Annotated in this window: 53 protein-coding genes and 1 other RNA gene (2 of these 54 only partly in view); 14 read left to right on the forward strand and 40 right to left on the reverse strand. The window is 69.2% G+C overall.

Annotated elements, in window-relative coordinates:
* From murG to ACODSY_RS05985, 16 genes are all read right to left on the reverse strand, one after another.
* On the reverse strand, positions 1-630 hold the 5' portion of the coding sequence (gene murG / locus ACODSY_RS05910; protein WP_488950736.1) for an undecaprenyldiphospho-muramoylpentapeptide beta-N-acetylglucosaminyltransferase. The gene continues 465 nt to the left of window position 1, outside the view; 630 of the gene's 1095 nt are visible here — the first part of the coding sequence; its start codon is at positions 628-630; its stop codon lies beyond the left edge, outside the window.
* Positions 631-657: 27 nt separating this feature from the next.
* Positions 658-1839 carry a peptidoglycan glycosyltransferase FtsW gene (locus ACODSY_RS05915; protein ID WP_488950737.1) on the reverse strand — a complete coding sequence of 394 codons (1182 nt, stop codon included), beginning with the start codon at positions 1837-1839 and terminating at the stop codon, positions 658-660.
* Positions 1836-3251 (reverse strand): UDP-N-acetylmuramoyl-L-alanine--D-glutamate ligase, encoded by a 1416-nt coding sequence (murD, locus tag ACODSY_RS05920; protein ID WP_488950738.1) that lies wholly within the window; start codon positions 3249-3251, stop codon positions 1836-1838. Before murD ends, ACODSY_RS05915 begins: the two co-directional genes overlap by 4 nt.
* Positions 3252-3269: 18 nt before the next feature.
* The gene (mraY, locus tag ACODSY_RS05925) at positions 3270-4379 is read right to left on the reverse strand and encodes a phospho-N-acetylmuramoyl-pentapeptide-transferase (protein WP_488950739.1); all 1110 of its coding nucleotides are present in this window, start codon (positions 4377-4379) and stop codon (positions 3270-3272) included.
* Entirely contained in the window at positions 4379-5770 is a 1392-nt protein-coding gene (locus ACODSY_RS05930; RefSeq protein WP_488950740.1) for a UDP-N-acetylmuramoyl-tripeptide--D-alanyl-D-alanine ligase, read from the reverse strand. Before ACODSY_RS05930 ends, mraY begins: the two co-directional genes overlap by 1 nt.
* The gene (locus ACODSY_RS05935) at positions 5763-7217 is read right to left on the reverse strand and encodes a UDP-N-acetylmuramoyl-L-alanyl-D-glutamate--2,6-diaminopimelate ligase (protein ID WP_488950741.1); all 1455 of its coding nucleotides are present in this window, start codon (positions 7215-7217) and stop codon (positions 5763-5765) included. Before ACODSY_RS05935 ends, ACODSY_RS05930 begins: the two co-directional genes overlap by 8 nt.
* The gene (locus tag ACODSY_RS05940) at positions 7214-8974 is read right to left on the reverse strand and encodes a peptidoglycan D,D-transpeptidase FtsI family protein (protein ID WP_488950742.1); all 1761 of its coding nucleotides are present in this window, start codon (positions 8972-8974) and stop codon (positions 7214-7216) included. The genes ACODSY_RS05935 and ACODSY_RS05940 overlap by 4 nt, the downstream gene beginning before the upstream one ends.
* Positions 8971-9435: a cell division protein FtsL gene (gene ftsL, locus ACODSY_RS05945; RefSeq protein WP_488950743.1), complete on the reverse strand. Its 465-nt coding sequence runs from the start codon at positions 9433-9435 to the stop codon at positions 8971-8973. Before ftsL ends, ACODSY_RS05940 begins: the two co-directional genes overlap by 4 nt.
* The gene (gene rsmH, locus ACODSY_RS05950; RefSeq protein WP_488950744.1) at positions 9432-10367 is read right to left on the reverse strand and encodes a 16S rRNA (cytosine(1402)-N(4))-methyltransferase RsmH; all 936 of its coding nucleotides are present in this window, start codon (positions 10365-10367) and stop codon (positions 9432-9434) included. Before rsmH ends, ftsL begins: the two co-directional genes overlap by 4 nt.
* Positions 10364-10831: a division/cell wall cluster transcriptional repressor MraZ gene (locus ACODSY_RS05955; protein ID WP_488950745.1), complete on the reverse strand. Its 468-nt coding sequence runs from the start codon at positions 10829-10831 to the stop codon at positions 10364-10366. Before ACODSY_RS05955 ends, rsmH begins: the two co-directional genes overlap by 4 nt.
* Before the next feature lie 295 nt (positions 10832-11126).
* Positions 11127-11520, reverse strand: an RNA gene (rnpB, locus tag ACODSY_RS05960) — RNase P RNA component class A.
* An 89-nt stretch (positions 11521-11609) separates the two neighbouring features.
* Positions 11610-12107 (reverse strand): GNAT family N-acetyltransferase, encoded by a 498-nt coding sequence (locus ACODSY_RS05965; RefSeq protein WP_488950746.1) that lies wholly within the window; start codon positions 12105-12107, stop codon positions 11610-11612.
* Complete coding sequence (locus tag ACODSY_RS05970) at positions 12104-12823, reverse strand: N-acetylmuramoyl-L-alanine amidase (protein ID WP_488950747.1); 720 nt, start codon at positions 12821-12823, stop codon at positions 12104-12106. Before ACODSY_RS05970 ends, ACODSY_RS05965 begins: the two co-directional genes overlap by 4 nt.
* Complete coding sequence (locus ACODSY_RS05975; protein WP_488950748.1) at positions 12820-13713, reverse strand: DMT family transporter; 894 nt, start codon at positions 13711-13713, stop codon at positions 12820-12822. The genes ACODSY_RS05970 and ACODSY_RS05975 overlap by 4 nt, the downstream gene beginning before the upstream one ends.
* 37 nt (positions 13714-13750) lie before the next feature.
* Positions 13751-14647 carry an alpha/beta fold hydrolase gene (locus ACODSY_RS05980; protein WP_488950749.1) on the reverse strand — a complete coding sequence of 299 codons (897 nt, stop codon included), beginning with the start codon at positions 14645-14647 and terminating at the stop codon, positions 13751-13753.
* A 77-nt stretch (positions 14648-14724) separates the two neighbouring features.
* Entirely contained in the window at positions 14725-15318 is a 594-nt protein-coding gene (locus tag ACODSY_RS05985; protein WP_488950750.1) for a DUF3052 domain-containing protein, read from the reverse strand.
* A 50-nt stretch (positions 15319-15368) separates the two neighbouring features.
* On the opposite strand from ACODSY_RS05985, the gene ACODSY_RS05990 reads away from it, so the two are divergent.
* The gene (locus tag ACODSY_RS05990) at positions 15369-15968 is read left to right on the forward strand and encodes a histidine phosphatase family protein (protein ID WP_488950751.1); all 600 of its coding nucleotides are present in this window, start codon (positions 15369-15371) and stop codon (positions 15966-15968) included.
* Here the strand turns inward: ACODSY_RS05990 and ACODSY_RS05995 are convergent.
* From ACODSY_RS05995 to ACODSY_RS06010, 4 genes are all read right to left on the reverse strand, one after another.
* The gene (locus ACODSY_RS05995; protein WP_488950752.1) at positions 15965-17107 is read right to left on the reverse strand and encodes an acyl-CoA dehydrogenase family protein; all 1143 of its coding nucleotides are present in this window, start codon (positions 17105-17107) and stop codon (positions 15965-15967) included. The two genes, ACODSY_RS05990 and ACODSY_RS05995, sit on opposite strands and share 4 nt — an antisense overlap.
* A gap of 81 nt (positions 17108-17188) precedes the next feature.
* A complete protein-coding gene (locus ACODSY_RS06000) occupies positions 17189-18394 on the reverse strand; it encodes an acyl-CoA dehydrogenase family protein (RefSeq protein ID WP_488950753.1) in 1206 nt (401 codons plus the stop codon).
* 143 nt (positions 18395-18537) lie between these two features.
* Positions 18538-19128, reverse strand: coding sequence for an energy transducer TonB (locus tag ACODSY_RS06005; protein WP_488950754.1), 591 nt, complete (start codon positions 19126-19128; stop codon positions 18538-18540).
* Positions 19129-19190: 62 nt separating this feature from the next.
* Positions 19191-19565 carry a TonB family protein gene (locus ACODSY_RS06010; protein ID WP_488950755.1) on the reverse strand — a complete coding sequence of 125 codons (375 nt, stop codon included), beginning with the start codon at positions 19563-19565 and terminating at the stop codon, positions 19191-19193.
* A gap of 104 nt (positions 19566-19669) precedes the next feature.
* Here ACODSY_RS06010 and ACODSY_RS06015 point away from each other — a divergent pair, with 104 nt between their 5' ends.
* Entirely contained in the window at positions 19670-20401 is a 732-nt protein-coding gene (locus tag ACODSY_RS06015) for an endonuclease/exonuclease/phosphatase family protein (protein WP_488950756.1), read from the forward strand.
* Here the strand turns inward: ACODSY_RS06015 and ACODSY_RS06020 are convergent.
* Together ACODSY_RS06020 and ACODSY_RS06025 are read right to left on the reverse strand one after the other, a co-directional pair.
* Positions 20365-21849, reverse strand: coding sequence for a phospholipase D-like domain-containing protein (locus ACODSY_RS06020; RefSeq protein WP_488950757.1), 1485 nt, complete (start codon positions 21847-21849; stop codon positions 20365-20367). The genes ACODSY_RS06015 and ACODSY_RS06020 overlap by 37 nt on opposite strands.
* A gap of 128 nt (positions 21850-21977) precedes the next feature.
* Complete coding sequence (locus tag ACODSY_RS06025) at positions 21978-22313, reverse strand: hypothetical protein (protein ID WP_488950758.1); 336 nt, start codon at positions 22311-22313, stop codon at positions 21978-21980.
* A gap of 172 nt (positions 22314-22485) precedes the next feature.
* Here ACODSY_RS06025 and ACODSY_RS06030 point away from each other — a divergent pair, with 172 nt between their 5' ends.
* From ACODSY_RS06030 to ACODSY_RS06040, 3 genes are all read left to right on the forward strand, one after another.
* Positions 22486-22914, forward strand: coding sequence for a PaaI family thioesterase (locus tag ACODSY_RS06030; RefSeq protein ID WP_488950759.1), 429 nt, complete (start codon positions 22486-22488; stop codon positions 22912-22914).
* Positions 22911-23135: a DUF1289 domain-containing protein gene (locus ACODSY_RS06035; protein ID WP_488950760.1), complete on the forward strand. Its 225-nt coding sequence runs from the start codon at positions 22911-22913 to the stop codon at positions 23133-23135. Before ACODSY_RS06030 ends, ACODSY_RS06035 begins: the two co-directional genes overlap by 4 nt.
* A 122-nt stretch (positions 23136-23257) precedes the next feature.
* Entirely contained in the window at positions 23258-23779 is a 522-nt protein-coding gene (locus ACODSY_RS06040) for a TIGR02281 family clan AA aspartic protease (protein ID WP_488950761.1), read from the forward strand.
* Here ACODSY_RS06040 and dusA read toward each other — a convergent pair.
* Positions 23723-24733, reverse strand: a complete 1011-nt coding sequence (dusA, locus tag ACODSY_RS06045) for a tRNA dihydrouridine(20/20a) synthase DusA (protein WP_488950762.1) — start codon at positions 24731-24733, stop codon at positions 23723-23725. The two genes, ACODSY_RS06040 and dusA, sit on opposite strands and share 57 nt — an antisense overlap.
* 603 nt (positions 24734-25336) lie before the next feature.
* Between dusA and ACODSY_RS06050 the strand changes: the two genes are divergently transcribed.
* Positions 25337-26122 carry a glycine zipper 2TM domain-containing protein gene (locus ACODSY_RS06050; protein ID WP_488950763.1) on the forward strand — a complete coding sequence of 262 codons (786 nt, stop codon included), beginning with the start codon at positions 25337-25339 and terminating at the stop codon, positions 26120-26122.
* A 7-nt stretch (positions 26123-26129) separates the two neighbouring features.
* On the opposite strand, the gene ACODSY_RS06055 is transcribed toward ACODSY_RS06050, so the two are convergent.
* From ACODSY_RS06055 to ACODSY_RS06065, 3 genes are read right to left on the reverse strand one after another with little or no spacing between them, the layout of a single operon-like run.
* Positions 26130-29240 (reverse strand): CHAT domain-containing protein, encoded by a 3111-nt coding sequence (locus ACODSY_RS06055; protein WP_488950764.1) that lies wholly within the window; start codon positions 29238-29240, stop codon positions 26130-26132.
* A complete protein-coding gene (locus ACODSY_RS06060; RefSeq protein ID WP_488950765.1) occupies positions 29237-31789 on the reverse strand; it encodes a two-partner secretion domain-containing protein in 2553 nt (850 codons plus the stop codon). Before ACODSY_RS06060 ends, ACODSY_RS06055 begins: the two co-directional genes overlap by 4 nt.
* A gap of 17 nt (positions 31790-31806) precedes the next feature.
* Positions 31807-33483 (reverse strand): ShlB/FhaC/HecB family hemolysin secretion/activation protein, encoded by a 1677-nt coding sequence (locus tag ACODSY_RS06065; protein ID WP_488950766.1) that lies wholly within the window; start codon positions 33481-33483, stop codon positions 31807-31809.
* Between the two features lie 222 nt (positions 33484-33705).
* On the opposite strand from ACODSY_RS06065, the gene ACODSY_RS06070 reads away from it, so the two are divergent.
* Positions 33706-34359: a superoxide dismutase gene (locus tag ACODSY_RS06070; protein WP_488950767.1), complete on the forward strand. Its 654-nt coding sequence runs from the start codon at positions 33706-33708 to the stop codon at positions 34357-34359.
* A 3-nt stretch (positions 34360-34362) separates the two neighbouring features.
* On the opposite strand, the gene ACODSY_RS06075 is transcribed toward ACODSY_RS06070, so the two are convergent.
* Together ACODSY_RS06075 and ACODSY_RS06080 are read right to left on the reverse strand one after the other, a co-directional pair.
* Positions 34363-34905 (reverse strand): hypothetical protein, encoded by a 543-nt coding sequence (locus ACODSY_RS06075; RefSeq protein WP_488950768.1) that lies wholly within the window; start codon positions 34903-34905, stop codon positions 34363-34365.
* A 102-nt stretch (positions 34906-35007) separates the two neighbouring features.
* Complete coding sequence (locus ACODSY_RS06080; RefSeq protein WP_488950769.1) at positions 35008-35373, reverse strand: UrcA family protein; 366 nt, start codon at positions 35371-35373, stop codon at positions 35008-35010.
* Positions 35374-35551: 178 nt separating this feature from the next.
* On the opposite strand from ACODSY_RS06080, the gene purU reads away from it, so the two are divergent.
* Positions 35552-36394 carry a formyltetrahydrofolate deformylase gene (purU, locus tag ACODSY_RS06085; protein WP_488950770.1) on the forward strand — a complete coding sequence of 281 codons (843 nt, stop codon included), beginning with the start codon at positions 35552-35554 and terminating at the stop codon, positions 36392-36394.
* A 25-nt stretch (positions 36395-36419) separates the two neighbouring features.
* Positions 36420-37478 carry a glycosyltransferase gene (locus ACODSY_RS06090; RefSeq protein WP_488950771.1) on the forward strand — a complete coding sequence of 353 codons (1059 nt, stop codon included), beginning with the start codon at positions 36420-36422 and terminating at the stop codon, positions 37476-37478.
* Here the strand turns inward: ACODSY_RS06090 and ACODSY_RS06095 are convergent.
* The 4 genes from ACODSY_RS06095 to ACODSY_RS06110 form a co-directional block, all read right to left on the reverse strand.
* Positions 37475-39877 carry a TonB-dependent receptor plug domain-containing protein gene (locus ACODSY_RS06095; protein ID WP_488950772.1) on the reverse strand — a complete coding sequence of 801 codons (2403 nt, stop codon included), beginning with the start codon at positions 39875-39877 and terminating at the stop codon, positions 37475-37477. The genes ACODSY_RS06090 and ACODSY_RS06095 overlap by 4 nt on opposite strands.
* Positions 39878-39976: 99 nt before the next feature.
* A complete protein-coding gene (locus ACODSY_RS06100) occupies positions 39977-40414 on the reverse strand; it encodes a DUF2214 family protein (protein ID WP_488950773.1) in 438 nt (145 codons plus the stop codon).
* Between the two features lie 90 nt (positions 40415-40504).
* Positions 40505-41299, reverse strand: a complete 795-nt coding sequence (locus tag ACODSY_RS06105; RefSeq protein ID WP_488950774.1) for an enoyl-CoA hydratase/isomerase family protein — start codon at positions 41297-41299, stop codon at positions 40505-40507.
* An 11-nt stretch (positions 41300-41310) separates the two neighbouring features.
* Positions 41311-42090, reverse strand: a complete 780-nt coding sequence (locus tag ACODSY_RS06110; protein WP_488950775.1) for an SDR family NAD(P)-dependent oxidoreductase — start codon at positions 42088-42090, stop codon at positions 41311-41313.
* 124 nt (positions 42091-42214) lie between these two features.
* Here ACODSY_RS06110 and ACODSY_RS06115 point away from each other — a divergent pair, with 124 nt between their 5' ends.
* Both ACODSY_RS06115 and ACODSY_RS06120 read left to right on the forward strand, forming a co-directional pair.
* Positions 42215-42490, forward strand: a complete 276-nt coding sequence (locus ACODSY_RS06115) for a hypothetical protein (RefSeq protein WP_488950776.1) — start codon at positions 42215-42217, stop codon at positions 42488-42490.
* Entirely contained in the window at positions 42487-43419 is a 933-nt protein-coding gene (locus ACODSY_RS06120; RefSeq protein ID WP_488950777.1) for a phytanoyl-CoA dioxygenase family protein, read from the forward strand. Before ACODSY_RS06115 ends, ACODSY_RS06120 begins: the two co-directional genes overlap by 4 nt.
* Positions 43420-43422: 3 nt before the next feature.
* On the opposite strand, the gene ACODSY_RS06125 is transcribed toward ACODSY_RS06120, so the two are convergent.
* The 7 genes from ACODSY_RS06125 to ACODSY_RS06155 form a co-directional block, all read right to left on the reverse strand.
* Complete coding sequence (locus ACODSY_RS06125; protein WP_488950778.1) at positions 43423-46614, reverse strand: efflux RND transporter permease subunit; 3192 nt, start codon at positions 46612-46614, stop codon at positions 43423-43425.
* Between the two features lie 4 nt (positions 46615-46618).
* The gene (locus tag ACODSY_RS06130) at positions 46619-47830 is read right to left on the reverse strand and encodes an efflux RND transporter periplasmic adaptor subunit (RefSeq protein ID WP_488950779.1); all 1212 of its coding nucleotides are present in this window, start codon (positions 47828-47830) and stop codon (positions 46619-46621) included.
* 152 nt (positions 47831-47982) lie between these two features.
* On the reverse strand, positions 47983-48966 hold the full coding sequence (locus ACODSY_RS06135) for a beta propeller repeat protein (RefSeq protein WP_488950780.1): 984 nt from the start codon (positions 48964-48966) through the stop codon (positions 47983-47985).
* Positions 48967-48995: 29 nt separating this feature from the next.
* A complete protein-coding gene (locus ACODSY_RS06140; RefSeq protein WP_488950781.1) occupies positions 48996-49712 on the reverse strand; it encodes a nucleotide-binding protein in 717 nt (238 codons plus the stop codon).
* 111 nt (positions 49713-49823) lie between these two features.
* Entirely contained in the window at positions 49824-50084 is a 261-nt protein-coding gene (locus ACODSY_RS06145) for a hypothetical protein (protein WP_488950782.1), read from the reverse strand.
* Between the two features lie 12 nt (positions 50085-50096).
* Positions 50097-50363 carry a hypothetical protein gene (locus ACODSY_RS06150; protein ID WP_488950783.1) on the reverse strand — a complete coding sequence of 89 codons (267 nt, stop codon included), beginning with the start codon at positions 50361-50363 and terminating at the stop codon, positions 50097-50099.
* Positions 50364-50411: 48 nt separating this feature from the next.
* Positions 50412-51179: a competence/damage-inducible protein A gene (locus ACODSY_RS06155; protein ID WP_488950784.1), complete on the reverse strand. Its 768-nt coding sequence runs from the start codon at positions 51177-51179 to the stop codon at positions 50412-50414.
* A 54-nt stretch (positions 51180-51233) separates the two neighbouring features.
* On the opposite strand from ACODSY_RS06155, the gene sfsA reads away from it, so the two are divergent.
* Complete coding sequence (sfsA, locus tag ACODSY_RS06160) at positions 51234-51941, forward strand: DNA/RNA nuclease SfsA (RefSeq protein ID WP_488950785.1); 708 nt, start codon at positions 51234-51236, stop codon at positions 51939-51941.
* 25 nt (positions 51942-51966) lie between these two features.
* Here sfsA and ACODSY_RS06165 read toward each other — a convergent pair whose 3' ends face one another.
* The gene (locus ACODSY_RS06165) at positions 51967-52830 is read right to left on the reverse strand and encodes an FkbM family methyltransferase (RefSeq protein ID WP_488950786.1); all 864 of its coding nucleotides are present in this window, start codon (positions 52828-52830) and stop codon (positions 51967-51969) included.
* A 98-nt stretch (positions 52831-52928) separates the two neighbouring features.
* Between ACODSY_RS06165 and map the strand changes: the two genes are divergently transcribed.
* Together map and ACODSY_RS06175 are read left to right on the forward strand one after the other, a co-directional pair.
* Positions 52929-53747, forward strand: a complete 819-nt coding sequence (map, locus tag ACODSY_RS06170; protein ID WP_488950787.1) for a type I methionyl aminopeptidase — start codon at positions 52929-52931, stop codon at positions 53745-53747.
* A 32-nt stretch (positions 53748-53779) separates the two neighbouring features.
* On the forward strand, positions 53780-54706 hold the 5' portion of the coding sequence (locus ACODSY_RS06175) for a hypothetical protein (protein ID WP_488950788.1). 711 nt of this gene lie beyond the right edge of the window; only the first 927 of its 1638 coding nucleotides appear in the window; it begins with the start codon at positions 53780-53782; its stop codon lies beyond the right edge, outside the window.

Here is a 54706-nt window from a genome sequence, read left to right on the forward strand (position 1 = left end):
CGCCTTCACCGCCTCGGGCACCAGTTCCGACAACAGGCGCGCACCCTGGCTGCCGCCGGTGACCAGCAGGCGCACCGGGCCGTTCGGCTCGGGCGGGATGTAGGGGATCTCAGCCAGGGCCCGGATCGGCGGCCGAACGGGATTGCCCACGACGCGCGCGCGCTCCGCCACGCCCTTGGGCGCCTTCTTCAAGGTCGGGAAGGCGCAGGCGATCGTGCCGATGTGCGGGGCGAGGAAGCGATTGGCCCGGCCCATCACCGCGTTCTGCTCGTGGATCACCGTCGGCCGGCGATCCATGACCGCCGCCACCAGCGCCGGCGCCGAGGGGTAACCGCCGAAGCCCACCACCACGTTGGGATTGATCTCGCGGAACACCGACCGCGCCTGCATGGCGCCGCGCAGAACGGCGAAGCCGGCCCGCATCATGCCGATCGGATCGCCCGGCTTGAAGGTCGCCGCCGACAGACCGATGCGACGCTCCGCGGGGAAATCCTGCGCCAGGCCCGCGACGCGTTCGTCGGAGGCCAGGACGATCCCCCAGCCGCGCGCGATCAGCGCCTCGGCCAGGGCCTGGGCCGGGAACAGGTGGCCCCCGGTTCCTCCAGCAGCGACGACGGCGATCCTACGCATGACGGGTCCTGTTTCTTCCCCCCGCCCTCAACTGAACGTCCCCGCCTTGGCCAGCCCTTCGCTCGGGGCATAGGCGCCGGGCCGGCGGCGCGTGAGCGCCAGCGCCAGGCCCATGGTCAGGCCCATCGCCAGCATCGAGGACCCGCCGTAGCTGATGAACGGCAGGGTCATACCCTTGGTGGGCATCATGTTGAGGTTCACCGCGAGGTTGATGATCGCCTGCTGGCCCACCAGCACGAACAGCGCCGCGGCCGCGATCTGCTCGAAGGGGTCGGACAACTTCATGGCCCGCGTCAGGCCGCGCACGACCACAAAGGCGAACAGCGAGATCACCAGCAGCAGGAACACCAGCCCGAACTCCTCCGCGCCGACCGAGGCAGCGAAGTCGGTGTGCAGGTCGGGCACGCGGCGCTTCATCACGCCCTCGCCCGGGCCGCGTCCGAAAAGGCCGCCGGCGGCCTGGGCCACGGCGGCGGCGTCGACCTGGTGGGTGTCGGCCTTCTCCGGCGAGAAGAAGCGGTCCACGCGGCTCTGCACGTGAGGGAACAGGAAGTAGGTGGAACTGAGCCCCGCGATGGCGGTCGCGCCCAGCAGCATCACCCAGCTCATCGGCACGCCGGCCATCCAGAACGCGGCGCCGAACGCCACGGTGATCAGCACGGTCTGGCCGACGTCGGGCTGGATCAGCAGCAGGCCCACCGACACCGCGAACAGGCCGAAGGCGATGGAGACGCCGGGCACCCCCTGCCCCTTCTGCCCCTCTGCGAACATCCAGGCGACTAGGATCACCAGCGCGGGCTTCATGTATTCCGAGGGTTGGAAGGTGAAGCCGCCGAATTCGATCCAGCGCGTCGCCCCCTTCGCGTTGTGGCCGATGAACGGCAGGGCGATCATCACCGCGATCGCGGCGACCCAGATGAAGAACGCCGCCCTTCGCACGCCCTTCACGTCCAGCATCGAAACGCTGACCAGGATGGCCATTGAGGCGACCGCGAACACGCACTGGCGGACGGCGAAGTGGAACGGGTCGCCGATGTTCATGCGCTGCGCCGCGGCGGGACTGGCCGCGAAGGCGATGACCACGCCGATGCCGATCAGCAGGGCCACGACCCCCAGCATCCAGCGATCGACGGTCCACCACCAGACCCCGACCGGCGTGCGGTCCGAGCGGGCGAAGGCGTGGGCATTGCTCGTCGTGGGTGCGGTCATGCGGCCCCCTGAGGTGTCTTGCCGGCGGCCAGCGCCTTGACGGCGGCCCGGAACGCTTCGCCCCGCTGCTCGAAATCGGCGAACTGGTCGAACGAGGCGCAAGCGGGCGAGAGCAGGACAATGGCGTCCTTGCCCGATGCGGCGGCGTCCCTGAACGCGGCTTCGGCGGCGGCGGAGATCGTTCCGCTCTGCACGGCGTCGGCCTTGCCCTTCAGCACCTCGGCGAAGGCCGGCGCGGCGTCGCCCACCAGGTAGGCCTTGAGGATGCGCGGGAAGAGATCCGCCAGGTCGTCGATTCCGCCGGTCTTAGGCTGACCGCCTGCGATCCAGTAGAACGCCGGGTAGCTGGACATGGCCTGGCGCGCGGCGTCGGCGTTGGTCGCCTTGCTGTCGTTGACGAAGCGCACCTTGCCGATGGTCGCGACCGTCTCCATCCGGTGGGCCAGCCCCGGGAACGTCATCAAGGCCCGCGCCGCCGTGGCAGGATCGATCCCCAGGCCCTTCGCGGCGGCGTAGGCGGCGGCCGCGTTCTGCCAGTTGTGGCGGCCCGGCAGCGAGCGCGCCCGCTTCAGGTCGGCCACCTCGGATGCGCGTTCCCCGCTGGCGTCGTAGAGCAGGCCGTCCAGGACGTAGACGCCCCGGCTCATGGCCTTGCTTGCCGAGATGGGCACGATGGTGCGGCGGTTGGCGGCGGTGATCTCGGTGCAGATCCGCTGGCCCCACGCGTCGTCCACGCCGATGACAGCGGTGTCGCCCTTGCCCTGGTTGGCGAGGATCCGCATCTTCGCCGCGACATAGCCCTCCATGTCGCCATGTCGCTCCAGGTGGTCGGGCGAGATGTTGAGGATCAGGGTGACGTCGGCATGCAGGCTCGACGTCAGGTCCAGCTGGTAGGACGATAGCTCGAGGACGTAGACCGCCCCGCCGTGCATATCCTCGAGGCTGAGCACGCCCGTGCCGATGTTGCCGCCGATGCGAACGTCACGGCCCGCCTCGGCGCAGATATGGCCGATCAGGGCCGTGGTGGTCGACTTGCCGTTGGTGCCGGTGATCGCCACGATCTTCGGCCGCTTGTGCTCGGGCGCCGCGTTCACGGTCCGCGCGAAGAGCTCGATGTCGCCCAGGATCTCGACGCCGCTGGCCTTGGCCTTTTCCACGGTCCAATGCGGCTTCGGATGCGTCAGCGGCACGCCCGGCGACAGCATGAGCGCGGCGAACTGCGACCAGTCGGCCGTCGTCAGGTCGGTCACCTCGAAGCCATCGGCCACCGCGGCGTCCCGGGTCGCCGGCTTGTCGTCCCACAGCGCCACCTTGGCGCCGCCGGCCACCAGGGCGCGCGCCGCCGCCAGGCCCGTGCGAGCCAGGCCGAAAACGGCGACGGTCTTCCCCTCGAGGCCACGGACCGGGATCATGACAAGCGAGCGGCCCCCCTACCTGAGCTTCAGGGTGGCGAGGCCGACCAGGGCCAGCATGACGGCGACGATCCAGAACCGGATCACGACCGTGCTCTCGGACCAGCCCAGCTTCTCGAAATGGTGGTGGACCGGCGCCATGCGGAACACGCGCTTGCCGGTCAGCTTGAACGAGGTCACCTGCACCACGACCGAGAGCAGCTCTGCGACGAACAGGCCGCCGATGATCGCCAGCACGATCTCGTGCCGCGTGGCCACCGCGATCGTGCCCACGGCGCCGCCCAGGGCCAACGACCCGGTATCGCCCATGAAGATCTTCGCGGGCGGGGCGTTGTACCAGAGGAAGCCCAGGCCCGAGCCGATCAGCGCGCCGCACAGCACCGCCAGCTCGCCAACGCCCGGCACGAAGTGAAGCTGCAGGTAGTTGGCGAAGACGTAGTTGCCGACCAGGTATGAGATCAGGCCGTAGGCCGCTGCCGCGATCATCACCGGCACGGTGGCCAGGCCGTCCAGGCCGTCCGTGAAGTTCACGGCGTTGGCCGCGCCCACGATCACGAAGGCGCCGAACAGGAGGTAGCCCCACGAGAGGTCGACGAAGAGCTGCTTGAAGATCGGGAAGGTCACCGACGTGAGCAGTCCAGGGCTCTCGGGCGGCTTGGCGGCGAAGACGATGATCAGGGTGATCGCAGCCATGGCGATCGCCGCCTCGAGCACCAGGCGCACCCGCCCCGAGATGCCCGCCGTGGTCTGCTTCGTGACCTTCGAGTAGTCGTCAAGGAAGCCCAGCAGGCCGTAGCCGGCGGTGACGATCATCACCGCCCAGACGTAGACGTTCGACAGGTCCGCCCAGAGCAGGGTGCCGGCGAACAGCCCCGCCAGGATCATCACGCCGCCCATGGTCGGCGTGCCGGCCTTCTCGACGATGTGGCGCTCGATGCCCTCCGCGCGGATCGGCTGGCCCTTGCCCTGCTTGGCCTTCATCCAGCGGATGAACCGCGAACCCAGCAGCACGACCACGAGCTGGGCCGTCACGATGGCGAGGCCGGTCCGCGTGGTCTGGTATTTCAGGAGGTTAAGGATCGGGACGTAGCCGGCCGAGGCGAACGTCAGGTAGAGCCAATAGAACATCAGCCGGCCTCCCCGGACCCGACGGACGCCAACGCCTGGGCGATCAGCCCGGCCTTCGACCCGTTGGATCCCTTCACCATCACCACGTCGCCGGCCTCTACGGCCTGTGCGAGCTGCGGCGCGAGGGCGGCAGCACTTTCGGCGTACCCGCCGCGCCGAGTCGTAGGAAGGGCGTCCCAGAGCGATTTCATCAGAGGACCGGCGCAGAAGACGAGGTCGATTGCCGCAGCCTCCAGCGGCTCGGCCAGTCCCGCATGGAATTCGGCCGCCTGCGGGCCCAGTTCCAGCATGTCGGTCAGCGCGACGATCCGTCGGCCCGACGTCTGCCGCGCCCCCAGGGTCTTGATCGCGGAGGCCATTGAGATCGGGTTGGCGTTGTAACTCTCGTCGATCAGCGTGAAGGCGCCGCCCTTGACCGCCACCGCCGCCTCGGCGCCGCGGCCCGCCAGCGGTTCGAACGCGCCCAGGGCCGCCAGGCTCTTGTCCAGGTCGACGTCCATGGCTTCCAGCATCAAGAGCACGGCCATGCTGTTCAGGCCCCAATGCAGGCCCGTCTGCAGGATCGGGAAATCCATCGCCTTGCCGTGCAGGCGCGCCTGGACCACCGCGTGCCCGCCCGGAACCTGGAAGTCGATCAGGCGGGCGTCGCAGCTCTCACCCGTACCGAAGGTACGGATGGTCGCCCCGGCCTTCAGCGCCTCGGCCTTCAGCAGGTCGAACCAGCGGTTGTCGGCGTTCAGCACCGCGACGCCGCCGGGCTCCAGCCCTTCGAAGATCTCGGCCTTGGCGCGGGCCACGCCCGCTTCGCCATCCGCGAAGTTCTCGGTGTGCACGGGGCCGACGGTCGTCACCACCACCGCATGCGGGCGGACGAAGTTCGTCAGCGGGCGGATCTCGTCGGCGTGGTTCATGCCGACCTCGAACACCGCCCGCTCGGTGGTCGCGGGCATCCGCGCCAGCGTCAGCGGCACGCCGATATGGTTGTTGTAGCTCTTCACCGACGAGTGCGCCGGGCCGGCCAGGGTCAGGCCCGCCATGATCGCCTGGGTCAGGCTGGTCTTGCCCACCGAACCCGTCACGGCGGCCCGCCGGGCCTTGGTCGCCCGCTCGCGCGCCGCGACGCCCAGCTTCTCCAGGGCGACCAGCACATCGCCCGTGACTTTCACGAATGGCGCGTCGACGTCCTGCGAGACCAGGGCCCCGGCCGCGCCCTTCGCCATGGCCTGGGCCACGAACTCGTGGCCGTCGCGCACCCCGGCCAGGGCCACGAACAGGTCGCCGGGTTCGAGGGTGCGGGTGTCGATGGAGACTCCGGTGGCGGTGAAACCGCCGCCCTCCGCCCCGCCCGTCGCCCTCGCAATGTCCGCTGAGGTCCAGAGCGGGTCAGCCATGGACAAGCTCCAGGGCTTTGGCCGTCTCCTGCACATCATCGAAGGGATGAACCACGTCGCCGACGATCTGGCCCTGCTCGTGGCCCTTGCCGGCCACCAACAGGATGTCGCCGTCCTGCAGCATGGCGGCGGCCGCGCGGATCGCCTCACGGCGGTCGCCGATCTCCTTCGCGCCTTTCGCGCCGGCCAAGACCTCGGCGCGGATCGTGGCGGGGACCTCCGAACGCGGGTTGTCGTCGGTGACGATGGCCACGTCGGCCAGCCGCGCGGCGATCTCGCCCATCAGGGGGCGTTTGCCCTTGTCACGGTCGCCGCCCGCGCCGAACACCACGATCAGCCGGCCACGGACGTGCGGGCGCATGGCCTGCAGGACCGTCTCCAGGCCGTCGGGCGTGTGGGCGTAGTCCACATAGGCCTCGCCCCCGTGGGACCCCGCGCCGACCCGCTGCAGCCGTCCGGGCGCGCCCGTCAGTTGCTCCAGGCCGGCGAAGGTCTCCTCGAAACTCATGCCGGCCGCCCGGCAAAGCCCCGCCGCCACGAGGGCGTTCGAGGCCTGGAACGCGCCGGCCAGCGGCAGGCGGACGTCCCACACCTTGCCCTCGGCGCGGATCTTCAGCCGTTGGCCGTCGGGCAGCAGGATCCGCTCCAGCAGATTCAGCGCCTGGCCCGTCTCGCCCACGCTCATCACCCGCTGGCCCGAGACCACCGAGGCGGCGGCGAAGAACGGGAAGGCCTCGTTGTCGGCGTTCAGCACCGCCGTCGCGCCCCGCGGCATCAGCTGCTCGAACAGCCGCAGCTTGGCCTTCATGTAGGCGTCCATCGTGTGATGGTAGTCGAGGTGATCCTGGCTCAGGTTCAGGAAGCCGGACGCCGCCAGCCGCACCCCGTCCAGCCGGCGCTGGTCGATCCCGTGGGAGGAGGCCTCCATGGCGAAGTGGGTCACCCCCAGCTGGCTGATGCGCATCAGCAGCTCGGCCACGTCGCCTGCGTCGGGGGTCGTCAGTCCGGGCGGCGTGACTTGCAGGTCGGCCTCGCCCGGCTTCGACACCGTGACGCCGAGCGTGCCCATGCTGGCCGAGACGTGGCCGGCGCCGGCGAACATCTGGCGGCAGAAGTTCGCGACCGAGGTCTTGCCGTTGGTCCCGGTCACCGCCACGCACGTCTGCGGCTGACGCCCCCAGAAATTGGCGGCGGCCAGGGCGTAGCCGCGGCGCGGGTCGCGGCAGACGATGGTGGGAACCGACAGGTTCAGATCCTGGTCGGCGATGATCGCCGCGGCGCCCGCCTCCACCGCCTTGGCCGCGAAGGCCGCACCGTCGGCCTTCGAGCCCGGCAGGGCCGCGAACAGGAAGCCCGGCTTCACCTTGCGGCTGTCAGCCGTGACGCCCGTGATCTCGGGGTCGACGCCTAGGTCGCGCTTCACCAGCTTGGTCAGGCGAACGCTCATTGGCCTTCGCCCATCTGTTCGACGGTCGGCGGCTCCACCGGGATCGCCTGGCCCAGGTCGGCGCGGCGATGCACGCCCAGGAACGGCGCGATGCGTTCGATCACCCGGCCCGCCGCCGGCGCGGCCACCCAGCCGCCGGTCGAATAGCCGGCGCTGTTGGCCGAGGCGTGCGGCTCGTCCAGCAGCACCAGCACGAAGTATCGCTTGGTCCCCGCCCCGCCCGTGGTCGGGAACACCGCCGCGAACGACGAGACCTGCCGGCCGTGGTTGTAGCCGCGGATCGCCGGATCGTACTTCTCACCCGTGCCGGTCTTGCCGCCCACGGACAGGCCCGGAATGTTGGCCGACCGCCCACTGCCGCTCTCGCCCGTCACATTGGCGCGCATGATCGACAGCATCTGCAGCGAGGTGCGCTCGGACATGACCCGAGTACCCGTGACCTTCGCCCCCGGTTCCAGCTTCCGGATGGTCAGCGGGATCAAGTTTCCGCCGTTGAGGACGGCCCCATAGGCCCGCGCCAGCGCCAAGGGGGTCACGTTGATGCCGTGTCCGAACGACACCGAGGCGATCGCGTCCTCGTTCCACACCTTGGGCGTCAGCGGGCGCGCCGTTTCGATCAGCTCCACCTTGGCCGGTGAGGTCAGGCCCAGGCCCTTGAAGTAGGTCCCCATCCGCTGCGGACCGACGGCTTCCGCGAGCTTGGCGGTGCCGATGTTGGACGAGTGCTGGAACACCTCCACCAGCGTCAGGATCTTCCGCGCCGCGTGGTAGTCGGTGATGGTCCGGTAGCCCAGGTGATAGGGCGTCCGCGCATCGAACGTGCTCTCGGGCGTCGCGACGCCGCTGTCGAGCCCCGTCGCCACCGTGAACGTCTTGAAGGTCGAACCCATCTCATAGACCGTCGCCGCGGCGCGGTTGGTCTGGGCGTAGACGCCGGCCTTGCCGGGCTTGTTAGGATCGTAGGCCGGCCAGCTGGCCATGCCCAGGATCTCGCCGGTCTGGATATCGGTGACCAGGCCGACCGCGCCCTTCGGCGTGAACTCGGCCACGGCCTTGTAGAGCTCGTCCTCCAGCGCGCCTTGCACCCGCAGGTCGATGGACAGCGCCGTCGGCGTGCCCGCCCGCGCGCCGCCGCGGATGTCGTCGTTGAACGCGGCCTCCGCACCGGAGATGCCCTCGCCGCCGGCGTCCGAGAAGCCCACGATGTGCGCGGCCGACGTGCCCAGCGGATAGACGCGGCGCTGCTCGGGTTCGAAGCTGACGCCGGGCAGGCCCAGCTCGTGGACCCGGTTGCGTTCCTCGGGGGTCAGAGCGCCGAGCACGAAGATCCGGCGGTTGCCGCGCAGCGCGCGCTCCAGCCGGGCGGGCTCGAGGTTCGGCAGCGCGCGCAACAGGCTGCGGCGGGTCTCCCGCGTGTCCCAGATCTCGCGCGGATCGATGTAGAGGCCGTAGTGCAGCAGGTCGGCGGCCAGCAGCATGCCGTTGCGGTCGACCAGGTCGGCGCGGCTTGCACCCAGCGCCGCCGCGAGGCCGCTGGGCCGCGCATCCGAGAACAGGGCCGCGCGCGTGGCGCCGACCGCCAGGGTCATGAAGCCCAGGGCGAACAGGGCCAGGACGAAGAAGATCCGCAGGCGCGTGTCGTCCTCGGCCCTCCCCGAGGCGCGCGCGCGCTCGAAGGCGTGCTCCAGGCCCCAGACCCGTTCGATCAGCCAGCGCGGCAGGCCGGAGCGGGCGAAGGCGTGCTGGCCCAGGCTCATCGCGGCGCTCCCACGGCGGCGGGGGCCTGCGCCTGGGCGACACGCACCGGGTTGGCCTCGGCGGGCGGCGGCGGCGGCACGCCCGGGACGACGTTCGCCCCATTGATCATCGCGGCCACGGCCGAGACGGCCTTAGCCTTCTTGGGCGGACCGGCGCGGGCTAGGTCGATGATCTGGTCGGCGGTCGCCTCACGATGCGCGGTCACCGGCTCCATCTTCAGATAGGTGACCGACAGGCGTTCCAGCCGGCCGGGCTGCTCCAGGTGCGCCACCTCGGCCTGCAGCAGGCGGATGCGCGCCTTCTCGCCCTTGATCTGACGTTCGACCGTGGCGATCTCGGCGCGCTCGCGACCCGCCATGGTCTTGGCGAGATAGACGCCCAGGATGATCGTCACCAGCAGGCCGATCCCGATCAGATCAACCAGGCGGAAGCCCCGCACGCGGCGCGTGAAGACGCTCATGCCGCCACGCTCCATACCGGCGCCTCGGTGCGCACGGCCGCCCGTAGCTTCGCCGAGCGGGCGCGGGGGTTGGCCTTGATCTCTTCCTCGGTCGGGCTCTGCGCGCCGTTGAACAGCAGGCGGAAGCTGGGCTCGGCGCCCTTGGCCGCCGGCGGCGCGTGGCGCGAGCCGCCCGGCGTTCGGCCGGCGCGCTCGCTCAGGAAGGCCTTCACGATCCGGTCTTCCAGCGAGTGGAAGGTGACGACGCAAAGGCGGCCCCCCGCCTTCAGCACCCGCTCGGCGGCCACAAGGCCGGCCTCGAGCTCGGACAATTCCTCGTTCACGGCGATCCGCAGGCCCTGGAAGGTGCGGGTGGCGGGGTGGATCTTGGCGCCGCGGCGGCCGCCCAGCGCCTTTTCGACGAAGTCGGCCAGCTCCAGCGTGCGGGTGAACGGCTGCTCCTCGCGGCGGCGCACGATGGCGCGCGCGATCCGGCGGCTCTCGCGCTCCTCGCCGTAGACGAAGATGATCCGCGCCAGCTCGTCCTGCTCCGCGGTGTTCACCAGCTCGGCCGCGGTGGGGCCGGTGTCGCCCATCCGCATGTCCAGCGGACCGTCCTGCATGAAGGAAAAGCCCCGCTCGGCCTGGTCGATCTGCATCGAGCTCACGCCGAGGTCGAGGGCCACGCCGTCGGCATGGCCCTCGCCCAGCACTGCGTCCATTTCCGAGAATCGCGCTTCCACAAGACGGAAACGTTCTTCCGGAAATCCCGCAGCGAAGCGACGGACCGTAGGGTCGCGGTCAAACGCCACGACCTTCGCTCCCGTCGCCAGGAAGGCGCGGCTGTAGCCGCCCGCGCCGAAAGTGCCGTCCACCACGGTGTCGCCCGGCCCGATGGCCAGGTTCTCGAGCACCTCTCGCAGGAGGACAGAAACGTGAGGGGCGCCGCTCATGCCGCGCCTCCGAGGCGGGCCGCGCGCTGTTTGACGCGCATCTCGGCCAGGCCGGAACGGGCGCGCTCGCGGTCGGCCGCCCGCTGGGCGCGGTAGGCGTCGCGCTCCCAGATCTCGAAGCGGTCGCGCAGGCCGACGACGGCCACCCAGTCGGTGATGCCGTACTGCTCGCAAAGCTGCTCCGGCAGGGTGATGCGGCCGGCGGTGTCGAACGAAAGCTTCTGCATCTCACCGAACACGTTGCGCTCGATGGAGTCGCGCAGTTCGTCGCCGAATTCCAGTTCGTCGGCCATCGCACCGTAGCGGTCGAACAGCGCCTGGCCGCCCCCCTCGATGCAGTCCGAGCGGATCGACGGGAACACGAAGACACCGTCCGCCGGCTCCGAGAGCGCGGCGCGGTATTCCTGCGGCACAACGATGCGCCGCTTCGCGTCCAACTGCTTCTCGAAGGTCGAGAGAAACATCTCTCCGAACGGCCCCCTGCTCTTCGCCGACCAGCCTGAGTCCGCGCCCCGACCCGCCACTCTGACCGACGAATTGCAATTGGGTTAACATGGGATCAGGTGGGTTTCAATGACACTCAATGACTATTTCCGCGAAAACAAAGGTGTCGTTTGGGCGCAGGGTTAACCCAAAACAATTATCCACAGAACATACTCAGAACTAATAGTTAATGGCGACGCTTTGAACTCGGCCGCTTGGGCGAGCGTGTGGATGCGTCGGTTGTCCGAAGCTTAACGGAGCGAAATTGGGAAAATGCGGATCAGACGGCCTGTAAGCCGGGTTCTGTGCCGCCCCCTTGCAGGGACGCGGCGGTCATTCCTCTGGACCGCCCCTCGCGGGACGGTTCTCGCGACCTACCCGGATCCCTCGGAGCGGCGACGCTCCTACCCGCCAGTATCCTTGCGGACTTGGCCGGCGCGGGACCCCTATTCGGTCTTGCTCCTGGCGGGGCTTGCCATGCGACCTCTGTTACCAGCGGCCCGGTGCGCTCTTACCGCACCCTTTCACCCTTACCTCGACCGAGGCCGAGGCGGTCTGCTCTCTGTGGCGCTATCCCTGGGGTCACCCCCGGCGGGCGTTACCCGCCGCCATGTCGTCGTGGAGCCCGGACTTTCCTCGAGCTTGCGCCCGCGACCGCCCGGCCGTCTGATCCGCGGCGGAAAGGCGGTGAATTGGCGAGGAGAGTCAAGCACACGCACCTCCTCTCCCCGAGGCGCAGCCCATGGGGAGACGAGATCTTCAGAGGAACTTCGCCATGGGCAGGTCGTCCTCGTAGCTGCCGTCGGCCAGATGGAAGCGGCGCAGGAAGCGGCCCTCCTGGACGAAGCCGACCTGCTCGTAGAGCCGGATGGCATGGGTCAACCCATGCCGCACAACCAGCTCCACCCGTTCGACCGGCGGATCGAGCGCCCGCGCCGCGTCGAACAGAGCCTCGAACAGGCCGCGACCCACGCCGCGCCCCTGGAATGCGGGATCGGTGGCGATGGTCAGGTCCCAGAGCACGTGCTGGAACTGGGACGAGGGCATGCGCGGCGCCTTGATCAGGCCGGCCAGCCGCCCGTCGATCCAGGCCCCGATGGCGACCCCGCCCTCCAGCGCGCCCGCGATCGAGCCCTCGATCCACGGCAGGTCCATCTCGTGCGGCAGGCGACCCAGGCCACCCGACGCCGCCTGCATCACCGCCAGCGCCGCCGGGGCGTCGGCGAGGGTCAGCGGCCGGTAAGCCGCGCCGCTCATGCGCCCAGCCGCAAGAGTGCGATCAGCCGCGTACGGGTCTCCCCGTCGGCGATCCCGTCCACCTTCTCCGGTCGCCAGTGTCGCTGGAACGCGCGGACCACGGTCGTCGTGTCGGCGTCGAACTTGCCTGACGGCGGCAGGTCGTAGCCCAGCCGCGTGAAGCCGGCTTGCAGGGCGAAGACGGCAGCGCCCTCCTCTCCCTCCCCGATCGGCTGGCCCGGCGCCGGCGGCGCCTCGGCCCAGAGGCCGTGGCCGGCCTCGGCCAGGCGCTTCCAGGGAAACAGCTCGCCCGGATCGTCCTTGCGCGCCGGGGCGACGTCGGAGTGGCCGACGATGTCTCGGTCCTCGATGTCCCAGCGCGTGCGGACATCGGCGATCAGCGCGATCACAGCCGCCACCTGCGCCTCCGGGAAGGGGCGATATCCGAACTCGTGCCCCGGATTGACGATCTCGATCCCGATGCTGTCGCCGTTGATGTTGCGTCGGCCCCGCCAGAACGAGACCCCCGCGTGCCATGCCCGCCGCTCTTCGGCCACCAGCCGGAAGATGCGGCCGTCCTCCTCCACCACATAGTGCGCGCTGACCCGGGCCTCCGGATCGCGCAGGCGCGCGATCGCCTCCTCGCCGGTCTTCATGCCGGTATAGTGCAGCACCAGGATGCTCGGCGTGACGGTGCGACGATCGAAGTTCGGCGACGGCGCTTCGATCACGTTCATTCCGGCCGGCTCCGCATCGCCATCAGCATCGACATTACCTGGCTTCCCCTGAGCGCGATGATCAGTACGCCGGCCAGGGCCAGCGCGCTGCCGATCATCATGCGCGGGCCGAACGGATCGTCGAACACCGCGACGCCCAGGCCGATAGTGGCCAGCGGCGTCACCAGGATCAACGCCGAGATCAGGTTGGCCTCGTACTTCTGAAGCAGGGTCACGTAGAGCGTGTGGGCGCCTACCGAAACGACCAGGGCCGAGAACACCAGCGCCGACCAGAAGGGCCAGCCGGCGGCGACGGCCGCCTCGATCTGTCCCGGTTCGAACAGCGCCGACAGCGCCGCCATCGGCCCCACCGAGACCAACCCCACCCAGGCCTGGAAGGTGATGGGCCGCATCCCTTCGATCTGCTTGGTCAGGATGACCCCGACGCCCGACATCAGGGTGGCGCCGGCGATCAACATCAGGCCGGTGGACAGCGCAAAGCCGTGCGGGTTCCACATGACGGCCAGCACGCCCGCGAAGGTCAGCGCGATGCCCAGGCCGCGCCGCCAGCGTATGCGTTCGCCCAGGAACGCCATCGACAGGATGAGCGTGATCGGCATGCCGAGCTGAAGCACGACGGCGGCGGCCGACGGCGTCGAATACTTCAAGCCCACGAACATCAGGCCGAAGTTGCCGCCGCCCATCAGGAAGGCCGTCAGCACCAGCCGCCAGATCGGCCGCGGCGCCGGCCGCAGGAACGGGATCAGCACCGCGGCGACGATGGCGAAGCGCGCCGCGGCGTAGAACAGCGGCGGCACGTCCAGCACGCTCACGACGTACTTCGAGATGATGTTGTTGACCGCCCAGACCATGCACATGGCCATGAGCAGGCCGAAGTCGCGGAGGGCCATGCCCCCGGTTAGGCCGCCGCGGCCGTCCGGCGCAACCTCAGGCCCTGAAGAAAGTCTCCAGGTCGACGTTGAGACGCTCCATGTGGGTGACGAACAGCCCGTGCGGCGCTCCGGGATAGACCTTCAGGTCCGCCCCGCGAATGCCGGCCGCCAGTCGCTGGCCCGTGATGGCGAGCGGAGCCGAGGCGTCCTTGTCGCCGTGGATCACCAGGGTGGGCCGATCGATCTTGGGCAGGTCGGGCCGCAGGTCCTTGCCGATCAGGGCGCGGAACGTGGCGATCGCCACCGGAGCGGGCGTGGCCAGGAGCTGTTCCGTCAGCCAGGCCTTCATGGCCGGCGACGTCTCGGGCGTGAAGAACGGGTCCTGGTTCTCCATCGCCCAGGCCGGAAAGTCCGTGGCCCAGCGGCGGAGCGTCGCCTGGTGATAGGCCATCGGCGCGCCAAAGGGATTGTCGGCCGTCTGCACCACATACGGGCCCACGGCGGCGACGAGGGCCACCTTCTTCACCTTGGCCCCGCCGTGCTTGCCGAGGTAGCGGACCACCTCGGCGCCGCCCATGGAATGGCCCACGAGGATCACGTCCTTCAGGGCCAATGTGTCGATCACCGCCCCGAGGTCATCGGCCAGGGTGTCCATGTCGTAGCCCTTCGCCGGAATGTCCGAGCGCCCGTGTCCACGGCGATCGAACGCGATGCAGCGGAAGCCTCGCTCCGACAGGTGGGCCACCTGGTAGGCCCACATCTCGCTCGACAGGGCCCAGCTCGCCGCGAAGATCACCGGCTGGCCCTCGCCCCAATCGCGATGGAACAGCCGCGCGCCATCCTTGGCGAAGATCGTCGAGACCCGGCGCGGCTGCGCGGCGGCAAGAGCGGCCGAGACGGCGGCGGCCGATCCCGCGGCCAGGCCCGAGGTGAGGATGTCGCGGCGGTTCATGAGGTGTCTCCCTTGCTGATGGGGAGAGGACCGCAACGGCCGAGGCGGGTCGATTACGCGCCAGGTAATGGCGGGCGCTATGCCTTGCGGCGCGTGAACCGCAGCGCGGTCAGGGTGTCCGAGAAGCCGACCACCTTGCTGTCGACGAGCCCGAACGCCCTGGCGGCGGCCATGACGTCGGCATCCTTCACCGTCGCCGCCTTGCCTTTCCTCGACACGACCCACAACGCGCCGCGCTCGGCCAGGGCCGGAACCAAGCCCGCGATCCCGGCCAGCGCCTCGGCGCTGTCGGCGCCGTAGAACAGCAGGTCCAGGGCGGCCATCTCACTCACCGGGGCTGCGCCGCGCTCCACCAGTTCGTCGCTGAAGGCAGGGTCCGCGACACCGATCACGCCGACGCGCATGCCCGGTTTCACGCCGATCTTGTCGAGGCGGGACTTGGGGCTGCGGATCGCCTGGGCCCATGCCGCGGCGCGCGCCTCGCCCAGCGCGAACCGCGCGCCGTCCGCCAGCACCAGGTCCGCGCCCTCCGCGCGCACGTCGACCAGAGAGCCGCCTTCGTAGACGCGCCGTTGCGCGCCTCGGAAGACCAGCCTAGGCGCCTCGTACTGCAGGCGGCCCTGATCGGCGCCGTCCGCGAACCGCGCCGTCACGTCCGCTTCCTTTCCCATAAGGCCAAGCTGTGACGGAACGGGCCTGTTCGCACAACCCGAAGGACCTCATGGCCGCCATCGTCTTCATCACCCACCCGGAAGTGGTCATCGACCCCGCGGTTCCGGTTCCGCGCTGGCCTCTGTCGCCGGTTGGCCGCGCGCGCATGGAAGCTCTCGCCGACCGCCTCGCGGGCCGTGAGGTGGCCGCCGTCTGGTCCAGCGACGAGCAGAAGGCGATGGACGGCGCGGAGATCCTGGCTCGGCGGTTGGGCGCCCCGCATCGGATCGACCCCGCGCTCAGCGAGAACGGCCGCGAGTCGACCGGCTACATCGCGCCGCCGGAGTTCTGGGAGGTGGTGGATGAGTTCTTCGCCCGCCCCGACGAGAGCGTTCGCGGCTGGGAGAAGGCGCGCGACGCCCAGGCCCGGATCATCGGCGCCGTCGCCGAGGTTGACCGCACCAGCGCCCCGGGCGTGGTGCTGGTGGTTTCGCACGGCGGTGTCGGCGCGCTGCTCACCGCCCATCTACAGAATGTGGAGATCGGCCAGGAAGACCGGCCGCAACACGCCGGCGGGGGCTGCTATCTCGTCATCGACCGCGGCCCGCTCCGCCTGAAGCAGAGCTGGCGCGCGGTCGAAGAGCCGGCGGAAGCGCTGGCGGCCTTCTAGGCCGCCTTGCCCAGCGACAGGAACTCGTAACGGGCCAAGTGGTGGTCCACCGAGCCGAACGCGCTCTCGATCATGGTGGCGCGCTTGAAGTAGTGGCCGATGGCCATTTCGTCGGTCATGCCCATGCCGCCGTGCAGCTGGATCGCATTCTGCCCGACGAACTTGCAGGCCTTGCCGATCTGCACCTTGGCGGCCGAGACGGCCTTGGCCCGCTCGGCCTCGTCGCTGACCTTGATGTTGGCCATGTAGGTCATCGACACGGCCTGCTCGACGTTGATGAACATGTCGACCATGCGGTGCTGCAGCACCTGGAACGAGCTGATCGGCTGGCCGAACTGCTTGCGCTGCTTGGTGTATTCCAGCGTGCCCTCGTGCAGCTTGCGCAGCACGCCGCAGGCTTCGGCGCAGGTCGCGGCGATGGCTTCGTCGACCACCTTCTCCACCAGCGGCAGGCCAGCGTCGGCCGGGCCGACCAGGGCGTCGGCGCCCAGCGAGACGTTCTCGAAATAGACTTCCGAGGCGCGGAAGCCGTCGACGGTCGGGTAGTCGCGCGTGGTCACGCCCTTGGCGCCCTTCTCCACGACGAACACCGAGATGCCCTGCGCGTCGCGCTCGCCGCCGCTCGTGCGGGCGGTGACGATGAAGTGCGTCGCGAACGGCGCGCCGATGACGACCGCCTTCTGGCCGTTCAGGGTCCAGCCGGCGCCGTCCTTCTTGGCCGTGGTGGTCACGGCGGCGAGGTTGTAGCGGCTCTGCGGCTCCGCCTGGGCGAAGGCGAAGATCACCTTGCCCTCGATGATGCCGCCGATCAGGTCGGCGGCCGCCGAGTGGCCCGAGTGCTTCAGGAAGCCGCCGCCGATGACCACGGTGCCGAGGTAGGGCTCGACGACAAGCGCCTTACCGAACTCCTCCATCACCACCATGTTCTCGATGGCGCCGCCGCCCAGGCCGCCCAGCTCCTCCGAGAACGGCGCGCCCAGGATGCCCAGTTCCTCCGCGAAGGCTTTCCACACCTCGGGACGCCAGCCGGGCTCCTTGGAGACCACGGCCCGACGCTTGTCGAAGTCGTAGTGGTCCGCCAGGTACGCCGCGACGGTGTCGCGCAGCATCGACTGTTCTTCGGTGAAGCTGAAATCCATCGGCGGGGCTTCCTCAAACGTTTGTTCGTCTACCGCATAGCGCGGCAGCTTGGGGCTGTCAGCTAGGCTTTCGGCGCGGCCTCAGAGGCCCAGCACCATCTTGGCGATGATGTTGCGCTGGATCTCGTTCGAGCCGCCGTAGATCGAGGTCTTGCGGCCGTTGAACATCTCGCCGGCCACGCCGTTGGCGTAGTCCGGGCCCACGCCCGCGTTCGAGCCCGACAGGTCGCGCAGGAACGGCGCGCCGTAGTGGCCCACCGCCTCCAGCGCCAGCTCCTGCAGGCGCTGTTGGATCTCGGTGCCCTTGATCTTGAGGATCGAGCTTTCCGGGCCGGGGCCCTTGCCGCTCGACTCGCCGGCCAGGGTGCGCAGTTCGGTGAACTCCAGCGCCGTCAGGTCGATCTCCAGTTCGGCCACCTTTCGGCGGAAGAACGCGTCGGTCAGCAGCGCCGAGCCCGTGTCCGACCGCTCGGTATTGGCGATCGAGCGCAGCTTCTCCAGGTTCCGCTTCGAGCGCGCGACGCCGGCGATGCCGGAGCGCTCGTGCGCCAGCAGCGCCTTGGCGCAGGTCCAGCCCTGGTTCTCGTGGAAGATCCGGTTCTCGACCGGCACCTTCACATTGTCGAGGAAGACGTCGTTGACCTCGTGGCCGCCTTCCAGGGTGATGATCGGGCGCACGGTGATGCCGGGCGTCTTCATGTCGATCAGCAGGAACGAGATGCCCGACTGCGGCTTGGCGTCGGGATCCGTGCGCACCAGGAAGAAGCCCCAGTCGGCGTACTGACCCAGCGTCGTCCACGTCTTCTGGCCGTTGACGATGTAGTATTCCTTGCCGTCGTCGGCGGTGATCCGCTCGGCCTTGGTCTTCAGGCTGGCGAGGTCCGAACCCGCGCCCGGCTCGGAGTAGCCCTGACACCACCAGACATTGCCGTTGTAGATGTCAGGCAGGAACTTCTTCTTCTGCTCGTCGGTGCCGAACGTATAGATCACCGGGGCCAGCATCGACATGCCGAACGGCAGGATCGGCAGGCAGTCCGCGCGGGCCGTCTCTTCCGACCAGATGTACTTTTGCGTGGGAGTCCAGCCCGTGCCGCCCAGCTCCTTCGGCCAGCCCGGCGCCACCCAGCCCTTCTTCGCCAGCACCTTGTGCCAGAGCAGGTACTCTTCCTTGGTCAGCGGCCGGTGCTCGTCCTGCGCCTTGCGCAGCTCGGCGGGGTAGTTCTCCTTGATGAAGGCCCGGACCTCGTCGCGGAAGGCGTTCTCTTCGGGGGTGAAGTCGAGGTTCATGGGGTGGGTCCTCCAGTCACGGCTTACGCCGTATCGATTGGAGCGACCCTATACGCGCGGCCATGACGGGAGAAAAGATGACGCTAACGTCAACGTAAGCGGAGATCACTTCAGGTTGGCTGAGGCGACGTCGAGACATGCTTTCAGTGATGGCCCTGCGGCGGCGCGTTTGTCGCCGGGGCAGCACTGCGCCGGGCTTCGGCAAGGCCTTTCTCAAACGCGGTGGGCGTTCCATAGCCCTTGCTGATGAGTATTGCTGCCTGGGCCGCGAAAAAGCCGAAGGCGCGGCCCGCAAGTTGGTCGGAAGGGTTCGCTTCAGCGGCAACAGCAGTGACGCCATAACAGCTATACATGGCCGACAGAGGATCCAGTTGGCCAGGCAATGAAAACCGTAGCGGAATCCTTATCGCGCCACCGGCGACAGACCGCCCGTCCGGCAACGTCGAACGCATGCGATATCGCGTCGATAACTTGAGTGCGGCGTCACCGAACCCGACGTCGGTCGGGGACTCCTCGACGACCTTGCAGCCCGTTAGCGTTCCTTCGGCGGTCACAGCGCACGCTAAAACCGCGCGCCCTTGGAGCTCTCGTCGGGCGGCTTGCATCGGATAGTAGCGGTTGATGTCTTCGCCATTAGGTCGCTGGATCCACTGGGGATCTACAATGATGCTGCCCTCGCCGGGCGGCTCAGGGGCCACCACTTGCATCAAGACGACGAGAAGCACCGACAGCATCAAGATCCCCTCGGTCCAAGGCGAAGCTTAGGGTTGGACGCCGCTGACTCGCTACCGCGCTCTCAGTCGCCCTGGACGATCGAGAACATGATCGGGATGCGGATGGTGCGGCCCGCCGTCGCCGTGCCGTCCGGGGCGTTGGCGGTCATCTTGAACAGGGGAGCCAATTCCAACGCCGCCATCCCGAACTCAAGGCCGACCGGATCCTCGATCTGCACGTTGCAGCGCTCCAGAGCGCCTTCCGTCGCAACGCGGCACTCCAGAAGCACCGCGCCGCTCTTCCCGGCCTGAACCGCAGTGGGCGGATAGACGTTGGCGATATCCTGTCCGGTGGGCGTGGCCACCCAGGTCACTTCCCGAAGGGCGGGGGCCGGAGCCGCCGTGATCGCGGTCGCCGAGGAGATAGCCGCCGAGGCCAGTGCGATCAGATGGAGCATTTCGGTCCCTACGCTTTGGTTATCGAAACGTTAAAGCAAGACCCGCGCCAAGAACCAAGCCGCCTTTCCTTCCGCGTCCGAACAAGTCACATCCTGCCGCCCTCATGACCCGCATCGTCACGTACAACGTCCATCGCTGCGTCGGGAACGACCGCCGTCTCGATGTGGGACGGGTGGCCGCCGTGCTGGCGGCGCTCAATCCCGACATCGTCGCCCTGCAGGAACTGGACGTCGGGCGGCGGCGCACCAACAACGTGGACCAGGCTCACGAGATCGCCCAGCTGCTGGAGATGACCTGCCATTTCCACCCGGCCTTCCGCGTCGAGGAGGAGCTGTACGGCGACGCCATCCTCACCTCCCTGCCCGAGCGCCTCGTCAAGGTCGGGCCGCTGCCTGGCTATCACAGGGTGAAGGCCCTGGAGCCCAGGGGCGCGCTGTGGGTCGAGGTGCAGGTCGGGGGGCGGCCGGTGCAGATCATCAACACGCACCTGGGCCTCGTGCCCCGCGAACAGCAGATCCAGGCGGCGCACCTCGCCGGGCCGCAGTGGCTGGAACACCCCAGCTGCCAGTGGCCGGTGATCTTGCTGGGTGACTTCAACGCCACCACCAGTTCGCTGGTCTATCGCACCCTCACCCAGCGCCTGCAGCCGGCCCGCCGGCTGGCGGCGCGCAAGCAGCCGACGTCAACCTTCCCGTCGCCGCTGCCCGTGCTGCGGATCGATCATCTGTTCGTCAGCGCGGGCATCGAGGTGCAAGAGGTCTCGGCGCCCTTCGACCCGCTGACCCGCGTCGCGTCCGATCACCTGCCGCTGGTGATGGACTTCGACCTTTCCTGAGGTTGGCCGAGGGCCCGCGCCTGGGCGAACAGCCGCTCGCGCCGGCGGCCCAGGCGCCAGGAATCCTCAGGTCCAACCGGGTCGCCCAGGTGCAGCGCGGCGATCAGTTCGGCGAAAGCGTTGCTGCGCGAAGGATCCACAGGCTTGAGGCGGCCTTCCCGGTTTAGGGCGTCGATGGCATGGACCAGCCCGCCGCGCTCGGCCCGCGCCTTGGCGACGGCGTCCCCGGTGTAGCCGATAAAGTGACCGACCAGCCGGTGCAGCAGCGCGGCGGCATGGGTACGGGCTTCGTCGCCGTCGCATTCGACGGTCAGCTCGATCTCCGTGTCGAAGCCGAACGATCGGTTGTTCAGGTTCGCGGAGCCCACGCGCACGATGCGGTCGTCGAAGATGCTGGTCTTGGAGTGGACAATGATCTTCGAGCCGGCCGAGGTCACGGGATAGAGCGCGCGGAACCGGCCGAAGACGTCCGCGGACCGCAACCGCCAAACCATGGCGCCGCGAGCGTTGTCCATCGTCAGTCGGTCGAACCAGCTGGGCGCCTCCCCCGTGGTCACCAGCACCACCTCCGGTCCGTCCGGCTCAGCCAGCCGTCGCGCAAGCGCTTCAGTGATCACCGGCGAGGTGAAGTACTGGTTCTCGAGGTAGATCGTCTCCCGGGCCTCGGCGATGCAGGCGACCGCCAGGCGCATGATCTCGTCGATGGGCGGCTGACGACGCCAGGTCGGCTGGGTGCGGGCGATCGACGCCGGCGCGTCGATCAGGTGCGGCGGGACATGGTCGGGCCAGGGGTCGCCGCCCGCGTCTTGCGGCGGGTCCAGGTCGCCCTCGCCGGGGCTACACCGCCAGCGCTCACGGAAATGGTCCCCGAGCGCGCGGGCCGCATCCCCGTCCACCATCATCATCACCTCGTGCCGCGGCGCGTGGCATTCCTGGTCGGGCATGATGCGGCGGCGGTCCTCCTCGAGGTGACCGGGCGTATCCCAGCGGTCGATGGAGATGTCGCCGCCGCCGCAGAACGCAAGACGGTCGTCGATCACCACGACCTTCTGGTGGTGGCAGGCCCCGAACGGCACATGGTCGTCCAGGCGGAACTGGACTCGCGTGCCCTCGAACCACCTGCGCGCCCGGTGAGGAAAGAACTCCTGGGTCGCCGCCACCGGCAGGGCCGATTTCCAGATGAGGACACGGATGTCCAGGTCGGGCCGCTCGTCGGCGAGCCGAAGCAGCACGTGGCCCACTTCGTCCGGATCGTTGGGGCCGTCGTAGCCGTCAGGAAACAGCCGGGTGCGCGGGTCGAAGCCCCACCCCAGGATCAGGATGGAGCGCCGCGCCTTCTGCATGGCCTCGTAGAGCGCGGTGAAATAGGCCTCGGTGTCGACCAGGAACGCGATCCGGCCGGCCGCAGCGGTCCGCCAGCAGGTCTCGCCCGGAACAAGCACACTCATGACGCCCTCACCGCGACCGGCTGGCCGCGCTGGCTCAAAGCCTATGGCCTAGCTGCGGTTCCGGCAAAGAAGAAGCGGGCCGTCCGTGAACGGCCCGCCGGCTTGCAGCCTTGAGTTGGGCTTGGGATCTACTGCTTGGCGACAGACGTGGGCGAGCTCAGGAAGGCCTGGCACGAGCCGGTCAGCTCGGCGGTGAGACGTTCCTTGCGGTCGGAACTCTTGGCCTCACGACGGGCGCGCTGGAATTCCTCGTCACCGCGATTGACGATGTAGCTGGCGCGCGCGCCACGCTCGGCCTTGATGAAGCTGTTGAGGGCCGCGGGATCGATGACGCCGTCGATGCTGGTGGCCAGGCCTTTGCAGCGGTTGGCCTTGAGATAGTCGACATCCGAGATTCGCTCGGCAGCGGAAGCAGCGCCCGCGGCGAAGGTGGCGGCGGCCAGCGCGATGACTGCAAACTTCATGAGAACTTCTCCCTCAAAACCTGGGAGCATGCTGCTCATCCCGCCGGTCCGACTCAAATGAACAAGCCGCAATGTTCAGTATTCGCGCATTAATATTCAGTCATGATACGTCAATGTTACGACAAACATAAAACTCTTGTAATAACCCGGGCGTTCGGGTCACAAGGCGCCCATGGCTGAGCTTGCGCCGAAACTCGACGCCGCGGGCGTGAATGCCCTGTTGCGCCGCGCCTTCCCCGACGCCCCCGAGGCCGCCTTCCCGCGCGTGACCGAGGTGGTCCCAGGCCGGGTCCACGTGGTCGCGCCCTATCGCGAGGGGGTGCTTCGGCCGGGCGGCGTGATTTCCGGCCCCACGCTGATGTCCCTGGCCGACACCGCGGCCTATGCGCTAGTCCTGGCTCACATCGGCGATCAGCTGATGGCGGTGACCTCCCAGCTCAACATGAGTTTCCTGCGCGGCGCCCGGCCGGGCGACCTTCACGCCGAAGCCGAGATGCTGCGCCTGGGCCGTCGACTGGCCATCTGCGACGTCCGCCTCTGGACCGAAGGGCCCGATCGGCTGGCGGCGCAGGCCAACGTCACCTACGCTATCCCCGGATGAGCGCTTCTCAAGACAGGACCGGGCCACCTGCGCCGATCAAGACACCATGCATCAAGGTCTGCGTGGTCGACGGCGAGAGCGGCCTGTGCCTGGGATGCTACCGCCGCCTCAACGAGGTGGCCGCCTGGGCGCGGCTGACCGACGAAGAGCGCGACCGGATCCTTGCCGAACTCCCCGACCGCCGCGGCCTGATCCGGCCCGAAAAGCTGGCGATGTTCTGAACCCGGCTGGGCCCGGCCTTCACGAATATGAAACCCTGCGCGTTCACCGCTTCCAAACCCAACCAGCGGTAGCTTGATCCCAACGAGGCAGGCCGAACGGCCGCTTAAGTCAGGTGATCGCGGTGTCTTCTTTCGGCAAACTCGCCATCGTTGCGGGCGTGTCGGCGCTGGTCAGCGCCTGCGCCGTGACGGCGATCAGCCCCCAGCCCATGCGCATCGCGCGGCTCGAGGCGGAGGGGTTCGCGTCCGGTCCCCCGAAGCCGGGTTCGGGCGCCGTGTCCAAGGCCGCCGACGGTCACTTCTGGGCCGACGCCCAGGTTGCGGGCGCGACGGGCGCCGCCCAGAACGTCCACTTCCTCGTCGACACCGGCGCCACTGCCGTGGCGCTGACGCCTGACGACGCCGCGAAGCTGGGCATCAAGCCGGCCGACCTGAAGTATGGCCACAACGTCACCACCGCTGGCGGCAACGCCCGCGCCGCGACGGTCACCCTGGCCTCGATCTCGATCAACGGCGCCAGGCTGGAGAACGTGCAGGCCCTCGTGGTCTCGGAAGGCCTCGACGTCTCGCTGCTGGGGATGAGCTACCTAGGCCGCCTCACCCGCTTCGAGGCCACGCGCGACACGCTCCGCCTCGAGCCCTGACAGGGCCGCCAGCGCCCGGTCGATGACCTCGAGGCCTGCGCCGGGCTTCACCCCCTCGACCGTCAGGATCCGCCGCCACGTGCGCGCGCCGGGCCGCCCGTGGAATAGGCCCAGCATATGCCGCGTCATGGCCGCCAGGTGCGTGCCACGCGCGAGCTCCGCGGCGACATAGTCCCGATAGGCCTCGACCGCCGCGTACAGGTCGACGGCCTCGCCCACTCCGAAGATCCGCGCGTCGGCCTCGGCGAGGATCGCCGGGGTGTGGTAGGCCGCTCGCCCCAGCATCACGCCGTCGACGTGCTTCAGGTGCTCCTGCGCCTCGTCCAGCGATCCGATGCCGCCGTTGATCACGATGGTGAGGTCCGGCCGCTCTCGCTTCAGCCGCCAGACCAGGGGATAGTCCAGCGGCGGGATGTCCCGGTTCTCCTTCGGCGACAGGCCCTTGAGCCAGGCCTTGCGGGCGTGGACCACGAAGGTCGAGACGCCCGCCTTCGCGCACAGGTCCACCAGGCCGAAGAGGCTCTCCTCGGGGTCCTGGTCGTCGACGCCGATCCGGCACTTCACCGTGACCGGGACTTTCACCGCCGCGCCCATCGCCGCCATGCACTCGGCGACGAGTTCCGGCTCGCGCATGAGGCAGGCCCCGAACCGACCCGACTGGACGCGGTCAGATGGGCAGCCGACGTTCAGGTTGATCTCGTCGTAGCCCTCCGCCTCACCGATCCGCGCCGCCTCGGCCAGATCCGCCGGCTCGGAACCGCCGAGCTGCAGCGCCACCGGATGCTCCTGCGGGCTGAACGCCAGCAGGCGCGCCCGGTCCCCGTGCAGCACCGCCCCGCTGGTCAGCATCTCGGTGTAGAGCAGGCTGCGCGCCGTCAACGTCCGATGCAGGACCCGGCAATGCCGGTCCGTCCAGTCCATCATCGGGGCGACGCAGAGTGAATGTCGGTTCATCTCAGGAATTTACAGATATATCTTCTGCTCTGGCGACAGGTCGCCGCCACTCTACGAGGTTCCACGCCGCGTTTCGATCCTCCGCGCGGCTTGGAGCACAGCGCCGTCCGGAAGACGGCGGAATGCGCGGTGGTGCGGGCGGCCGGGGTCGAACCGGCACGAGCCTCACGGCCCTACGGATTTTCGTACCACTTCGGCTTTCGCCGCCGCCGCGAGGCGTTCGTGGTCTGGACTATACCTTCGCCATAGCCGTCAGCCTTAGGCGCCGCCCGTCTAGTCTCTACACCTTCCCCATGCGGGGCTTGGCTCGGGATCGCCATCTGACAGGGTTCCCCGAATTTGAGCGGTTCTACGTCCGGCGTTTCCCCCGGCGCACTCAGCTGTTCAGTTCAAGTCCGTTGCGTCTACCAATTCCGCCACGCCCGCGTAGCCCTGCCGGATTGCCATAGTCGGCCGCCAGGCGCCAGACGGGCGAGCGCCCGTCGGGCGCCGCGGAGGAGGCCGTCAGCACCCGCGCTCGATACGCGATATCCCAAACTAGCGAAGCGTGGCCTTGCCGACATTGGCGAGGCATGATGCCGGGAATCCTGGGAGGACGCCGAAATGACCCGACTGACGATCGCCGCCATGTCCGTGCTGGCCGTGGGCTTCGCCGCCCCGCAGGCTGCCTCCGCCCAGGGACTGGGCTCGCTGTTTTCGTGCGACGCGCAGGGTTCGGCCAACACGACAGGCGCGGTCGTGGGCGGCCTGGTCGGCGCGCTCGCCGGCAGCCAGGTGAGCAAGAACGAGCGGACCCTGGGCGCCGTCATCGGCGCCGGGCTGGGCGCCGCCATCGGCAACAACATCGGCTGCCGGATGGATCGCAAGGCCCAGCAGGACGCCCGGCAGGCCTTCCAGCGGGCGCTCGACACCGGCAAGACGCAGAGCTGGTCCCACCCGCAGACCGGCGCAAGCGGCCGCATCGAGGTGCTGGGCCCCGCGACCTCGGCCGGCGGCTCGAACGGCGGCGGCTACGTGGGCCGCTGGCGCTTCGCGGAGGGCGTGACGCCGGCCATCCGCGCCAGCAGCGCGGGCGGAACCTACGCCGCCAACGGCCGGATCAATGTGCGAGGCGCGCCGAACACTTCCGCCAGCGTCGTCGACCGCCTGCAGCCGGACGAGGAGTTCGAGGTGGCGGGCACGGTGGCGGGCGGCTGGCTGGCCATCGTCGAGAACGGCCTGATTCAGGGCTACGTCGCCCGCTCGGTCGCACGCCCGTCGGGCGAAGGCCTCGACAGCGGCTGCAAGCTGGTCGAGCAGACCGTCAACGAGCGGGGCCAACCCAGCTACCGCGAACGCTTCAACGCCTGCCGCGACGGATCGGGCAGCTGGCGGCTGACGGCCGCCTGACCGATCGTCAGCGCGCGGCCACCCGGCGGTTCATTGCCGGCAGCGGCCGCGCCCCGTCGCCCACCAGAGTGAACGGCGCCCAGAAATACGGATGGGCGTGGTTTGGGTCCTTCTGCAAGGCCGCCTGCGACCTCTGCAGCGCCTCGGCCACGGTCGGCGCGCCCGAGGCGAACAGGCCCGTCATCAGCTTGACCGAAGCCTCGGAGTCCACCGACCAGTGCGACACGATCAGGGCGCGCGAGCCGGCGTAGACCATGGCCCGCGTCAGGCCGCCCAGGGCCTCGCCGCCGCCCGTGAGGCCGGTCCGATCGACGCTGGCCCCCGCCCCGCCCGTGTCGCACGCCGCCAGCACCACCAGGTCGGCGTCGATCTTCAGGTTCAGGATCTCGCTGGTGTCGAGCAGGGCGTCGGAGTCGCCCCCGCCCAGCGACGTCACCAGCGCGGGCTCCGGCACGCAGGCGTCCGGTTGCGGCAGGAGGCCGTGGGTGGCGAAGTAGAGCACTTGGTAGTCCGCCAGGTCCGCGCGCTGGCGGATCGCCTCGTCGCTGAACGCCGGCCCCGTCACCACAGACCCCGGCGTGCCCAGGCTCTGGCCGACCTGCCGCACTTCCATGGCCGTTTCCGGCAAGGCCTCGATGCGCATGAGCGCGTTGCGGGTCTCGCCGCAGACCCGCTCCAGCACCGCCGAGCGTCGCAGGAACGAGCGCGTCACCGAGGTGAAGGCCCGTTCGTCGTTGCGCGGCAGCGAGGGGTCGGCGAAGCCCAGGTAGGGCCGCTTGGCCGCCGAGGGCGCGAATGCCCGTGACTGCAGGAAGCTGGCGCCCGACACCACGAGCGACGAGGCCACCTTCTTTCCTAGCCAGGCCGTGTGGACGTAGTCGATCTCGCCCTTCCGGTCGGTCTTGATCGAGGCCGCGTCGGTGACGAAGAGCGCGGCCGGCAGCGAGACCAGGGGGCCGTCCGCTTCGTACACCAGGTGGCGCGCGGCCAGGACATCGGCCTTCACAGGACCGAACAGTCGGTCGAAGAGCGCGGCCGAGCCTGCGGCATCGAACGGGATCAGCGTCTCGGTCGGCTCCAGGGCCACGCGCAGACGGGTGACCGCGCCCTGCAGCTGGCCGCGCCCGATGTCCACCGAATAAGGCTTCACGACGTCGCGGGTCAGCAGCACCCCGTAGGTCCGCCCGGCCAGCGGCAGCAGCTTCAGATAGGCTTCGTCCGGCTTGAGCACGGCCTGCACTTCGGCGGCCGGCGCGCCTGGGGCGACAAGCTGATTGTAGCGCGGGTTGGCGGCCAGCATCCGCGCTTCCAGCGCGTCGGCGTCGGTCTGCTCGGCCTTCAGGATCTGCTCCATCTGGACCTTCACGGCGTCGGTATAGGCGCCGTCGGCCTGCAAGGCCGCGATCTGACTTTCGGTGGCGCGCAGCCGGCGGCGGCTGTCCTCGTAGGCGCGCGACAGGCCCGCGAGCTGGCCATCGCCTGCCGCCACCCGCGCGGCCAGCCGGTTGACCGTCTCGGCCGTGGCGCTCGACACCACCGTCTCGGCCGCGTCGAAGAACAGGGCGCCATATTCGCCGGCCTTCGCAGGGTCATGCGCCGACAGTTTCAGCAGCAGGTCGAAGTAAGGCTGGGCCGCGTCGGCCGAGCCGCCCAGGCCGCCGCGCTGGGCGCGGAAGATGGTCATGGCCCGGGCGTAGGTCGCCAGCGCATCGGCGTCGAGGCCCCCAACAGCCTGGGCGCGCCCAAGTTCGAGCAGCAGCGCGCCCTCAGCCGAGCTGCCGGCGTGGCGGGTGCGCAGCACGCCCAGCGCCTGGCCGTACCGGGTCGCGGCCTGGGCGGTCCTCCCCTCACGTAGGTCCAGCCCGGCGATGTCAGCTTCGACACGGGCCTGCAGCCAGGCGGTGAGCCGGCCCAGGGCGGCGCTGCGGACCAGGATGTCGCGCGCCCGCTCCAGCGAGGCCCGCGCCGCCGTCGTGTCGCCCAGCGCAGCCTGCGAGGTGCCGATCACATGCCACGCCTGGGCGTCCTGGATGGCGAGTTGCTCGACCAAGGTCACCTTCGACACCTCGATCTGGCTTTGCGCCGCCGATGGGGCGTTGAGCTTGCGCGCCACGCCGGGCTCGATCACCAGACGCCCGCCGCCGACGCCGGTCGCGCCGCCCGCCGACCCGATGCGCCCCTGCGCCGGCAAGCTGGCGGCGCGCAGGGCCAGCGCCTGCTGGGCCGCGGCGATGGCGGCGTCGAAGCGGCCGCGGTTCCGCTCGTGCAGAGCGCGATAGTTGAGGCTGCGCGCGCGCGTCAGCATGTCCTCGGGCGCGATCAGGCCCTCGGCCTCGGCGAAGAATCCTTCGGCCTCCTCGAAGCGGCCGTTGTTCGAGATGTTCATGGCCAGGTTCAGCAGGGCGTCAGCGCGTTGCGAGACCGGCGCGTTGCGCGCCTCGCCCTCGGTGACCAGGGCGCGGAACGCGGTCTCAGCCTCGTCGAACCGCCACTCGTTGTTCTGGACGTAGCCGCGGGTGCGCAGACGTTCGGGGTCGGCCGTCGCGGCGGCCTCGGCGGCGGCCAGGCCCATCATGTTGGGAAAGTCGGCGGCGATCTCGGCCTGGGCGGCCGAGGTCTGGATGTCGGTGGCTTTGGGCGGCGCGGCCCCCAGCGCCACCTTCAGCCCCGTCTCGATCACGTCCGACAGTGGCGCCAGGCCCTCGACCACCGTCAGCACGCCCGCCTTCTCCGAGACGTAGACGATGTAGGGCGCTCCGCCCTGCCCGCCGATCTTACAGGTGGCGAGCGTGGCCGGAACGCCGGCGGGCGCCGCCTCGGGCTCCCCGCATTCGGCGCGCGCCTTCAACGCCGCCTCCCACGCACCCTTCTGGCCGGCCGGCAGCTGGTACACGCGGCCCAGCACGGTCGAGTAGCCGCGGCAGCGCAGTCGCCAGGCCCTGGCGTCGGCCCCTTGGCCCAGCGGGTCCTGGTAGTCGCGCACGGCCTCGCAGACCGCGCCGCTGGCCGAGCTCTGGCCGAGGGGAAACAGCTCCGGCAGCGGGGCCGCGACCGCAGCGGCGGTCGAGAGCGCGCCGAACGCGGCGGCGGTCAGCAGGGTGCGCATGGGGCCGCTCATCGGTCCTTCCTCCAGATTTCCTCGTTGCCGGTCCCGGTGATCACGGACTCGGCCTCGCGCTCGTCGTCGTCGACGGGCGGCGGCGGGGTCAGCACCGGCGGGTCGATCGCCGCGCGCGGCGCCGCGGGCCGGAACTGCTGGATGCGGAACTGGCTCGCGGGCGTGGACAGCGTGCAGCCCAGGCCGACGGCGCAGCCGTTGATCCGGATCGCGCCGGTGGTGGTGTCGCCTTCGGCCCGGGCGACGCGCCGCGACGACGAGGCCGCGCTGCCGGAAAGCACGATCCCGTCGCCCTCCTGCAGCGCCCCGAACATGTCGGCGATCACCGCGCCGCCCACGGTCAGCAAGGGATCGGCGGGATCGACCCCCGTTCCGGTCAGGTAGAAGCCCGCCTGCAAGCCGACCATGCCCGTGTTCTGCTGGACGATCCTGTCCTTGGCGTAGAGGCTGGCGCTGCCGCTCACCAGGAACAGCTTGCCCACCTCGTCCTCCACCGGCGCCACCCCCAGCGGCAGGCTGCGGTTGATGTCGATGCCGGCCGCGGGGACGTCCTTCACAAGGTCGATGAAGCGCTGCGAGCCGATCAGGATGTCGTCGGTGGCGACCAGCTCGACACGATCGAAGGCCTTCACCTGCGTGAAGCCGGCGACAGCATCTCCGTCGGCCGAACCCAAGGCCCCCTTGATGACGATCTGCTTCGGCTTCCAGACGCTGTCGACGTCCACCGGATCACCGATCTTCAGTGCGACGCCCTCGTCGCTGGGCGAGACCTTGCCGTTCGCGAAGACGCTCCTGGTGTTCTTCGCCAGAAGGCGAAGTTCGGGAATTTTCGTGGCGTCGACGCTCAGGTCCTCGACGAGCATGTCGCTCTCGACCGGGAAATCGCCCTCGATACCTGCAAAGATGCTGAGCGAGGTGGCCACGGTGAACTTCTGCAGCGTGGCCTCACTCACCCGCCGTCCTGCGCCCGATCCCCCCACCGTGACCTGCGGGTCGGTCGCCACGATCCGCAGGACCGCCGTGTCGGCGGTGACTGCGCCGTTCACCGTCAGGTCGCTGAACGTCAGCCGTGTGAGGCCTCCGGCGCGTACATCGCCGACCGTGAGGCCCGTGGTGGCGGCGACTAGCACTTCACTGCTGCCGGTGAGCGTTCCGACGTTCGTGGTGTCCTGGGTCGAGCTCTGGATACTGGCCGCCGTCAGCGTGCTCGCGTCCAGTGTTTCGGCCAGGATGCTGATCGTGCCACCGGCGCTCAGGCTTCCCAGGCGCAGCGTCGGCAGCAGGTCCTGCGGCCCGCCGGCCTGGAAGTCGCCGGGTCGGATCGTCATGTTGGTCCGTGCGGTCAGGATCGGCACGGTCACGACGCCCAAGACGTCGAGGTTCATCGCGCCAGCGTTCGCGCCCGTGTCGCCCGCGCTGAGGCCACCCGCGCCAATGGTGACGTCGCGCGCGGCGATCGAGAGCGCCTGGCCCGCGCGGATCTTGTCGGCGGTGAGGTCCGATGTGCCGAAGCGACCGGTGACGAAGACGTTCACATTGCCGGACGCGTTGATCTCGCCCAGTTGCACCGTCCCCGCCCGCGCGCCGACCACCGGCGTGGACAGGCTGTTCACTTGGCCACTGGTGATGTTGCGGCCGGTGGTGATCGTCACCTGACCATAGTTGTTGATCGAGGATCGCCCGGTGAGCAGGCCCGGCGCGTTGATGAGCAGGCTGGTCACCGCCTGGCGGCTGATCGCCATCAGATAGATGTTGGCCGCGGTGGTCGTGCCGGCGATGTTCAGCGGCGTGGTCGCCAGCGAACCTCCGGCCGCGTTCGCCGGCACCCGGAACGTGAAGAACGTCAGGTCCTGCTGGGCCGGCAGGAAGGTGATCTCGTAGCTGTCGACCCCGGCGTAGGCCGCCGTGCCAACGTCGCCCGCAACGACCGCCGCGCCCGCTGCGGTCGTCACCTGCGGCGCCACCAGGGCCACGTAGCCCAGGCCGTTGAGCCGAGCGCCGCTTGCCGCCGTCACCGGGCCGCCGCTGCCCGAGCCGGTGAAGCCGATCACCAGGTTGTTGGCGTCAAGGAACTGGCTCTCGTTCACGGCCGCGCTGGTGGCGACCATCCCGCCCACGTCGACGACGGCGTTGGGTCCGAACGCAACGCCTTGGGGGGAGTAGAACCAGACGCCGCCGCTGGTCTGGGACGGCAGCGCGCTGTTCAGGTTGGCGGCCTGGTAACTCGCCACCTGGCCGTTGATGTTGATCGCCGAGCCGGTCACACGGTTCAGCACGATCCAGTTGCGCTGGTCGAAGCGGAATTCCGCGCGCTCGCCGGCGTTCAGGTTGAAGCTGTTCCAGTCGATGATGGTGCGCGGGGCGTTGACGTCGACCTGCACCGTGGTGGAGCCGGTCTGGATGATGGGCTGGCCGCCTCCGCCGCCGATCGTGGCGGGCGCGCTTCCTGGGACTGGAAGGGCAAGGGCCGGGCCAGCCAGCAGGGCCGAGATGGCGGCCCCCGTGGCGAGCGCAAGGCGGCGGGTGGGTTCTTGGGCGTGATGACGCATGACGGATCCTCCCGCGCTCAGAAGAAGCGAGCGGTGAGATTGAGGAGCAGGCGGCCGGGCGGCTTCTTCCGGTCGATGGCGCGCTTGTCGAGCGGCCGGGCGTAGCCGACGTCCAGCACCCAGCGCTCGCGCACCGGAACTTGGAAGCCGAGGCCCACGGACTTCAGCGTCTGGGTGAGGCCCCCACGGTCCTTGTCCTTGGTGCTGGCGATGTCGAAGAAGGCGTAGGGGCTGACGGCCCAGCCCGAGCGCGGCTGGAACGGCCCGCCGCGCAGCTCCAGCGTCGCCGCCAGGGCCTGATCGCCCGAGATGTAGCCGGGGTCGTAGCCCCGCCCGATGGTCAGCGAGCCAACCGCGAATTCCTCATAGGCCGCCAGTGGCTGGTTGGCGTACTGGCCCTGAACTTCGGCATAGGCTGTCAGCTGCGGCACGAGCGTGACCTGGGCCGAGGCTTCGGCCGTGAAGGTCCAGGCGCCCGGCTTGGCCTGGGCCCGGGACAGCCGGCGGTCGCCCTCGTCGGTGGCGCCGAAACCCTCAATGCCCCGGCGCAGGCTGGCGTTGCCCCGCAACACGATGGGGCGATAGCCGTAGTAGGTCGTCTGGTCGCCTTCGACGCGCGCGTAGAAGATCCGCAGGTCGTCGTTGATCAGCTTGCCGCCGCCCCCGAACCTGGTGTCCTGGTTGATCACCTCGACGCCGGCCGCGGCCCACAGATTTTGCCGCCGCTTGCGGATGATCGGATAGGCCGCCTCGGCGTTGGCCACCAGGCTGACGCTCTTCAGGCCCAGGCCCTTCAGGGCGTCGCCCGGATGGCTCTCGCCATAGGCCGCCCCGGCGCGAACCACCCAGCCCTCGCCGCCGATCCGGGCCTCCTCGAGCCCTTGAACCACCCACTGTTCGTTCTTGATCGTCCGGTAGAAGACCAGCGAGGTTCGCTCGCCGTAGCGTGTGCGGGCGTTGAGGTCGTATCGCGCCAGAAAGCCGAAGCGCCCCGTGGCCTTGGACTGCAGGTTCTGGGCGTTGACGATCAGATCCTGCTCGTCGCGCGTCACCGCCAGGTCCAGGTCCACGGCCCCGCGCTCGCCCGACGCATTCGGCCGAACGGACGCCTGCACCTTCAGGCCCGGAATGTCCGACGCCAGCAGCACGTAGCGCTGCACCTCGTTGACGTCGAACGGCGCCATCCCGCGCAGCTTCTGGGCGTACGTCTCCAGCAGCGGCGCCGCCGCGCCCGGATCCCCCCGAACCGACACGATGACGATGCGGGCCTCGATGACCTCCAGCGTCACAGCCCCGCCGTCGATGGTCTGGGCGGGGATCTCGACGCGCGCCAGCAGGCCGCGGTCGAACAGGGCGTCGGCCACCCGGTCGCGGATCTTGCAAAGGTCGGCCGCATCCCCAGGCTTGTTCAGCAGGTCGGCGTAGGCCGGCTGGAGCTCTTCGGGCCTCACTGACTGCAGCCCGCGGAACGTCACCGACGTCACCGTCAGCGGCGCAGGGCTCTCGGCCAACGGGCATGGGCCCGCGCCGGGCTGGCTGAATAGGTCGGCCTGTGGCGGCGGCGACTGCGCCCGCGCGGCAGGATTCAGTTCCTGTCGCGTCGGCCCCTGCGCCGGCGTTTGAGCATGTGTGATTCCAGGCGCCGCAGCGACGAAGATCGTCGCCGCCGCGCAGCGCGCAACGGTAAGCCCCATAACAATCCCCTGGGGCGCCCCGTGTCGACGCCGTCGGCCCTTTTTCGGCCAGACTATCGGAGTTCACAGCTTGGCAGCTGATGTCCCCCGACGACGCCATATCACACCGTTACCGGTCGTTTGCGCAATGCAAAATCGAACGAGCCGCGTTCTGGAACGCCTTCTGCCCCTGGCGGTTGAGCGAGGGACAGCCGCATCTCTCCTATGACGCGAGGTTCTTCGATGTACGTTCTTCCCGACCTTCCCTACGGCTACGATTCGCTCAGCCCGTTCGTGTCCGCCGACACGCTGCGCACGCACCACGACAAGCATCACAAGACCTACGTCGACAAGACGAACGACCTCGCCGCCAAGGCCGGGCTGGCCGGCCGGCCGCTGGAGGACGTGGTCCGGGAGGCGCAGAAGTCGGGCGACAAGAAGCTGTTCAACAACGCCGCCCAAGCCTGGAACCACGCGTTCTTCTGGGAGTGCATGCGCCCGCCGGGCGGCGCGGCGCCGGCCGGCGACCTGCTGCGGTCCGTGAATGAAGCGTTCGACAGCCTCGATGCGCTCAAGGCGGCGTTCGTAGACGAGGGCGTGAACCACTTCGCGTCGGGCTGGGTGTGGATCGTCACCGGTTCGGGCGGCCTGAAGGTGATCTCGACGCACGACGCGGACGACACCCTGGTCCGCGAAGGCGTCTTCCCCCTGCTGGTCTGCGACCTCTGGGAGCACGCCTACTATCTGGACTACAAGAACGACCGGAAGGCCTTCCTGGAGCGTTGGTTCGACAACGTCGCCAACTGGGACTTCGCGGCCGCCCAACTGGCTGCCGCCAACGGCCAGGGGGACGGGTTCCGCTACCCGGCGCCCGCAGGCGCGACCGCCGGCGCCTGACCGCTAGCGGTAGAAGATCCGCGAGGTCCATTTCTCGGAGTACCGGCCGTTCTTGTAGCAGGCCCGTTCGCGGGCCAGGCAGCGCACACCGTCGGCCGGGCTCCATACCTCGTCCCGATTCCAGTCGTCGTCCTTGTCCTTGTCCTTCGAGGCGGCGACAAGTGCGCCGACCACGATGGCGCCGAGGACCAGGCCGGCGATCGCGGCGGTGTTGTCCTTGCTCTTGGGCGACAGGTCGCTGACGTCGAGGTCGGAGGTTCGGCCCGAGCGGTAGTCGTAGGTGCAGCCGTAGTTGAATCGCGACTCGCCGCCGTTGCGGTCGTCGAACTCGCCTTTGCCAGTGACCCGCGCCTCGCCTCGACCGTCGCTGACCTTCGACGAGGTGATCCGAACTCCCCGCGCCTGGGGATAGCGATCCTGCACCTCGTAGCTGATTTCGCGGGTGCAGGTGTCGATGGGACCCCGGCCCTGGGCGACAGCGTACGTAGGCGTGGCAAGGCCCGGGGCGAGAATGGATCCGATGGCGAGGGCGGTGACGGGGCGCATGCGGGCCTCCTTCGGCAAGCGACGCCATTGTTCGCCGGTTTCCATCCCCTGGCAACGCGGCCGACCGCCTGCCTACACGAATGGCGGCCGGCCGCTGTCACGCTATCGCGACGCCAGCCGGGCGACGTCGCGCCGCACATAGCGCGCCGTGACCAATGGCGCGGCCAGGTCGGCGACCGCATTGTCGGTGGCCAGGACGACGCAGGAGCGATGCTGCATCATCGGCACGAGCTCCCTGGGGCTTGGCCGCGCCCCGCACACCCTGTGGGCCGCCAGCCTGATCCGCGCCAGCGCGGCATCGGCGCCCGAGGTACGGCCGAGGTCGAGGTCGGCGAAGGACACGGTGGTCTTGTATGTCTGATAGAGGCTCGCGACGGGCCACATGTCATCGGTGGTGATCGGCGCGGCCGAGGGGACGGCCGGGACGGCCAGGACGATCAGCGCGCCGCAGAGGATCAGGGCTTTCATGGCTTGCTCCGGGTTGCCGCCGGGGGGGGTGGCGACGAGGCGATCAGGCCATCGCCCGGAGCGCTCCGCGCGGCCGGGCAGGTGATGGTTTCCTGATTTCGGCGGCATGATTTTCTGATCGCCCGGCCACGGCGCGCCTTGACCGTCGCGGAGGCGTGCGTGCAGAGGCTCAGCCGCGATGATCCTCACCCTCTCCTGCGACGACCGCCCCGGCATCGTGGCCCGCGTGTCGGCCCTGCTGTTCGAGCGCGGCGCCAACATCCTCGACGCCCAGCAGTACGACGACCAGGAGACCGGCCGCTTCTTCATGCGGGTGGTGTTCGATCCGGGCGAGGCGGGGGCCGACAGCTGGCGCGCAGCGTTCGAACCCCTGGCCGGCGAATACGCCATGACCTGGGCGCTGCGGGCCCGGAAAGAGCGCCGGCGCGTGATGATCCTAGCCTCCCAGCAGGACCACTGCCTCGCCGATCTGATCTGGCGCTGGCGCCAGGGCGAGCTGCCGATGGACATCACCGCGGTGGTCTCGAACCATCCGGCGTCCACCTATCCGCACACAGACCTGCAGGGCATCGCCTTCCGCCACCTGCCGATCACGGCGGAGACCAAGTCCCAGCAGGAAGCCCAGCTCTGGAAGCTGATCCAGGAGACCGGGACCGAGCTCGTGGTCCTCGCTCGCTACATGCAGGTGCTGTCCGACGACCTGTCGGCGAAGCTGGCGGGCCGATGCATCAACATCCACCACTCGTTCCTGCCGGGATTCAAGGGCGCCCGACCGTACCATCAGGCCCACGCCCGGGGTGTGAAGGTGATCGGCGCCACCGCCCACTACGTCACCGCCGACCTCGACGAAGGTCCGATCATCGAGCAGGACGTCGAGCGCATCAGCCACCGCGACACCCCCGCCAACCTCATCCGCAAGGGCCGCGACATCGAGCGCCGCGTGCTGGCCCGGGCGGTCCGATGGCACATCGAGGACCGCGTGCTGTTGAACGGTCGCAAGACCGTGGTGTTCACCGACTGACCCCGCTCAGGCTACGCTCGCGCCCATGACCCGCCTGGCCCTGGTGATGATCGTGCGCGACGAGGCGCAATCCGTCGTCCGCGCGCTGCGCAGCGCCCGCCCGCACGTCGACCGGATGATCGTCCTGGACACCGGCTCGGTCGACGGGACGCAGGCCGCCGCCGCCGCCGAAGGCGCGGAGGTGCATCATTTCACCTGGATCGACGATTTCGCCGCGGCGCGGAACGCCTCGCTGGACCTCTCCGACGCCGACTGGAACCTGGTGCTCGACGCCGACGAATGGATCGAGGACGGCGCGGAATCCCTGGCGCCCTCCGTTCTGCCGCCCGGCGGCGGAGACTTCATGGGCATCGTTCGACGGGACAACATCCTGGATCAGCCCGGCGGCGAAGGCTCCGCCCTCACATGGATTCCCCGCGTGCTGCCGCGCGGCGTGAGATATGCCGGTCGGATCCACGAGCAACCGGTCGGCGTCGGACGCGGCGTGCCGCTGGCCCTGCGTCTCATCCACGATGGATTCACCGCCGAGAACCTGGCGCGCAAGGGCGATCGCAACGAGGCCCTGCTCATGCTGGAGCTGCAGGACGCACCGGAGGATCCCTACCTGTGGTTCCAGCTCGCCAAGGAGCATCAGGTGCGCGGCCGGCCCCCGCAGGCGGCCCTCTGCTTCGCCGAGGCGCTGCGACTGGCCCCCGTCGACGTCCCTTACCGCCACGCCCTCGTCATCCGTGCGCTGACCGCCTTCAAGACCGCGGGGCGGTTGGGCGAGGCCATGACGCTCGCCGACGCAGAGGTCGCAAACTGGCAGGACTCGCCCGACTTCTGGTTCGTGCTCGGCGACCTGTACCTGGAGTGCGCGACGCACGAGCCCGAGCGGGCCTTGACCGAGCTCTTGCCCATCGCCGAGTCCGCCTGGAAGCGATGCCTCGAGATCGGCGAGCAGCCGCACCTCGACGGCACGGTGACCGGACGGGGGGGCTACATGGCGGCGCACAACCTGGCCGTCTTCTATGAGACCCTTCGGCAGCCCGAGGCGGCGGCGAGGTACAAGGCCCTCGCCGCCCGGCTGCGCGGCGAGGCCTAAAAGCGCACGTCCACGCGGGCATAGTACTGGCCGCCGTTGGTGTCGTAGGGCGAGTTCCGCGAGTAGACGAGGCCGCGGCTGGCCTGGAACACCGCCTCATCCGGGTACTTGTCGAAGACGTTCTCAGCGCCGACGCGCACCGACACCTTGTCGGTCGCCCGCCAGGTCGCCGACAGGTCGAAGAAGGTGATGGCGCCGAAGTCCTGGAAGATGTCGCCCGTCGCATTGCCCGTGCTGTCGGTCCACTTGCCGTAGTAGCGCGCGCGGCCGAGCAGCTCGAACGCGCCCCAGCGATAGGTCGCCGAGGCCGTCAGGTTGTTGTTGGGACGCGACGTCTCGAAGAGCAGTTGCTGTGTGGCGCTGCGGCTGAGCGCGCCCGAGGTGACCTCGGTCTTGTTGTAGTTGTACGCGCCCGTCAGGGTCATCTGGCCTGGGCCGACATCGCGGGCGTAGGTGACCACCACGTCGACGCCGCGGGTGCGGGTGTCGAAGTCGTTGGTGAACCAGCTGATCGAGGTGAAAGCCGTGGCGCCGGGCACGCCAAGCGCGACCAGCTGCGCCCGGATCGCCGGGGTCACCGTGATCGTGGGCGAGGTCGAGAAGCGCTTGTCCATGTCGATCTGGTAGGCGTCGATCGAGCCGGAGAGGCCCACGTCGGTCTTCCAGATCACGCCGCCGGTCAGCGTCTTGGATTCCTCCGGCTCCAGCGGCTTGGAGCCCAGGAACACCGCCACGGGATTGGTCGGCGACAGGCGGCCCGTCTGGAAGAGCTGCAGGGTCACGGTGTCCAGGCCCTGCGACGTGCTGGTCGAGTTGAGCTGACCCGGGGTCGGCGCCCGGAAGCCCGTCGAGTACGAGGCGCGGAAGGCCAGGCCGGTGGTGACCTCGAACCGGCCGGCGACCTTGTAGTTCGTCGTGCTGCCGAACTCCGAGAAGTCCTCGTAGCGGACCGCGCCGCCCAGGCTCAGGCGGTCGGTGACCTGGGCTTCCACGTCCACGTAGCCGGCGTAGCTCTTCTGGTCCCACTCGCCGGCCTGCTGCGGGCTGAAGCCTGGGAAGCCGTTCGAGTTCGGCGCGAGGCCGAAGTTCGCGCCCGGGCCCACGGCGTACGAGGCCGGGTCGCCGGTCTCGATGCGGTAGGTTTCGGTGCGGTGCTCGGCGCCGAAGGCGATGTTCAGCGGTTCCGCCAAGACCTCGATCGGCAGGCGATAGACGCCATCGGCGTTCACGTTGACCTCTTCCTGCACCAGGCGGCCGAGGTCGAAGTCGAACGGGCTCTGCGGGCCCAGCGAGGCGTTGATGGAGTTGTTCAGGAAGAAGCGGCTGGCGTTCTTGCCGTACGAGGCGCTCAGGTCCCAGGTGAACCGCTCGCCCTTGGTCTGACGAACGCCCGCCACACCCTGGACGTCGCGGCCGCGGATGCCCTCCCGGGGCGTGAAGCCGCCCGGATAGATCTTCTTCAGGTCGAAGCCGGGGAACGCCGAGACCATGTTGAAGATCGCCGGGTTGGCCGCCGGGTTGCGCCAGTTGATGTCGTTGATCCCGTCCGCCTTCGTGTAGGTGCCGAAGGCGTAGGCCTCCGCCACGTCGCCAAGGGGGATCGCGGCGTTCACGGCGCCGGAATAGGTCTTGAGGTCGGGGTTGCCCCAGCGCTGGACCGGATCCGCGATCGTGACGCCGGGGTTGGCCGCGGCGAAGGCGATGGCGTCGGGCCGCTGGCGGCTGCGCGACGTGAAGTCGGCGTCGGACCATTCGAAAGTCGCGTTCAGGTGGCCGCCGTCACCGATCGCCCAGCCGGCTTTGGCGCCGATCCGATAGGTCGTGCCGTCGCCCTCGTAGAACTGGCCGGCCTGGCCGAAGGCGGCGTAGCCCGCCTTGTCGTCCAGCAGGATGTTGATCACGCCGGCGATGGCGTCCGAGCCGTACTGGGCCGAGGCGCCGTCGCGGAGCACCTCCATGCGCCCCACCGAGAAGCTGGGAATCTGAGCCAGATCAGGGCCTTGTGCCCCGCGCGAGCCCAGGAAGGCCGACCGGTGGAAGCGCTTGCCGTTCACCAGCACCAGGGTCTGGTCGGGCGACAGGTTGCGCAGCGTGGCCGGGCGCACGAACTGCAGGCCGTCCGAGGTGGGGAGCTTTTGGACGATGAACGAGGGCAGCTGCTGCGCCAGGTTCTCGCCGAGCTGGCTGGTGGCCGAGGACTGGATCGCGTCGGCGGTGAGCACGTCCACAGGGACCAGGGTCGTGAACGCCGTGCGTCCCACGTCGCGGGTGCCGGTCACCACGACCTCGTCGATCGTCCCTTCGCCGGCCGCCTCGGCGCCCCAGGCCGTCCCGGCCATGGCCGTCATCAGGCCGAACGCCGCCGTGGCGCAAAGCTGCGCCTTCAAACCCATCCGCATGGAACAACCCCTCTTTGTGCTTGAGGCGTGGCTGTGGCGGGTTTGCGTGACGTGTTTCTGACGGCGCCGTTAAATTTCTAGGACGGCCGGCGCGTCCCGCTAGAACTGTCCGTAGCCGCGCGCCATGGCTGCGGCGAAGATGGGCAGCAGCGCGAACAGCGCCGCCTCGTAGTGGATGAAGCGGCGCACGCCGCGCACCTGGTCGTCGGTGGGCGCGGTCCCGGCCTTCTTCCAGCGGAGGAAGGCGATCGTCGGCGGCGCCGACAGCAGGCCGATCAGCAGGAACACCCCTACCTTCGCCCAGAAGAAGCCGTTGTGCGAATAATAGGCCCAGCCCTTCGCCGCCATGCCCGCGCGGGCGAAGCCCACCACGATGATCAGGCCCGCCAGCACGCCATAGGCAATATCGACGGCCCCGATCCGCCGGACGGTCGCGACGTCGATCCCCGGCCGCACCAGCATCAGCTCGGCGAACAGGATCCCGAACAGGGCGAAGACGAACAGGTGGTGCAGGATGGCCAGGACGAGGTCGAGCATGGGTGAACTCCGGAACCGTCGTTGATATTTACATCGTAAATAAAAACGTCAAGTCCTGGCGTCGATGTGAGGCCGCATCGACGCCCCCGTCTAGACGAACTTCGGTTTCCGCTTCTCGCGGTGGGAGGCCAGGCCCTCGGCCGCCTCGGGGCCGGTAAAGCCCAGCATCTCCAGCGCCGCCGAGGCGTCGAAGGCCGGGCCGGCGCTGCGCAGCCAATTGTTCAGCGACAGCTTGGTCCAGCGGATCGCCTGCTGTGCGCCCGACGCCAGCTTGGTCGCCACGGCCAGCGCCCTGGCGTCCAACTCCTCATCGGGCACGCACAGCGAGACCAGCCCGATGCGCTCGGCCTCGGCGCCGTTCAGCGGGTCGCAGGTGAGCAGGTAGTACTTGGCCTTCGCCATGCCGCACAGCAGCGGCCAGACGATGGCCGCATGGTCGCCGGCCGCAACGCCCAGGCGCGTGTGCCCGTCGATGATCTTCGCGTCGGGCGTCACGATCGAGACGTCGGCCAGCAGGCCGCAGACCAGCCCCGCCCCTACCGCCGGCCCACGCATGGCGCTGACGACCGGCTTGGAACAGTTGATCACGTTGTAGACGATGTCTCGGGCCTCTTTGAGAATGCGCACGCGCATCTCGAAGTCGTCGACGATCTTCTGGATCATCTCGAAGTCGCCCCCCGCGGAGAAAGCGTTCCCTTCCCCCGTCAGGATGGCGCAGCGCACGTCCGGATCGTCGTCGATGGTCCGCCAGATCTCGGCCAGCTCCCAGTGCATCTGCTGGTCGGTGGCGTTGAGCTTGCCCGGATTGCTCATCACGATCCGGAGCACGCCGTCGGCCGGCCGCTCGAACTTCAGTCGCTGGTACTGCGCGTAGCGGTCGGCCATGGGCTCGGTCCTCAGAAGATCGTGTAGCCGCCGTCGATGACGAAGCTGTCGCCTGTGTGGAAGCGCGAGGCGTCCGAGGCCAGGTACACCGCGATGCCCGCGAAATCCTCGCCCTCGCCCCAGCGCCGCATGGGCACCCGGCCGATGGCCTTCTCGTTGAACTTGTCGTTCGACTGCAGGCCCGAGGTCATGTCGGTGGCGATCCACCCCGGCAGGATCGAATTGGCCCGAATGCCGTAGCGCGCATACTCCACCGCTAGGCCACGGACCATCGAGAGCACCCCGCCCTTGGTGGAGGCATAGGCCTCGTTGCGCGGCGCGCCGTGAATCGCTGAGGTCGAAGAGGTCACTACCAGCGAGCCGCCGGGATCGCCGGCGCGCGCCCGTTCCAGCATGTGCTTGGCGGCCTCGCGGAAGGTCCAGAACACGGCGTCCAGGTTCACCGTGGTGACCCGGCGCCACTTCTCGGTGGTCATCTCCTCAAACGGCGCGCCGCCGCCGATGCCGGCGTTGGCGGCCACGAAGTCGAGCCGGCCGAAGGCCTTCAGCACGTCGGCCACCCCGGCGACCACTGCGGCCTCGTCGGCGACGTCTACCGCCTGGACCAGCACCTCGCCGCCGTGGGCCTTCAGGGCCGCCTCGGCCTTGGCGTTCTTCTCCGGATTCTGTCCCCAGATGGCGACCTTGGCGCCGGCCTGCGCGAGCCCCTCGGCCATGCCAAGGCCGATGCCGCCATTGCCGCCGGTCACCAGCGCGACCTTGCCGCTCAGGTCGAAGGGATTGAACGCCATCCTCGAAGTCCTCCGCTTATTTGCGCGTGACTTCTCTAGGGCGCCCCTGCGTCGGTCAAGGCGGTCAGGCCTCTTTCCGCGCCCTCCCCCTTCGTGCCACGATCCAAAGAAAACAGGGGGCGGGATGCGACGGCAAAAGGTGCTGGTGCTCTACACGAGCAATTCGGCGCTGGATTCCAGCGTCGTCGGCTGGAGCCGCTACGACGGCACGGGCCAGACACGGCATATGGCCGGCGACGCCGAGGACCCGCCTTACCGCACCGGGCTGGACGCGCTGAAGGACGGCTGGCGCCTGTTCCAGGCCTCCCAACTCCTGCCGCACCAGCGCGGCGGCGAGTTCGACGTCAGTTACCTGAAGTACGAGTTCTGGTTCGAACAGCTGGTGGAGGTGACCCCATGAGCGACCTTCCCCTGCTCGACGCCCACGACATGGCGCGGTTCGCCGCCCGCGGATTCCTGCGGATGGACGCCGTGGTCCCGGAGGAGATCAACGCCCAGTTCCTGGCCGAGGTGGGCGACATCGCCGAACCCCAGCCGGGCCGCAAACTGCGCGCGGCCTATGGCGAGTTGCTGGCCAAGGCGGGCGTGCCCGAGGTGGGCGCTGGGACGCCCCTGGCGCGGACCTATCCGCAGGGCTCGGCCCTGGCGCGGATGCTGGAGCTGCCTGTCGTCGCCGGCGCGATCCGCAGCCTGGTGGGCGAGGACCCGACCTTCGACCACCACTTCCTGCACGTGACCTTCCCGCCCGCCTACCACGAGGCCGGCGGCGGGGAAAACGTCAGCCAGCATACCCACCAGGACTCGACGATCGACCCCCGCCAGGCGTTCGACGTGCAGATCATGTACTACCCGCACGCCGTGACCCGGGAGATGGGCGGCACGCGCTTCATCCCCGGCACCCATCTGCGCAAGGTCAGCGAGGCGGCGCTCGGCCGCTATCAGAACATCCGGGGCCAGCAGCACATGGTGTGCGAAGCGGGCACGTTGCTGTTCCTGCACTCGGGCATCTGGCACGGCGGCGGCGTGAACCTGTCGGACCGCACGCGGACCATGTTCAAGATCCGCATGAACCCCAGTCGCTCGCAGGTGCGGATGTTCGACGTCTCGACGCTGGAGAGCCCGGCGGGCCAGCGGCCGATCTTCTACCTGAAGGGCCCACAGCCGCGCAGCGTCGAGCAGATCCTGATGACGCCTGAGCCCTGGTTCGAGGACGACACCGGCCGGCTCGAACTGCTGAACCGCGTCAAGCTCTGGCGCTACCTGACGGGCGACCCGAGCTACGACGCGGACTACTGGCTGACCCGGCTGGAGAACCTGGCCGACGCCTGACCGCTATTCGGCCGGGCGCTCGCCGGCCGGCGCCTTCAGCGCGTCGCACTCCTGTGGCTTCCAGAGGCGGTCCGAGATGAAGCGGCACATCACGTAGAAGGCGGGGGTGAACAACAGGCCGAAGGCCGTCACCCCGATCATCCCGAAGAACACCGCCGTCCCCAGCGCCTGGCGCATCTCGGCGCCTGGCCCGCTGGCGATCACCAGCGGCAGCACGCCCAGGATGAAGGCGAACGAGGTCATCAGGATCGGCCGCAGCCGGGTGTGGGCCGCCTCGACGGCGGCGTCCCAGCGGCTCAGGCCCCGCTCCTCAGCCTGCTTGGCGAACTCGACGATCAGGATGGCGTTCTTGGCCGCCAGCCCGATCAGCACCACCAGCCCGATCTGGGTCAGGATGTTGTTGTCGAAGCCGCGCAGGTTCACGCCCAGGATCGCCGCCAGCAGGCACATCGGCACGATCAGGATGATGGCCAGCGGCAGGGTCACGCTCTCGTACTGCGCCGCCAGCAAGAGGAAGACGAACACCACCGCGAGGCCGAAGGCGATCGCCCCGGTGTTGCCGGCCGTCTTCTGCTGGTAGGCCAGCTCGGTCCACTCGTAGCCGAAGCCCTCGGGCAGCCGCGCCTTGGCCAACGCCTCGACGCGATCCAGCGCCTGGCCCGACGAATAGGCCGGGTTGGTGTCGCCCTGCAGTTCCGCCGCCGGATAGAGGTTGTAGCGCACGACCCGGTACGGCCCGCTATCGTCGCGCACCGTCGCCACGGCCCCCAACGGAACCATGGCCCCGGAGAGCGAGCGCGTCTGCAGCCGGGCGATGTCCGAGGCCTCGTCGCGATACGGCGCATCCGCCTGGGCGGTCACACGATATGTGCGGCCCAGGTAGTTGAAGTCGTTCACGAAGGCCGAGCCCAGATAGACGCTCAAGGTCTCGAACACCCGCTCTGGCGGAACCCCCGCCATCTGCGCCTTGTCACGGTCGATCTCGGCCCACAGGCGCGGCGTCGAGGTGTTGAACAGCGTGAAGACCGACGTGAGCTCCTTCTGCTGGTTGCCTTGCATCATCAGGTCGACGGTGGCCTGCTCCAGGGCGCGATAGCCCTTGCCCTGGCGGTCCTCGATCATCAGCTTCCAGCCGCCGCCGGTGCCGATGCCGCTCACGGGCGGCGGCTGGATCACCAGCACGTTGGCGCCGGCGATCTGCCCCAGCTTCTGGCGCAGCTCGTCCAAGACCGCCTGCGCCTTGATCCCCGCCTTGCCCCGCTCGTGAAAGGCGGTGAGCGGGAGGAAGATGGTCCCGGCGTTGGGGGCGTTGGTGAAGGTGGTGCCGTCCAGGCCCACGAAGGCCGCGGCGTGCTCCACGCCCTTGGTGTCCATGGCGGTCTTGACCACCTGCTGGACGATGGCGTCGGTGCGCGCCAGGGACGAACCGGGCGGCAACTGCACCACCGCGATGAAGTAGCCCTGGTCCTGGGCCGGGATGAAGCCGGTCGGGGTCGCCGAGAAGCGCCAGACGGTGAGCAGCAGCAGCACCGCATAGACCGCCAGCATGATGACGCCGCGACGCACCGTGACGGCGGTCAGTCGCCCATAGCGGTCGCTGAGGACGGCGAAGACCTCGTTGAACTTCTGTCCGAAAAGCTGGAACGGCCGGCGCCAGCCCCTGGCCGGTTCGGGATGCTCGGGGTGACGGCGCAGCACCAGGGCGGCCATGGCCGGCGACAGGGTCAGCGACACCAGGCAAGAGATCACCGTAGCGCTGGCGATGGTGAGCGCGAACTGCTTGTAGAACTGGCCTGAGATGCCGGTGATGAACGCCGTCGGCACGAACACCGCCACCAGCACCAGGGCGATGGCGATCAGGGCGCCGCCCACCTCGTCCATGGTCCGATAGGCCGCCTCCTTGGGCGACATTCCGGCGGCCAGGTTCCGCTCGACGTTCTCGACAACCACGATGGCGTCGTCGACCACGATGCCGATGGCCAGCACCAGGCCGAACAGCGACAGGTTGTTCAGCGAGGCGCCGAAGCCCGCCATCACCGCGAACGCGCCGACCAGCGAGACCGGGATCGCCACCACCGGGATGATCGCCGCCCGCCAGGTTTGCAGGAAGACGATGACCACGAGGACCACAAGGATCACCGCTTCGAACAGGGTCTTGCGGACCTCCTTGATCGACTCGGCGACATATTCCGTCGGGTTGTAGATGACGGTGTACTTCAGGCCCGGCGGGAAGTTCGGGCCGAGGCTCTCCATCGTCTTCAACACGCTGTCGGCGGTGGCCAGCGCGTTCGAGCCGGGCCGCTGGCTGATGCCGATGGCGACGGCCTTCTGGCCGCGGTCGAGGTAGGCGTTGACCCGATAGTCCTGGGCGCCCAGTTCCACCCGCGCCACGTCGCTCAGGCGCACCACGTGCCCGGCGGCGTCGTTCTTCAGCATGATGTTGGCGAACTGGCTGGGGTCGGTCAGGCGCCCTTGCGTGTTCACGTTAAGCTCGAAGGCAGAGCCCGCGGCGCTGAACGGCGCCTGGCCGACGGCGCCGGCGGCGACCTGTACGTTCTGGGCCCGCAGCGTCGAGACGATCTCGCCGGCGGTCAGGCTGTGGGCGGCGGCCTTGTCGGGATCGATCCAGATCCGCATGGCGTAGTCGCGCGCGCCGAAGATCCTAGCGTCGCCCACGCCCTCCAGCCGCGCCAGCCGGTCGCGCACCTGCAGCAGGGCATAGTTCGAGATGTAGTCGGGGCTGCGCGACCCGTCCGGCGAATAGAGGTGGATCACCATCAGGAGGTCGGGCGACGCCTTGCGCGTCACCACGCCCAGCCGCCGCACGTCCTCAGGCAGCCGCGGCTCGGCCGAGGCGACGCGGTTCTGCACCAGAACCTGGGCGTTGTTGAGATCGGTGCCCAGCTTGAACGTCAGGGTGATCGTCAACATGCCGTCCGAGGTGGACGACGAGGTCATGTAGAGCATGTCCTCGACGCCGTTGATCTCCTGCTCCAGCGGCGTCGCCACCGTGTCGGCAAGCACCTCGGCCGAGGCGCCCGGATAGGTCGCCGTGACCGTGATCGTGGGCGGCGCGATCTCCGGATACTGCGCGATCGGCAGCGCTGGATAGGCGAAGGCGCCGACCAGGATGATGATCACCGAGATGACCGCCGCGAAGACCGGGCGGTCGATGAAGAAGCGCGAGAACCGCATCGGACTACTGCGCCTTGGCCGCGGGCGTCGCCTGCGCCGCGGGCTGCTGCAACACGCTGGGCTGCGGCGCGGTCGGAGCGGCGCTGACGATCCGACCGGCCTTCGGCGCGACCTTCATGCCGGGCCGCACGCGCGCCTGGCCCTCGATGATGACCCGGTCGCTGGCCGTGAGGCCGCTGCGCACCACCCGCAGGCCGTCGACGATGGGACCCAGCACCACCTTGCGCGGCTGTACCGTGTCATCCTTTGTCGCGACCAGGACCACCTTGTCCGACTGGTCCGCCAGCACCGAGGCGTCCGGCACCAGCAGCGCGGTGTAGGCGCCCGAACCCAGCAGGCGCATCCGGCCATACATGCCGGGCGTCAGCAGCAGGTTGGGGTTCCGCACTACCGCTCGCCCGCGGATCGTGCCCGAGCCGATGTCGAGCGCATTGTCCACGAAGTCCATGCGGCCGTGCCAGTTGTAGCCGGTCTCGTCCTGCAGCTGGATGTCGACGGGGTTGGAGGCATAGCGCGAGCTGGTCCGCGTGCCGGCCTCGTTGGCCCGCTGATACTTGAGGTACACCGCTTCCGAGCCCGTGAAGGCGAAATGGATCGGATCCAAGGACACCACCGTGGTCAACAGGGTCGCCTCCGACCCGCTGGCCGCGACCAGATTGCCCACGTCGACGCGATGGTCGGATACGCGCCCCGAGATCGGCGAGGTGATCCGTGTGAACCCGACGTCGAGCTGCCGGGCCTGCACCTGGGCCTTGGCGGCGGTGACCGCCGCGTCGGCCGACCGCTGGGTGGCCAGGCGAGCATCATAGGTCGACTTGGAGACGAAGCCCTTGTCCAGCAGCGCCTTGGCGCGCTCCAGCTCCACCTTGGCGTTGGCCGCCTGGGCCTCGGCGCTGGCCTGGTCCGCGCGCGCCTGCGCCAGCGCGGCCTGATAGGGGCGCGGGTCGATGACGAACAGCAGCTGGCCCTGTTTGACGATGTCGCCGTCCCGGAACCCGATGGACTGGACGTAGCCCGATACGCGCGGCCGCACCTCGACCGACTGGATCGCCTCGAAGCGCCCCACGAACTCGTCCCAGTCGATGATCTGGCGCGACAGCGGCGCCGACACCGTCACCGGCGCCGGAGGCGGCGGCCCATCGGCCGTCCTGGCTCCGCACGACACCAGTAGGGGGAAAACGAGGGCCCCCACGGCCCAACGGACCGCTCCCGACATGCCCAACTCCTTGTCGCAGATCGCGGCGCGCTACCCCACGCCGGGCCGCCCCATCAGCGGCGCTCGCACCTTAGCTGGTTACGCTGCGGCAATCTGTCCAGACCTTCGTATGACGCGCGCCGCGATGTGATCCGGCGGCCACAGGGTCGCGTTCAGAGATTGCCCAACGGCGCCCCGTAAACGACCTGATTGATTCCGTTCGGAGGCAAGGCGGGGCTGGGGGTCCAGCGGATCCCGCCGTCGGTCGAGCTGTACATACGGCCCGGCCAGGTGGTGCCGATCATGATCCGCTCGTCGCCCCACATCAGCAGCGGCGGGCTCCGGTGCGCGCGCTTCGTCCAGGCGACCCCGTCGGGCGAGGTGAACACGAAATTCCCACCGGCCGTGCAGAATTCCCTCCCCGTCCAGACGATCGTGCGCAGGTCCTCCCCCGGCTCACTGGCCTGATGCTCCCAGGTCTTGCCGTCGACGCTGCTCATGCGCAGCCCGTCCCGGCCGGTCAGGACAAAGCGGCCCGCGCCGAAGGCCACCGCTCGCAGGAGCGGGAAGTCGGTGCTGAAGTGCTCGATGGACTCCCCGTCACGCGAGCTCGCGCACCAGCATTCCTTCTGGCTGGGGGTCGAATTGCCGGTGAACACGAAACGTCCGTTTCCCGCGGCGCCCGACCGGAACCAGAACGCGCCCCCCGGATAGTCGATCTTGGCGCCCCGGCGCCACGCGACGCCGTCGTCCGATAGCACCAGGGCCTTGTCGGAGGTCCCGGCCACGAAGCGTCCTTCGCCGAACACCACCGGATTGATCCGGTTGGAGGCCTTGGCCACCTCCTTCCACGTGACCCCATCCGACGAGACCAGGACGTGGCCGGCCTGGGTCTCGCGCGTCCAGCCGCCGCCGCCCACCGCCACGAAGCGGCCCTTGCCGAAGGCCACGCTCATCAGGTTGTTGCTGTCGTCGCCGCCCGCATCGGCCCACTGCTCGACGTTCTCCCAGGTGACGCCGTCGCGGGAACTCATCCGCCGCCCCCCATAGCCGACCGCCACGTAGAGGCCCCCGCCGCTCGCGGCCGCGGCGTCTGACGCCCGGGTCGCGACCAGCAAGGCCGCCGGCCCGGAGGTGAGGAGATGTCGTCGATTCATGGCGCCGGCTTCCTGTGGGGCCGGCGATCCTAGCTGACGGAGAGAGGCAGACCAGGGGGTCGGGCCACCGACCAGCGCCCGTCGTTGGCGCTCGCCGGAGCAACCAGGGGCTCCCCACACAGCCGCCGCCAGACCTGGCCGAACAACGCCCGCACCTCACGCGCCGCCGCGCCGTCGGGCTCGGTCTCCATGACGGAGCGCCCTTGGCCGAAGGCGGTCTGATAGACCATCCGCGCCCGCAGCGCCGAGGGGGCGACCGGCAGTTTGGCGAAGCGCAGCGCCTCGAACGCCTTCACCACCGACGGCGGTTCCAGCCCGGCGCGCGCCGGGGCGCACTGGTTGAGCACGATCAACCCCTCGCGTCCCAGCCGGTGGATCACCGCCACCGACAGCACCGCCGCGGCGAGGTCGAGATAGGTCGGCCGGGCGACCGCCACACACAGGTCGGCGACCTTCACCGCCTCGGCCACGTCGGCCTCCGGCGCGGCCGGCGTGTCGATGATCAGAAGCTCGACGCCCGAGCGTTGGCAGGCGTGCGTCAGGGCGAACAGCTTCGAGGCGCTGGTCTCGAACAGCAGCCCCGGCGCCTCTTCGCGGCCCTTCAACACCTCGCAGGCGCTGCGCATCGGATCGGCGTCGGCGAGCACCGCACGTATGCCCATCGCCCGGGCCGCCAGCGTCAGGTTGACCGCGACCGTCGTCTTCCCCGCCCCGCCCTTGCGGGACATCACGGCAAGCGTCTTCACGGTCGTCCTCGCACACGGCGGGCGCTCGAGACGTCGCACGCGCCCTCTCAGGCGCTCATCTAATGCACAAGTTATCCACAGGCGGAAGGCCGGTCCTGTGGATGGAGCCTGCTACTTGGGCGCAGGCATGTTCGTCTGGGCCTTGTCCAACTCTTCCCGTGCGCTGATGCGACGCGCATCCCAATCCGCCTGGGTCATGCAGAGACGCTGCTTCATGCGGCTGCCCAGGACGGGCTCACGCTTGCAGACGGTGTCGCCCGGCTCGGGCTTCGCCTTGGACTTCGCCGGCGCGGTGGCGACGGCGGGCGCCACGGTGGTGGGCTCGGCCGCCGGCGCCGCGGCCAGGATCGCGACGAATGCCAGGACCACCATCTCCTTCCTTCGCTAGAAGGTCAGCGGCTTCGTGCTCTGGTTCTTCTCGACTTCGTCGCGGGCGTCGTTCTTCAGGCGGTCCCAGTCGGCCTGCGGCATGCAGGTGCGCTGCTTCATCCGGCTGCCGAGCACGGCTTCCTTCTTGCAGACCAGCCCGGTCTTGTCGGCCTTGGCGGCCGTCGACTTGGCCGGCGCCGCGGCCGTCGCGCCGGCCGGCGCGGGCGTGGCGGGATCGGCGGCGGCGGCCAGGACAGCCAGGGCGAAGACGGCGGAGATCATGTCGGTCGCGCTCCTTACCGAGGGCGGAAACTGAGTGACTTATCGTTGTTACGCTACCTCCACCTCGCGGACGTTGTCGATGCCCGCTTGTCGCAACGCCTCGATCAGTTCGGCCACCACCGCCGCAAGCTGCTCGGGATCGCGGCCGCGGATCACCAGGTTCGAGCCGTAGCCCTCGGCGCTGAAGAACGGATAGCTGCCCAGGGACATGTCCGTGTGGGCCCTCGCCACCGCCTCCAGGGGCGCGGCGATCACGCCCTCACCCGAGCCCTCGACGCGCACCGTGCGCGAAACGGTCGGCCGCCCGCCCCGCATCCGGGGCCCCACGTCCTCCAGCATGCCCCGCATGATCTGCGGGACGCCGGCCAGGGTGAACACATTGCCGATCGTGAAGCCGGGCGGCCCCTGGACGGGATTCTTCACCAGGTCGCCGCCCACCGGCACCCGCGCCATGCGCCGCCGCGCCGCGTTCAGCTCACCGCCCCAGCGGGCGGTCATCATGGCGATGATCTCGGGGTGCTCGTACAGCTCGACCTCGAACGCGGCGGCGACAGCATCGGCGGTGATATCGTCGTGCGTCGGCCCGATGCCGCCCGTGGTGATCACATAGTCGTACCGTCCGCGCAGCGCGTTGAGCGCGTCGACGATCTCACCCAGCACGTCCGGCACCGTCCGCGCCTCGGCCAGATCCACACCGATGACGCCGAGATATCGGGCGATGTCCCGCAGGTTAGTGTCCTGGGTCCGCCCGGAAAGAATCTCGTCGCCGATGATCAACACCGCGGCGGTGACCCGCTCGTCCTGTCCGCTCGCCATCCGCTCGCCCCTCGCCTACACCAGCCCGTTCCGCTCACCGGACTAAAGCCTTCCATGGACTTCCCGCAACCGCTCTTCAGAGGAACCCTCGTCAGCCGCTACAAGCGCTTCTTCGCGGATGTGGTGCTCGAGGACGGGACTCCGATCACCGCCCACTGTCCAAATCCCGGGGCGATGCTGGGCCTGAACACGCCAGGCCTGCCCGCCTGGGTCTCGAAGTCGGACGATCCGAAGCGGAAGCTGGCCCACACCTTGGAACTGGTGGAGGCCGACGGCGGCCTGGTCGGGATCAACACCCTGCACCCCAACCGCATCACCGCCGAGGCCCTGGCCGCGGACGCCATCCCGGAGGTCGCCGGCTACGCCACGCACCGGCGAGAGGTGCGGTACGGCGAGAACAGCCGCGTCGACTTCCTGCTGGAACACCCGGACCGGCCGGCTTGCTGGCTGGAGGTCAAGAACTGCCACCTCCGGCGCAGCGGAACCCTGGCGGAGTTCCCGGACTGCGTCGCGGCCCGATCGCTGAAACACCTGCGCGAACTGACGGCGATGGTGCGCGCGGGCCAGCGGGCGGTCATGCTATTCGTGATCCAGCGCGCCGACTGCGACGCTTTCTCGGCCTGCGCCGAGCTGGATCCGGCGTACGCCAAGGGCCTGACCGAGGCGGCGGCGGCAGGCGTCGAGGTGCTGGCCTACCGCTGCGCGATCACGCCCGAGCGCGTCGCGCTCGCCGATCGGGTGCCGTGGACCGGCGCCGCCTGACGGCGCGCCATCGGGTTCAAGCGCCCTAAGCGCCGCCGGTCTGCAGGATCTGTATGTAGCGGTTGAAGGCGCCCGCCTCGGCGTGGCCCGCCCGTTCCAGCTCCAGGACCAGCCGTCCCGCCAGATCGAAGCTGGCGTAGGTATAGTGCACGATCAGGACGAGGCGGCGCAGCAGGTCCGGATCCCAACGCTCGGGCGTCGTCGGATCCCGGACATAGACCACGTCCGCTTCCAGGAGCTGCTGGAAGGGCTGGCGGATGTCGTTGTTGCGCAGGACGGGCGCGATCGACCAGCGCTTGAGTTCGGTAAAGGCGTGCGGCAGGAACCCGCGGCTGCGCATCCACACGTCGATGTCGCCGAAGGTGGGCTGCCCCTCGTACAGGGGCACGAACGACACCTCGAGCTGCACCGCCGCGCAACGCGCCAGGCGAGCCTGGCCGCTCTCCAGCGCCGCGAGTTCGCCGCCCTGGATGTCCATCTTGACGAAGTCCAGGTCGGGCAGCCCGGTCACATCGTCCAGCCGCGTGGTCTGCACGGGCAGGATGTCGTGGATCTCGCCGAAACGGTCGAAGCCGTTGAAGAAGCCGAGGCCCCGTGCGGAGGGCTTCAGCAGCGAGGTCATGCCGGACGCCGGCGCGGCAAGGTGCAGCGTGCCCGGCCCGCCATCGCCAACGATGTCGCCGAACAGGCGCAGGTCGTCGCCATAGCGCTGCCGAAGCGCCGCATGCTGTCGGACGTCGGCCTCGAAGGCGCTCAACCGGCCCAGCTTCAGGTCCAGAAGCGGCTTGTAGGGCGGGTCCTCGTTGATCAGCGCCGCGCCGATGTCGGCGATCTCCAGCACCCCTTCGACGTTCAGGAGCTCGGCGAGCGCGGGGCGGGGCACGGTCATGCGGCGGTTATGCTCCGCGCCGCCACGCCCTGTCCACGCGAGGGGCGGCGACGGGTCACCTTGTGCGCGAACTGCACGCGCATGATATACCCGCGACCATGACAGACACCCTCGACGGCGAATACCGGACCGGCCAGATCAAGCTGCACGACGCGGCGGGCTTCGAAGGCATGCGCAAGGCCGGCCGCTTGGCCGCCGAGTGCCTCGACATGCTGGCGCCGCACGTCGTGCCGGGCGCGGTCACTGACCACCTCGACACCCTGGCCCGCGAGTTCATCCTGGACAACGGCGCCTTGCCCGCCTGCCTCGGCTATCGCGGCTATACCAAGACCGTCTGCATCAGCCCGAACCACATCGTCTGCCATGGCATCCCCGGCGAGCGCGTGCTGCGCGAGGGCGACATCGTCAACATCGACGTCACCGTGATCGTCGACGGCTGGCACGGCGATACCTCGCGGATGTACGGAGTCGGCGCGGTCGCACCGCGCGCGAAGCGGCTGGTCGACGTGACCTACGAGGCCCTGGAAAAGGGCCTGGCCCAGGTGAAGCCGGGCGCCCGCACCGGCGACATCGGCGCAGCCATCCAGCAGTACGTCGAGAGCATGCGCTGCTCGGTGGTCCGCGATTTCTGCGGCCACGGCCTGGGTAAGGTGTTCCACGACGCGCCCAACATCCTGCACTTCGGCCAGAAGGGCACGGGCGAGGTGCTGAAGGCCGGCATGTTCTTCACGATCGAGCCGATGGTGAACCTGGGCAAGCATCCGGTGAAGCTGCTCTCCGACGGATGGACGGCGGTCACGCGCGACAAGTCACTGTCGGCCCAGTGCGAGCACTCGGTGGGCGTCACCGAGGATGGGTTCGAAATCTTCACCGGCTCGCCGACCGGCCAGTTCAAGCCGCCTATCCTCAGCGCCTAGACGGCCCCCTCAAGCCGGGCGATGCTCCGGCCATGAAGCTCGTCCTCGCCCTCAGCACCGCCATGCTCACCGCGACCCCGTCCCTGATCGGCACGGACGCGAGCCTCGTCGGCATCGGGTTCATCTGTGGGGCGGAGACGGCCGCTGCGCCCAGCGGCGGCGCGGCGTCGGGGGTCATGCTGACCGGCTTCGGCGACGCGACCTTCGCCGTCGATGGCAATGCCGAGGCCGCCGCCTGGTTCAACCATGGTCTGCGCCTCTATCACGCGTTCGCCCACGACGAGCAGCGCGCCGCCTTCGCGCGCGCCGCGGCCGCCGACCCGACGTGCAGCCTCTGCGCTTCCGGGGTTGCGCTGTCGCTTGGTCCGACCCTGAACACCGGCATCACGCCTCTCGAGATGGCCGAGGCGCTGAAGTTGGCCAAGCGGGCGGCCGAACTGGCCAAGCCCGGCGATACCCGCGCCCTGCGCCTGGCCGAGGCGCTGCAGCTCCGCTACGGCCCCGAGACGCCCAAGGAGGGTCGGGAGCAGGCATTCGGCCACGCCCTGGACGCCATGGTGCGCGCCGACCCCAAGGACGACATGATCGCCAACCTGGCCGCGCACGCCCTGATCATTCCGGCGCGGCAGGACGACTACACCGGCGTCGCCCGCTCGATCGAGATCGCCGAGATGGTGCTGGCGCGCAATCCGAACGACAGCGCCGCCATCCACTACTACATCCACGCCACCGAGTTCGCGGGCAAGGCGGGCCTCGCCCTGCCCTACGCGAACCGCCTGGCCGACCTGTCACCGGGCGCCGGTCACCTTGTGCACATGGGCACCCACACTATGATGCGGGTCGGCCACTACGAGGACGTCGCCCTCAACAACGCCCGCGCGCTGAAAGTCGACGCCGAGACACAGGTCGGCATGGCGCAGACGGGCGCGCTCAGCCAGCGCTACTACCTGCACAACTAC

The sequence above is a fragment of the Phenylobacterium sp. FG114 genome (assembly GCF_057809855.1).

Coding starts and splice junctions, on each gene's coding strand:
- ACODSY_RS05940 (WP_488950742.1), bottom strand. CDS start 8,974: ATGAGCCTGGGCCAGCACGCCTTCGCCCGCTCCGGCCTGCCGCGCTGG.
- map (WP_488950787.1), top strand. CDS start 52,929: ATGACAGACACCCTCGACGGCGAATACCGGACCGGCCAGATCAAGCTG.
- ACODSY_RS06025 (WP_488950758.1), bottom strand. CDS start 22,313: ATGAAGTTTGCAGTCATCGCGCTGGCCGCCGCCACCTTCGCCGCGGGC.
- ACODSY_RS06035 (WP_488950760.1), top strand. CDS start 22,911: ATGAGCGCTTCTCAAGACAGGACCGGGCCACCTGCGCCGATCAAGACA.
- ACODSY_RS05990 (WP_488950751.1), top strand. CDS start 15,369: ATGGCCGCCATCGTCTTCATCACCCACCCGGAAGTGGTCATCGACCCC.
- ACODSY_RS06110 (WP_488950775.1), bottom strand. CDS start 42,090: ATGGCGTTCAATCCCTTCGACCTGAGCGGCAAGGTCGCGCTGGTGACC.
- ACODSY_RS06130 (WP_488950779.1), bottom strand. CDS start 47,830: ATGTCGGGAGCGGTCCGTTGGGCCGTGGGGGCCCTCGTTTTCCCCCTA.
- ACODSY_RS06120 (WP_488950777.1), top strand. CDS start 42,487: ATGAGCGACCTTCCCCTGCTCGACGCCCACGACATGGCGCGGTTCGCC.
- purU (WP_488950770.1), top strand. CDS start 35,552: ATGATCCTCACCCTCTCCTGCGACGACCGCCCCGGCATCGTGGCCCGC.
- ACODSY_RS06155 (WP_488950784.1), bottom strand. CDS start 51,179: ATGGCGAGCGGACAGGACGAGCGGGTCACCGCCGCGGTGTTGATCATC.
- ACODSY_RS05955 (WP_488950745.1), bottom strand. CDS start 10,831: ATGTTTCTCTCGACCTTCGAGAAGCAGTTGGACGCGAAGCGGCGCATC.
- ACODSY_RS05980 (WP_488950749.1), bottom strand. CDS start 14,647: ATGAACCGCCGCGACATCCTCACCTCGGGCCTGGCCGCGGGATCGGCC.
- ACODSY_RS06050 (WP_488950763.1), top strand. CDS start 25,337: ATGACCCGACTGACGATCGCCGCCATGTCCGTGCTGGCCGTGGGCTTC.
- ACODSY_RS06135 (WP_488950780.1), bottom strand. CDS start 48,966: ATGAATCGACGACATCTCCTCACCTCCGGGCCGGCGGCCTTGCTGGTC.
- ACODSY_RS06165 (WP_488950786.1), bottom strand. CDS start 52,830: ATGACCGTGCCCCGCCCCGCGCTCGCCGAGCTCCTGAACGTCGAAGGG.
- ACODSY_RS05915 (WP_488950737.1), bottom strand. CDS start 1,839: ATGACCGCACCCACGACGAGCAATGCCCACGCCTTCGCCCGCTCGGAC.
- ACODSY_RS05970 (WP_488950747.1), bottom strand. CDS start 12,823: ATGAACGTGATCGAAGCGCCGTCGCCGAACTTCGATCGTCGCACCGTC.
- ACODSY_RS06095 (WP_488950772.1), bottom strand. CDS start 39,877: ATGCGGATGGGTTTGAAGGCGCAGCTTTGCGCCACGGCGGCGTTCGGC.
- ACODSY_RS05995 (WP_488950752.1), bottom strand. CDS start 17,107: ATGGATTTCAGCTTCACCGAAGAACAGTCGATGCTGCGCGACACCGTC.
- ACODSY_RS06090 (WP_488950771.1), top strand. CDS start 36,420: ATGACCCGCCTGGCCCTGGTGATGATCGTGCGCGACGAGGCGCAATCC.
- ACODSY_RS06020 (WP_488950757.1), bottom strand. CDS start 21,849: ATGAGTGTGCTTGTTCCGGGCGAGACCTGCTGGCGGACCGCTGCGGCC.
- ACODSY_RS05965 (WP_488950746.1), bottom strand. CDS start 12,107: ATGAGCGGCGCGGCTTACCGGCCGCTGACCCTCGCCGACGCCCCGGCG.
- rsmH (WP_488950744.1), bottom strand. CDS start 10,367: ATGAGCGGCGCCCCTCACGTTTCTGTCCTCCTGCGAGAGGTGCTCGAG.
- ACODSY_RS06060 (WP_488950765.1), bottom strand. CDS start 31,789: ATGCGTCATCACGCCCAAGAACCCACCCGCCGCCTTGCGCTCGCCACG.
- ACODSY_RS06080 (WP_488950769.1), bottom strand. CDS start 35,373: ATGAAAGCCCTGATCCTCTGCGGCGCGCTGATCGTCCTGGCCGTCCCG.
- dusA (WP_488950762.1), bottom strand. CDS start 24,733: ATGAACCGACATTCACTCTGCGTCGCCCCGATGATGGACTGGACGGAC.
- ACODSY_RS06030 (WP_488950759.1), top strand. CDS start 22,486: ATGGCTGAGCTTGCGCCGAAACTCGACGCCGCGGGCGTGAATGCCCTG.
- ACODSY_RS05930 (WP_488950740.1), bottom strand. CDS start 5,770: ATGGCTGACCCGCTCTGGACCTCAGCGGACATTGCGAGGGCGACGGGC.
- ACODSY_RS05935 (WP_488950741.1), bottom strand. CDS start 7,217: ATGAGCGTTCGCCTGACCAAGCTGGTGAAGCGCGACCTAGGCGTCGAC.
- ftsL (WP_488950743.1), bottom strand. CDS start 9,435: ATGAGCGTCTTCACGCGCCGCGTGCGGGGCTTCCGCCTGGTTGATCTG.
- ACODSY_RS05985 (WP_488950750.1), bottom strand. CDS start 15,318: ATGGGAAAGGAAGCGGACGTGACGGCGCGGTTCGCGGACGGCGCCGAT.
- ACODSY_RS06100 (WP_488950773.1), bottom strand. CDS start 40,414: ATGCTCGACCTCGTCCTGGCCATCCTGCACCACCTGTTCGTCTTCGCC.
- ACODSY_RS06150 (WP_488950783.1), bottom strand. CDS start 50,363: ATGATCTCCGCCGTCTTCGCCCTGGCTGTCCTGGCCGCCGCCGCCGAT.
- ACODSY_RS06115 (WP_488950776.1), top strand. CDS start 42,215: ATGCGACGGCAAAAGGTGCTGGTGCTCTACACGAGCAATTCGGCGCTG.
- murD (WP_488950738.1), bottom strand. CDS start 3,251: ATGATCCCGGTCCGTGGCCTCGAGGGGAAGACCGTCGCCGTTTTCGGC.
- ACODSY_RS06010 (WP_488950755.1), bottom strand. CDS start 19,565: ATGCTCCATCTGATCGCACTGGCCTCGGCGGCTATCTCCTCGGCGACC.
- ACODSY_RS06070 (WP_488950767.1), top strand. CDS start 33,706: ATGTACGTTCTTCCCGACCTTCCCTACGGCTACGATTCGCTCAGCCCG.
- ACODSY_RS06145 (WP_488950782.1), bottom strand. CDS start 50,084: ATGGTGGTCCTGGCATTCGTCGCGATCCTGGCCGCGGCGCCGGCGGCC.
- ACODSY_RS06015 (WP_488950756.1), top strand. CDS start 19,670: ATGACCCGCATCGTCACGTACAACGTCCATCGCTGCGTCGGGAACGAC.
- ACODSY_RS06065 (WP_488950766.1), bottom strand. CDS start 33,483: ATGGGGCTTACCGTTGCGCGCTGCGCGGCGGCGACGATCTTCGTCGCT.
- ACODSY_RS06005 (WP_488950754.1), bottom strand. CDS start 19,128: ATGCTGTCGGTGCTTCTCGTCGTCTTGATGCAAGTGGTGGCCCCTGAG.
- ACODSY_RS05975 (WP_488950748.1), bottom strand. CDS start 13,713: ATGGCCCTCCGCGACTTCGGCCTGCTCATGGCCATGTGCATGGTCTGG.
- ACODSY_RS06055 (WP_488950764.1), bottom strand. CDS start 29,240: ATGAGCGGCCCCATGCGCACCCTGCTGACCGCCGCCGCGTTCGGCGCG.
- ACODSY_RS06105 (WP_488950774.1), bottom strand. CDS start 41,299: ATGGCCGACCGCTACGCGCAGTACCAGCGACTGAAGTTCGAGCGGCCG.
- sfsA (WP_488950785.1), top strand. CDS start 51,234: ATGGACTTCCCGCAACCGCTCTTCAGAGGAACCCTCGTCAGCCGCTAC.
- ACODSY_RS06075 (WP_488950768.1), bottom strand. CDS start 34,905: ATGCGCCCCGTCACCGCCCTCGCCATCGGATCCATTCTCGCCCCGGGC.
- mraY (WP_488950739.1), bottom strand. CDS start 4,379: ATGTTCTATTGGCTCTACCTGACGTTCGCCTCGGCCGGCTACGTCCCG.
- ACODSY_RS06125 (WP_488950778.1), bottom strand. CDS start 46,614: ATGCGGTTCTCGCGCTTCTTCATCGACCGCCCGGTCTTCGCGGCGGTC.
- ACODSY_RS06000 (WP_488950753.1), bottom strand. CDS start 18,394: ATGAACCTCGACTTCACCCCCGAAGAGAACGCCTTCCGCGACGAGGTC.